We start from the raw sequence: 57,671 nt of genomic DNA, 5'->3' as shown, positions 1-57,671 counted from the left end.
AGAGACCCGGCGGGGATCTGTCGGACCAAGTGCATCAGGTTGTCGATAGTTCCCGGGATGCCTCCGGGCACCCCCATGACAAAGTCGAAGTACATGGGCTCTCCGACCAGCCCTCGTTTGGCCAGGTTCATAGCGGTTGCGACCATTCCGACGTCGAATATCTCGAGCTCTGGTTTCACGCCCAGCTCGGCCATCTTCCTTGCCAGTGCCTCAATGAGCCTCGGCGGGTTCTCGAACACGGCGTCGCCGAAGTTCACCGTGCCACACGTCAGCGTCGCCATTTCCGGGACGAGGTCCAACGGGCGCAACCTTTCCTCGGGCGGAGTCCCCACCGCGCCGCCTGTCGAGAACTGGACGATGCAATCGCAACTCTTGCGTATGAGGGAAGTGGTCTTCCTGAACACGTCCACGTCTTGTGTGGGCTTCCCTTCGGCGTCGCGCACGTGGAGATGGATGATGGACGCCCCAGCCTCGGCCGCCTCCGCTGCGGCCCGCGCTATCTCCTCCGGCGTCAGCGGGAGGTTCGGATTGTCGGCCCTTGTGGTCTCCGCTCCGGTCAAGGCCGCCGTGATTATGAGCTTACCCAGAGTGGCCATGCTCGCCCCTCCTGCGTTGCCTGTCTTTCGGCACTACGCACGTTCCGCTCGCCCGGAGCACGAGCACGGGTTCCGGGAGCACCTCGGCGGACGATGAATCCTGAGCTATGGATGCGATGACCTTGTGGATAGTGAACTCCATCCTGCGCGAGGTGTTGCCCACTGCGGTGATGCGCCCCCTGGCCTCGAGGAAATCTCCGGCGTACACCGGCACGAGGAACTCGACGTTGTCGTATGCCCTGAACAGCCCCTCGTCTCCGTCGTGCCTGATGAGGAGCTCTGTCGCGACATCGCCCAAGAGCTGCATGAGGCGCCCGCCGTCCACTACGCCCCCACCGTAGTGGCTGTCGCTCTGACTGATTCTCACTCTGATCAGCGCTTCGTCCAGTCGCACTGCCATTGTCACTCCGCCACCTTCCCTCATCTGTCGACAGGCGATTCGTTCCCAAAGGGGAGACTCCTATGGTCGACGCCGGGCCATCCCGGGCGCACGCGACGCGAAGCGGCCTCATCATCCCTCGCCCATGCGCCTGGCCAGCTCCTGGGCTATGAACGCGCCAACGTGCGACGGGAGGGTGCCTGGGCCGAATCCAGCGTCGTACCCGAGCTCCACTGCGAGCTCGTGGGTTATGCGCGGACCCCCCATTATGAGCAGGACCTTGTCACGAATTCCTTCCGCCTCCACCAGCTCCGCCAGATTAGTGAGGTTGTCGATATGGATGTTCTTCTGGGTCACGACCTGCGAGACCAAGATGGCGTCAGCGCCGACCTCGATGGCCTTGGCCACGAGCGATTCGTTCGGCACCTGGCTTCCCAGATTGTACGCAACGAACCACGGGTACCGCTCCAAACCGTATTCCCCAGCGTACCCTTTCATGTTGATGATCGCATCGATCCCGACGGTGTGGGCATCGGTCCCGGTGCACGCCGCTACGACCACTACTTTCCTGCGGATGCGTTGCTCGATGAACCTATTGATCTCGTCGAACGACATGTGCCTCATGTTCACCTTCGGGACCTCTATCGCTGTGAAGTCAACGGAGTGCACGCATCTGCCATACGCCACAAAGAACGTGAAGTTGTCCGCGACGTCGTGGTCGTACACGACCCGCACATCATCGAGGCCCATCTTCTCGCAGAGCAACTCCGCCGCCCTCCTCGCCTCGCGCCCGCACGGGACCGGCAGCGTGAAGCTCAGTTGTACCCACCCGTCGTCCATTGTGTCGCCGTACGGCCTGATCCTGGTGAGGTCCAGCTTCATCCCGGGCGCCATCATCCCCACCGCCCCCCCTCGGCCACGCCGCGTCCTTCGCGGACCGCGGACGTACCCTCCGCGTGATCCCACGGCCGATCCTCGGCCTCATCTGGCGCTCGGCGCTGCGCCTGCCCCTCCTGCCTAGCCCGAACCTGGGCCCGCCAGAGCTTCGGCGCGAAACTCGGAGAGGAGAGTTCCTTCATGAGCAACGCCGGGAATGGATTGTAGTAACGGTCTCTCTTGCTTACGACCCCGTCGAGGCCTCGCCCGCCTCTCGGGTCCCTCCTGACCCCGGCGAACATGCCCTGGGATATCGCGGACATGAGCCCGATCTCCGCGACATGTTCGAGCATGGCCGCGGCCTTCCGAAGGACCTCGCAAGCGCGCTCCTCCATCCTGCCGCCCGCCCGGTAGCATATCTCGCTCCCTAAGTTCCGCGCGTTGTTCATGACGTACCTGGCGTTCTCTATGGCCAAGTATCTATCTTGCAGAAACGGCGTGTGTATGTGCTCCGTGAGCACGCCGACGAGCTGGATGGTCTGCCCCGACACGACCCCCGCCAAATTGAACATGGCGTCCATGAGGTGACCCTTGAAGATGTTGCCCGTCATGTACTTGGTGGGAGGCATGTACTTGAGCGGCGCGTATGGGAAGATCTCCCGTGTCATCTCCGCCTGGGCGAGCTCACAAAGGAAACCGTCTGTCATGTCCGGGTCCATCTGGAAGGCGTGTCCCAGTCCTATCTGCTCTGGGCGGAGCCCCGAGCGCAAGGCGAGCTCTTCGTTTATGAACTGGGACGCCAGAACCGTGTGGGCTTGCTCGTACGCGTCCGCGGTGGTGAGGTAGTTGTCCTCGCCCGTGTTGATGATCACTCCGGCGTATGCGTTTATCATCCGGGAGAAGCGTTGGTCGATGAACGTTCGTCGCATGTTGATGTCGCGGAAGAGCACGCCGTACATGGCGTCGTTCAGCATCATGTCGAGGCGTTCCATGGCGCCCATGGCCGCGATCTCAGGCATGCACAGCCCTGAGCAATAGTTCACAAGGCGTATGTACCTGCCGCACTCTCTGCTCACCTCATCTAGTGCTTGGCGCATGATTCTGAAGTTGGCTTGGGTCGCGTACGTTCCGCCGTAACCTTCGGTGGTCGCCCCGTACGGCACGTAATCCAGCAAGCTCTGGGCAGTGCTTCGGATCACTGCTATTATGTCAGCACCGCACTTGGCTGCCGCCTTGGCCTGAGTGGCGTCCTCGTAGATGTTTCCCGTGGCCACGATGACGTAGATGTACGGCGGCTGCGCAGTGTCGAGCTCCTCTATGAGGCGTTCGCGCTCTTGGCGTCGAGCTCTGATGTATGCGCACGTGCGCACGGCCTCGGTCTCCACCGCCTCCCGGACGGCCTCGTCGTCTGAAGGCGGAATGTCCTCGAGGCGGAGTTCGTCGCGAGCTATCATCTTGGCGACCTCCGAGGCGCACCTTCCCTCCTGCACCATCGCCGATCCTAGCCAATACGCTATGCCATCTCCAAGCAGCCCCGCCTCCTGAGCCCGCTCCACTATCACGTTGGGGAGCGGGACGCCCTTCTCGTCCACGCCGTTCAGCCCGAGTAGACGCAGCACCGTCCTCTCGATGGTCGTGGTAGTGTTGGCGGCGATCTCGGGTTCCACGCCGTCCGCTATGTAGCGAGCGGCTCTCCTGGCTCGCTCGACAAGGGACGTGTCGAGTCTGATCTTGCCCACGCGACATCCCCCCTCTCCACAACGTTCGCCGCGTCGCCATGCGCCACGGCGAAATGTGCGGTCGCGTCGCCGTGCCCTACCTACCCTCGAACATGAGTCGTCGACCAGCCTGCCGGAGCTAGGACGCCTCTACTCCCGTCCGGTCGCTGGGCGAGACGAAGCGGCTTGCCCCCGCGACGACGTCGAACACCGGCACGGGAGCTACCGCCTCAGCCAGGTTGTCGAGAAACACGGCAGGGTCAAAGCGCCTCCCGTCCGGCGACGTGGGATTCGCCGTGACGGCCACGAGCCTGATGGGACGCGCTTGTGCGAGTCTCCCTCCGGCTGACGAAAACCTCTGAACGTCCGCGAGATCCGCTAGGATTCTCGTGGAATCCCGCACCACCACAGTGATGCCCCTTGACCTTCTCCTCCTCAGAAGGGCGCGAAGAAAACCGCCGGTCAACGCGCCTCCAACGACGACCGCCTCGACATTCTCAGTTACCTCGTTGGCTACCTCGTCTATCCGAAGTAGCAGGCTGGGGACGGACAGCCGCCGCAGGGGCCCATCCCTGAGCACCAGCACCACGTCGGCGTGGGACAGCCCGCTCTCCGCAAGCCGAGCCGCAGCCGGTGCGTCCCACGCCGGTACCGTGAGGGTTCGAACCGCGTGACCGCTGCGACGTACAACGCCGTCCATCGTCTCCCCAAGGGCGGCGCCCGTAGCAAGCACCGTAGCGTCAACGAGAGACGGGGCGCACGAGAACTTTCTTCCCGCGGCTCCATCGACCGCCACGAAGCTCGCTCCGAGTCGGCGCATGAGCGCGATGGCGTCTCTCGCCGCGGCAAGGCTGTTCCCCCCGCCTACCTCGACCTTCCCCGCCGCGAGGACGCGGTATATCATGAGGCGTCCGAGAGCTGAGGCGTGGTCGGTCGCGGCCACCGGTTTCACCTTGGCCCGCGCCCTGACCGCGAAGTGCTCGGAGGTGGCGAAAAGCGCCCCGTCAGGAAGCCATATAGGGGGCTTCGGCAACATCGTGACGGCGTCCAAGTCCTCGCCGTCCCTACCCGCAGAAACCACACCCACCGATATGCCCCTCGCACCGAGGCCGCGGAGTATGGCCCCGAGGGTCACGGTCTTGCCGCAGTTCTTACTCATGCCCACGACAGCCACGCTCGTGCCGGCAGCCAAGACGAGCTCGACGATGTCAGGTTCGGTCCGAGCCATCGCACTCACCCCCTCTCGCCCCTCTCGTTCAAACTGAACCTTGCCCCAGCCTGGCAAGGAACCCGGCACCCCTTTCTCACATCTTTCTCACACTAGACCCGCGCTTCACTCGAGCGGAGTCTGCGGCATCCGCCGCCTGCGAGAACGCCTCTCCAGGTCGCCTGGCTCCAGGTTCACGCCATCGCCCTCGAGCAGGCCCGCGACCCCCACGGGTGTCGGAGCCTCTTCCGCGCACTCCTTACAGCTGCCGCAGGAGCTCGCGTACGACTCAGGCTCGTTGTACACGCTGATCACGCCCTCGTAGTTCCGGAGCACGACCTTCCGCTCGCCCTGGGAGATCAGGTACTGAGGCCCCACGGGAATCTTCCCGCCTCCCCCTGGAACGTCCACTACGAACGTAGGCACCGCAAAGCCCGATGTGTGGCCTCGCAGGTGCTCGATGATCTCGATGCCCTTCGCAACAGGCGTCCTGAAGTGCTCAAGCCCCATCGCGAGGTCGCATTGGTAAATGTAGTAGGGACGAACTCTCATCTTCACTAGCTCGTGGACCAGCTTCTTCATCACGTGAGGACAGTCGTTCACCCCACGAAGGAGCACTGACTGGTTTCCGAGCGGGATCCCGGAGTCCGCCATCATCTCGCACGCCCGCCTCGATTCCGGGGTGACCTCCTTCGGATGGTTGAAGTGAGTGTTGACCCAGAGTGGATGGTACTTTTTCAGCATCCCGCAAAGGTCAGGCGTGATCCGCTGTGGCAGGACAACAGGAGTCCTCGTTCCGATACGGATGACTTCCACATGATCTATCTCCCTCAACGCGCCGAGGATGTGCTCTATCACCTCGTCCTCGAGGACCAGCGGGTCTCCCCCCGACACCAACACGTCGCGCACCTGAGGTGTGTTGCGAATGTATTCGATCGCGCGGTCTATGTCCCTCTGCGTCACGATCGCGTCCTCGTGTCCCGCCAACCTGCGCCTCGTGCAATGCCGACAATACATGGAACATGACGCCGTCACGAGCAGGAGCACCCTGTCGGGATACCGGTGGGTGAGGTTCGGGACCGGTGAGTCCACGTCCTCGTGCAGGGGATCCACCATGTCATACGGCATGGTCTCCAGCTCAAATGAAGTGGGCACACCCTGCCTTCTCACAGGACAATTCGGGTCATCGGGCGACATCAGGCTCAGGTAGTATGGTGTTATCGCCATCCTGAACCGCTCGAGGCACCGCCTTACCCCGTCTTCTTCCTCTGGTGTCAAGTTCACAGCCCGCTTGAGCGTCTCAACGTCAGTGACCCTGTTTCGTATCTGCCAGCGCCAGTCGTTCCAGTCGCTATCACTGACATCCTTCCACAGCTGGATGTCGCGGAACCGTCTCATCAGACTAGACATCTCCTTCGACGGCCTTCAGGCAGCCGCCCATCTTCTCAAGAACATCTCCATTAGCCGAGGATTCTCCCGTAGCGTCGCGAGGGCGATGTCCGCGTGGCCCTCCGTGTAGCCGTTTCCGATGATCATCGTGACGTCCTTGCCTATGCCCTCGGCCCCCAGCGCGGCCGCGGTGAAGCTCGTCGCCATGCTGAAGAAGTACACTACTCCCTTGTCGCGCGTGGCCATGATAGACGCCATCTCAGTGCCCGGGACGTTCACGCAGTTTATCGTGATATCGGCGAGCCTTCCGCATGTTAGCTCGCTCACTCTCTCCAGTACCTCGAGGGGCCGCGTGGCGTCAGCTGAGAACGCGTGATCGGCGAGGCCGGACTCGATGACCCTGTCGAGGCTGGAGCGACTATGCGCAAGCCCCAGGACCCTCCCCGTCACTCCAGCCCTTTTCTTCGCTTCGTGAAGGCACAAGAGCCCGGACTTCCCACCCGCCCCTATGACCAGCACAGTGTCCCCGGGTTTCACGAGCTTCGCTGTCTGAGCCGGGGCACCCGCAACGTCGAGCACGGCCAGCGCGAGCGAAGACGGCATGTCGCAGGGCAGCTTTGCCCAAATGCCGCTCTCGAAGAGGATGGCCTGGCCTCTTATACTGACCTGGTCAGCGTCCTTCCGTACGTCGAGGATCTCCTCGATGACAAGGGGCGTGAGGGAGAGCGAGACCAGGCTGGCTATCCTGTCTCCGGGACTGAGCCTCACCTTTTCGACGAGCTCAGACCCGATCTCCCGGACCGTGCCTGTGAACATGCCTCCGGACCCCGTGACGGGGTTGTGGTGCTTACCCCGCTCTTTCACTATCTCGAGCATGATCCGCGCGATCTCGCGTTCGTCGCCTCCGGCCTGTTGTTTGATCTGAGTAAAGCTGGCCGCGTCCACGTTCAGCGTATCGACGTCGACCAGGATCTCGTTGTCATAGGGCTCCATGGTGTTGTCGATCCTCCAGGCAGCCTGAGGCAGCACTCCCTTAGGCTCCACGACGCGATGCGTTCCGTACTTGCACCCTTTCACGCTCGTTCCCCCCGAGTCCGCAATGACCGCACAGGCCTCGCATCAGGCAGGGCCCGTCGCCCGGGCGCTTCCGTTGCCCGTGGCATAGTGGGCCTTCATGGCCCACCGACCACTCGGCGACTCGCGGCAACTCACTATTATAAGCAAAGCGCGTGCCGTACGCACCGCGGCTACCGCTGCGAAACCAGGCGAAACAACGAGTTTTCCTTAGGATCGTTCATCCGCCGCGGCACTCAGTGTGCCTAGTCTTCGGCACTTGCCCACTATTCAGCACTTTCGGGCCTGTTCCAGTTGGCGCGTGCACCCTGACAGCCGCCCGGAACTAGAGCTTCGACCCGCGCACGGACGCGGCGAGGCGAGGCGCAAAGCGGTCCGCCTCAGAGCTGCGGCCCCAGCGCCACAGTCTGAGCGGAAGAAGGAGTGGTGTGGAATGGACTCGACTCTCCCGGCGCACTGGCGCCCGGACTCACGTGTCCGGACAGAGGAGGGAACCGGATCTGGCGACCCTTCCGAGATACGGTCTCTTTCGTGGTCCAGGCTTGGGAGCGGGCTCATGAGGCAATGAGCGTGGCTTTCTCAGCGGATCTTGTCCCCCATAGACGTCTTTCTGGCCTTGTTCGTCCCGTGCGCGTGGACTCCCCTCACCTGAACCTTCTGAGACGAGGATTCCCTGCCGCGCGGGGTGCCCTTGGGCTTACTGGCTTCCACGGCCATGGTTTCCCTGGCCTGCGCAGTATCTCTAGCCACATGAGCAGGCTTGGCGTTCGCCCTGTCTAACCTGCCCGAATCTGCTGCCATGAGGTCCACCTCCATGTTCCCGTCACGCCTCACGCCGACGAGCCCCTCGGACCGCGGGACGCCTTCAAGCCCACCACGCTTGGCGGCCCCTTTGGCCTCCGGGTCGCAGGCGCCCGAGCGCGCCACGGCTTATGATGACTGTCATGGGCTATCATTCCCCGCCGGGCGGAAGAGAATCCAAGACGCCCGCCACCGGCACGCAACTCTTGCCGATATCCGTTCTGCACCACATCCCCTGAAACTTCACGTGGCGTATCCCCCGGTACGCACGGTCCGCCGCTTCCCCCATCGAGCGTCCCGTGGCCACCACGTTCAAGACTCGACCTCCCGACGTAACGAGCCTGTCTTGGACGAGCTTCGTGCCGGCATGGAACAAGAGGACGTCGTCAGCCTCAATGCCAGCGTCGTCTATGTGGATCTCCTCGCCGAGCGCCGGTTTGTCGGGGTACCCTCGGGACGCGAGAACCACGCAGGCGCTGGCGCCTGGTCGCCACCTCACCACGCCCGGGCCGAGGCCCTGGCGCTCAAGAGCCGCCTCCATCAGATCGACGAGGTCTGACTCCATCATGGGAAGAATGGCTTGCGTTTCGGGGTCGCCCAATCTCGCGTTGAACTCCAGGACTTTCGGACCGGAGGACGTGAGCATGAGGCCAGCGTACAGCACGCCAACGTATCGCCTCCCTTCCCGCGCAAGACCCTTCACCGCGGGGTCTATTATCTCAGACATGATCCTGGTCTCCAGGTCCTCGTCGTACTCGGGAGCAGGAGCTACCGCGCCCATGCCCCCCGTATTTGGGCCAACGTCGCCGTCCCATGCACGCTTGTGGTCGCGCGCAGAAAGCAGGGGCACCGAGGTCTCACCGTCGGTTACCGCGAAAAAGCTCATCTCCTGACCGATGAGGAGGTCCTCGATGACGATGGCGCCACCTGCTCCGAGCGATGCCACGGTCTCGATGGCCTTCTCCGCTTCTTCCACTGTATGAGCCACGATGACCCCTTTGCCCGCAGCGAGGCCGTCGGCCTTGACAACCGCGGGCCCTCCGCTCTGCCGAATGAAAGCCCTGGCAGCATCGGGATCTCCGAAGACGCAATAACCGGCGGTGGGTATCCCGTGTCTCGTCATGAATCCCTTCGCCCACGCCTTGCTGGACTCTATCTCCGCCGCGCGCTTCGTCGGCCCGAAGACCGCAAGCCCGAGTCGGTTGAACTCGTCCACGATACCAAGGGCCAGTGGCCCCTCAGGTCCCACCACAGTGATATCCACTCGCCTCTGGACCGCGAAGTTCGCCAGAGCGGCCGTGTCGGTCGCCCCGATGGGCACGCACGACGCGATCCGGGCGATACCAGGATTGCCGGGAGCTGCGTACAGCTTGGCAACCCTGGGACTTGACGCGAGTTTCCAAGCCAGGGCGTGCTCCCTTCCGCCTCCGCCCACAACGAGGACGCTCAAGCCATCCCGTTTCAGTCTTGCCTTCACCACCATCATCTCCTTGACCTGCGCCGCGTCCGGGTCCCGCGAGTCGGACCGAGTCCGCGAGGGACCGGCCGAATCCGAATGCCACCGCGCTGGCCTCAATGCCGAAAATGCCGGATGCCTGTGAAGACCATGGAGATGCCATGTTCGTTCGCGGCCTCGATGCATTCCTTGTCCCGAAGCGATCCTCCCGGTTGAACTATGGCGGTCACGCCTGCCCTGGCGGCCTCATCTATGCCGTCCCTGAACGGGAAGAAGGCGTCCGACGCCAACACCGCGCCCCGAGCGTGCGCGCCTGCCTGGGCAGCTGCAATCCTCACAGAGCCCACCCGGTTCATCTGGCCTGCTCCGACACCCACGGTGGCGCCATCTTTCCACAAGACGATGGCATTCGACTTCACGTGTTTCGCTACTCTCATGGCGTGCAGGAGCCACTTGGCCTCCTGAACGCTAGGTCTCCTGCAAGTCACCACCCGGACAGCGTGCTCTTCGTCTTCGCAAGGAACATCCGCCTGCTGCACCAGAAAGCCTCCGTCCACCCAACGAACGTCGATACCGGCTCGGGCACCGACAGAACCGTTCGGGGCTCCGGGCACGACGAGCACTCGAAGGTTGGGTTTTGTGGCGAGGATCGGGAGCGCCTCGTCGGCAACGCCCCAGGCGAGCACAACCTCCACGAAGGTCTCGACGAGTCTCGCCGCAACGTCTGCCGTTACCGTCCCGCCGAGTCCGACCACGCTGCCGAAGGCGGACACGCTATCGGCATCCCGCGCCCGCACGTACGCGTTTGCCAGGTCGTTGGCCACTGCCACGCCGCAGGGATTCGTGTGTTTGATCACGACTGCGACAGGCTCGGAAAATTCCCTCATTATCCGCAAAGCGGCATCAGCGTCCAGGATGTTGTTGAACGAGAGTGCCTTGCCCTGCACCTGCCGCGCCGCAGCAAGCCCCGCCGCCTCGATTCCCTCCAGGGCGTAGAACGCCGCCGCCTGGTGCGGGTTTTCCCCGTATCGGAGGTCTAACACCTTCGCGCCGCGTATCCATAGCTCGTCTTGGAGGGTGCCATGGCATCCAGAGCCGTCCTTGTCGCCCTCGCCGCGCAGCCCCTGCTCCTCGCGCGTCCGTCCCAAGAACTCCGTCACGGCGCGATCGTATTCTGACGTATGCCGAAACGCCTCTGCAGCAAGGCGCATCCGCGTGCGAAGCGACACCTGCCCCTGCGACTCGAGCTCCGCAACCACCTCCGCGTATCTTGACGGACTAGTGACCACCGTGACGCGTTCGAAGTTCTTGGCCGCCGCGCGCACCATCGTCGGGCCACCGATATCGATGTTCTCCACGGCTTCTTCCAGCGTGACACCGGGCTTCGCCACGGTCTCGACGAACGGGTACAGGTTGACCGCAACGATGTCTACGAACTCTATCCCGAGCCTGCGAAGCTCGCCCTCATGCCCCGGGGTTCGGCGGGCGAGTATACCCGCGTGCACGGCAGGGTGCAAAGTCTTCACTCTGCCCCCAAGAATCTCGGGGAAACCCGTCACTGTAGAAACAGGAGTCACCGGGACCCCGGCCTCTTCGAGAACAGCCGCGGTGCCGCCGGTCGAAACGATCTCGTAACCCAATTCCGCCAGGGCCTTCGCGAATTCCACCACGCCGGTCTTGTCATGAACGCTGATGATCGCCCTGCGTGTCCCCAATTCGTCCACCTCCGTGTCAATGATGGTCCGGGCGCCAAGGGGAGACAGGCCATCGCGACCTCACTCTCTTACCTGGACCCTTCTCCCCTCGACCTTCACCCTACCCTCAGCGATAGCTCGTATGCACTCCACCAGGAGCTCGTGCTCGTGCTCGAGGATCCGGGCGGAGAGCGAGTCCACGGTGTCACCCGGCAGAACCGGCACCGCGCGCTGGCCGATTATCGGGCCCGTGTCCACCCCTGCGTCAACGAAGTGCACCGTGCAGCCGGTGTACTTCACACCGTACTCGAGGGCTTGACGCTGAGCCTCCAGGCCACGAAACGCCGGGAGGAGCGATGGGTGTATGTTTATGATCCGACCGGGAAACGCCTGGAGGAACGTCTCACCCAGCACCCTCATGAAGCCGGCCAGCACCACGAGCTCGGGGTCGAATCTCCTTACCGCTCCGACCAGCGCCATTTCGAACTCGCTTCTCGATTGATAAGCCTCGCGGACCACGACCGACGACGGGATCCGGCAGGCGGCGGCCCTCTCTAGCGCGCGCGCCCCGGGGTTGTCGCACACCACCCCTGCCACCTGGGCTTTGAGGCTTCCACGCTGAGCAGCGTCGATTATCGCCTGGAGGTTGGTGCCTCGACCAGAGGCCATAACGACCAACCTGAACGTCTCACACGTCCCTCCCATCGGCGAAAGTCACCTCCCCGCCGCCTGGGACTACCTCTCCCACCACGTAGCAACGCTCGCCCGCTGCCTCGAGGATCTCCACTGCACACGAGACGTGGCTCTGCTTCACCGCTACCACGAAACCTATGCCCATGTTGAAAGTCCGCATCATTTCACGAAGGTCCACGTTTCCGAGCCTCTGGATCAGGCCGAAGATGGGAGGAACGGGCCACGAACCCGTCTCAAACCTCAGACCGAGGCCGGGCGGAAGCATCCTGGGCGGATTGTCTACTAGCCCCCCTCCCGTGATGTGCGCCATGCCGCAGACCGGAACCTCATCCATCAGCCTCAGGATGGGTTTCACGTAGATCTTGGTCGGCTCGAGGAGCTCCTCCCAGAGCCGCCGCCCCAAGCCGTCGGGTTCGTCATGCAGTCCCAACCCGGCGATGTCAAAGAGAACGTGCCTCGCGAGGGAGAATCCATTGCTGTGAAGGCCCGACGACGCGAGGCCCAGGAGGACGTCCCCCGGCTCGATGGCAGTGCCATCCACGAACCTGTCCCGTTCCACGATGCCAACGGCGAACCCTGCTACATCGTAGTCTCCGTTGGAATAGAAACCGGGCATCTCCGCGGTCTCCCCTCCGAGCAAGGCGCAACCTGCCCTCCTGCAACCCTCTGCCATCCCGGAGACGATGCATGCGACCTTCTCCGGGTCTATCCTCGACTGGGCCACGTAATCCAGATAGAACAGCGGGCGTGCGCCGCACGTGAGCACATCGTTCACGCACATCGCCACCGCGTCGATGCCGATGGTGTCGTGCCTCCCGGCTTCTATGGCTATGCGCAGCTTCGTGCCGACGCCATCCGCCCCCGCGACGAGGAGAGCGTCGCCGCCGGGCGAGACCGCCGCGCCCAGCCTGTACACTCCGCCGAATCCCCCGATCCCTCCGACGACGCCTTTGTCGAACGTCGCGGCCACCTTGTCTCGCATGAGCTCGACCGCCTTTGCGCCGCGATCGATGTCCACGCCCGCCGCGGCGTACGTCGTCCTCGATGGTCCGCTCTCCCCGGACTGCACGCCTTTCTGCGCCCCCGTCTCCTTCGGGCGACCGGCCCGGATCGATCTTGCCTCAGCGACCGGGACCGGATAGTCTCCATCAAAGCACGCCAGGCAAAACCCCGCTTCATCGCGCCCGTCACTGCCACCGTCGTCCGCTGCGCGCCTGAGCGCCTCCAGGAGGCCCTCGCGGCTCAAGTAGTGAAGGGTGTCTGCCCCAGTCAAGGCCAGAACGAAGTCCTCTCCGCCCGATGCGGCCAGACGGTCACCGCGTCTGGACGTGTCGATCCCATAGAAGCATGGGTAAGCCACGGGCGGTGATGCCACGACCAGGCCCACGCTCCTCGCTCCCGCTTCGCGGAGAAGCCTTACCAGCCTCGCGCTGGTCGTTCCCCTGACGATCGAATCGTCCACGAGAAGCACGCGCTTTCCCTCGACCAAGCGACGGACGGCGTTGAGCTTCAACCTCACACCAAGGCTCCTCGCGCCCTGCGTCGGCTGGATGAAGGTCCTGCCCAGATACCTGTTCTTGACAAGCCCGTATTCGAAGGGTATGCCGCTTCCCCGCGAAAAGCCGAGGCCCGCGGCGACGCCCGACTCAGGCACGGGCACGACCACGTCTCCCTCCAGGTCGTGCTCTTCCGAAAGCACCCGACCCATCTCGTACCTGGCCTCGCTCACGTTGATGCCCTCGATCACGCTGTCCGGCCTGGCAAAGTAGATGTACTCGAACGCACACACGGCACGCCTCTGGGCCTTTGGTCCGTGTATAGACTTGACTCCTTCCCCGTCGATGAACACGATCTCGCCCGGTTCCACGTCCCGGACGAGCTCTGCTCCCATCACGTCCAAGGCGCACGACTCGGAGGCAAGCGCGAAGCCGCCGGACGGTAGCACGCCCATGCAGAGGGGCCTGAAGCCGTGCGGATCCCGCATCCCGATGAGCTGGGTCTCTGTCATGAGTACGACGGAGTACGCTCCCTCCAGGTCGATCATGCACTTGACGAGGGCGTCTCCCAGATCGTTCTGGGAGTATCTCGCAAGAAGACACCCCAGGACCTCCGTATCGACGGTGGTCTGGAACACCGAACCCGACATGCCCAGGGATTTTCGGAGGGCGTCCGCGTTGACCACGTTCCCGTTATGGGCAAGCGCGAGATCGCCCCAGGCGTAGTGGAAGACGAGGGGCTGGGCATCCGCTATCCCTGTGGAGCCCGCCGTTGAATAGCGGACGTGACCGATGGCCAAGTTCCCGTCAAGGCCCTCCGCCGCACCGTCGGAGAAAACCTCGGATACGAGGCCCATGGCCTTGTGAAGACGAATGCCGGTCGTGGGGCCCGATGACGCGGCGAGCCCCGCGCTCTCCTGTCCTCTGTGCTGGAGGGCATGCAACCCGTAAAGCGCTAGCTCCGAAGCGCGCCCGCCCGCGCCGGTCATCACCCCGATGACGCCGCATTGCTCGCGCCAGTCCAACGGCCATCCCCGCGCCACGCACGCCCTGCTTGCGACCTTGCCGCACACTCTGTTCACGACTCCAGGGCCCATGATATCGCCCCCCGGTACACCTGCGATAATCCGCTCACGGGAACGTCCACCAACCTCCGGGCGCGCTCCCCCGCATGGCTCGCATCGTCGATGACCAGGCGCATTCCGCCCACCTCGCCGAGGATCATGACGGGCACACCGTACTCATCGGCCATTTCCTTAACCGCGCTCGTCGCGGCCGGCCTAAACGACACGAGCATGCGCCCACCCGACTCGCTGAAGAGATAGCGGTCGGCGCGCATCGTGCCAGGAAGCCTGAGCCTGGCCCCCTGCCCCTTGCCGTTTCCACCCAGAACGCACGCCTCCGCCAGAGCCACGGCGAGCCCGCCCTCAGAGAGATCATGACACGACGAGAGGAGTCCTCCCCGGATGATGGCCAAGGAGAGCTCGATCACGGCCCGCTCAGCCTCGAGATCCACAGCGGGCACGGGCCCTCCCTCTATCCCGTGGACTTCGGAGAGGTACTCGCTGGCCCCGATCTCGTCGCCGGTCCGTCCGAGAAGCGCCACGACATCCCCCTCTCGTTTGAAGCCGGGAGTCATTACGTGCGAGAGGTCCTCGACAAGCCCCACCATCCCTACCATCGGGGTGGGATGAATCGCCACAACCACGGATCCGTCCCGCTTCGACTCGTTGTAGAAGCTCACGTTTCCACCGGTCACGGGGATCTCGAGCGCCCTGGCCGCCTCTGCCATGCCCTCAACGGCCCGCCTGAACTGCCAGAACACCTCGGGTTTCTCGGGGTTGCCGAGATTTAGGCAGTCTGTGATCCCTATGGGCTCGGCCCCCGCTGCGGCAATGTTCCGAGCGGCCTCGGTCACAGCGTGGGCCGCACCCGCCCATGGATCGAGGTAACAGTACAGGGAATTGGCGTCACAAGTGAGCGCGAGGCCCATGTTCGTCCCGGGCACCCTCACTACGGACGTCCCTCGCCCGGGGAGCACCACTGTGTTCGTCCCCACCTGATGGTCGTATTGGCCGTACACCCACTCCTTGGAGGCTATGCGGGGCGAGGCGAGGAGCCGTCCCAGAGCGATGGCGTAATCATCGGGCTCAGGCACGCTTGAGAGATCGCGTTCCTTCTCACGCCGATAGTACTCGGGCTCCCTGACCTCCCTCGTGTAACAAGGAGCCATATCGGTGAGGGCTTTCGCCGGAACCTCGGCGACCACTACATCGCCGTCCTTGATTCTGAGGATCCCATCGTCCGTCACGCGGCCGACAACGGTCGCTTCCAAGCCCCATTTCCTGAATACCCGCTCGACCTGGGGCTCGCTCCCGGTCCTCACGGCCACGAGCATCCTTTCCTGCGATTCCGAGAGCATGACTTCGTACGGCGTCATGCCATCCTCGCGCCTCAACACCTTGGAGACGTCTATCTCCATGCCGACGCCACCGCGTGCCGCCATCTCGCACGACGAGCACGTGAGCCCGGCTGCGCCCATGTCCTGAATGCCGATGACCACATCGTCCCCGAGCCCGTACAGCTCGAGGCACGCCTCGACCAGGAGCTTCTCCATGAACGGGTCTCCTACCTGAACGGCGGAACGTTTTGCCATTGCCTCCGGAGAGAGCTCGGCAGATGCGAACGTCGCGCCGTGCATGCCGTCGCGCCCGGTCCGGGCACCCACGACCATCACGAGGTTGCCTGCTCCCCTGGCCGCCGCCTTCTTGATGGCCGAAGCCGGAGCGACCCCGACGCACATGACGTTCACAAGAGGGCTCTCCCTGAAACTCTCGTGCACGGCCACTTCTCCGCCCACAGTGGGAATACCGATGGAGTTCCCGTACCCGGCTATGCCCGCCACAACCTGGGTGAAGAGGTGGCGCGACCGGGAATCGGAGAGCGGGCCGAACCGGAGCGCGTCGAGAAGCGCGATGGGCCTGGCCCCCATCGTGAAGATGTCGCGGATGATGCCTCCGACCCCCGTCGCAGCGCCCTGATACGGTTCGACGGCAGACGGATGATTGTGGCTCTCGATTTTGAACACGACGGCCAAGCCGTTCCCTATGCTTACCACGCCAGCGTTCTCGCCGGGGCCCTGGAGAACTCGCCTTCCCGAGGTGGGAAGCAGGGAGAGCACCGCCCTCGAGTTCTTGTAGCTGCAGTGCTCCGACCACATGACTGCGAACATCCCCAGCTCCACTAGATTGGGCTCGCGGCCGAGGATGGCGATGATGCGCTGGTACTCCTCGTCTGCAAGGCCCATCTCCCGCCAGATGCTCTCACCCACGCTCTCCACCTCCCGCAAGGAAATCGAACACCGACGCGAAGACCACTCGGCCGTCCGTTCCTCCGAGAAGTGCGTCGCACGCGCGCTCCGGGTGGGGCATCATTCCCAGGACGTTTCCTTGCTTGTTAGTGATGCCGGCGATGGACCGGCGCGATCCGTTTGGGTTGGCCTCCGACGTCGCGACGCCGTCTTCGTTGACGTATCTGAACACCACCTGACCCCGCAACTCGATCTCGGCTAGAGTCTCATCGTCGGCATAGTAGTTGCCGCTGGCGTGGGCTATCGGCATCGAAAGGACCTGCCCCCGGTTGCAAGAGCGCGTGAAAGGGGTCTGCGCGTTCTCCACGCGCAAGTGAACGGTTTCGCACCTGAACCGCGGGACCGCGTTCGTCAGCATGGCCCCCGGAAGCAGCCCGCACTCTAAGAGTATCTGGAAGCCGTTGCATATCCCCAGAACGAGCCCGCCCGCTTCGGCGAACCCCATGACCTCGTCCAGGATGGGGGAGAACCTCGCTATCGCGCCTGCACGCAGATAGTCACCGTACGAGAACCCGCCCGGCAGGATGACGAGGTCATATCCATCCAGCTTACGGTCTTGATGCCAGACATACCCCACTTCCACGCCGAATGAGGCGACGGCGCGATAGCAGTCGGCATCGCAATTCGAGCCTGGAAACACCACGATGCCGACCTTCACCCTGCCCCGCCTCCATCGTTGCCAGCTTCAGAGAGGTCGAATGAGAAGTCCTCGATCACAGGGTTGGCAAGGAGCTTGTCCGTGATCTCCCGGACCTGGCGTTGTGCGGACTCTGCGCTATCAGCGGTGAGCGTAACCTCGATGTGCTTTCCGATGCGCACGTCCAGCACGTTGTCGTAGCTCATCGCATGAAGCGCCCTCTTCACCGCTGACCCCTGCGGGTCCAGGATGGACCGTTTCAGGGTCACCTTGACCTGAGCGACGAACCGCATGGTCCCTCGTCCCCCTCTCATCGCGAGATACTCCAACGATCCGTGCCGCTGACACGCCGCAGCACCTCGGCGTACGCTTCCTCCACGCCTCCCATGTCCCGCCTGAAGCGGTCCTTGTCCAGGCGGTCACCGGTCGCCGCGTCCCAAAGCCTACACGTGTCAGGAGAGATCTCATCCCCAAGAAGCAGCTCGCCGTCGCACCAGCCGAACTCGAGTTTGAAGTCCACTAGTGTCAGGCCCCTATCCGCTAGAAAGGGGGCGAGCTCCCTGTTCACGGCGCACGAAGCCTCCCTGAGCTTAGCCACCACGTCCCGCGTGGCGAAGCCCAGAGCGATCACGTGATCCTCCACGACCAGCGGGTCGCCCAGCGCGTCACTCTTGTAGTAAAACTCCACAATGGGGAAAGCGGGCTTCGTGCCTTCCGCGATCCCGAGCCTCTTGGCAAGGCTGCCCGCGACTATGTTCCTCACGACGACTTCCAGGGGAAGCATGGAAAGTCTCCGTACGATCATCTCGCTCTCGCCAGCGACCTCCACGAAGTGCGTAGGTATGGAGCGCGAAGCCAGATGCGAGAAGAGCACCGCCGATACCTGGCAGTTCACCACGCCCTTTCCTAGGATCCGTCCCCGCTTGCGACCGTCTTGAGCCGTTGCGTCGTCCTTGAACTCGATGAGATAGTGCCTCGGATCTTGCATGCGATAGACCCGCTTGGCCTTGCCTTCGTATACGAGCTCCTCACCCATCTTCACGTCGCCCGGTGTCACGTCAGCTGCGCCCCCCTTGCCATTGCTATCCGTTCCGCGTGTTCATCGCTGGCCCAAATGTGTGCTCGTGCGCTCATCGCCGGCCCTTCCTCGTCTACCCATCGCCGACGCGGTCGCACCTCGCTAATGCGTCTCATTCGTCTTGACCTGTCGAGCCTCAGCAAGTGCTTCCGCCACACGCTCGTGTTTCGCCTCCACCTCTCGCACCAAGCGCTGCCGATACCGATCGATCTCCTCGGATAGACCCCGGTCAGCTATAGCGAGGATCTCAACTGCGAGGAGAGCAGCGTTTCGCGCCGCGTTCACTCCTACACACGCGACAGGCACGCCGGGCGGCATCTGCACCGTGGAATACAGCGCGTCGAGTCCGGTGAGAGCCGAGCCTGCGCATGGCACCCCTATCACAGGGAGCGCCGTGGCCGCCGCCACCACTCCGGCGAGATGCGCCGCCCCGCCGGCTGCGGCGATGATGACCCGAGCCCCTCTGTCCCTTGCCCCCCGGGCGATGGACACGGTCCTGTCGAGCGACCTGTGCGCCGACGTCACCACGACCTCGTGTTCAACGCCGAACTCCTCCAGCGTTTTGATGCACTCGCCCATGACGGGCAGGTCTGAGTCACTGCCCATCATCACGATGACCTTCACGCCGCGGCCGGTGTCCTCCGTCTGCGTTCGCGGCCCTTCCGTCTGACCCATGTTCAGCCCCTCCCCACCGCAGGAAATGCCAAAAGCCCCGGCGGATAGGCTTCGAGTGAAACCCATCCGCCGGGGCTTTTATCCCTCAAGGTGTAGCGCCGCTACGCGCCGCGCCTGCATCGCTCGGACCGATCCCCGCCGCGCCATGTGTCACGCGCCATGCGGGTGGAACCCTAGACGCACTTTCCCTCGCGCACCCGCACCTCGGCCGCCTCGCCGTTCCGGAACTCCTCGGCCGCCGCTGCCGGTGCTAGACGGTATTCCCTTGTCCTTGCCTCGACCATATCACAAGCCGTCCGAAGATGTCAAGGGCCAACTTGCGGCTCCTGGCGCAGACGAGTGAGTAGGCGCTGCATGTCTTCAGGCAAGGGCGCCGAAAAGGTCATCCTCTCTCGGGTGCGCGGATGCGCGAAGCTGAGCGACGAAGCGTGAAGCGCCTGACCAGAGAGCCCAGATGCGGCAACGGCGGTGGCCACTTCTTTCGAGCGGGCTCGCCCTCCGTATACCGGATCACCTACGATGGGATGGCCGATGTGCGCGAGGTGTACCCTGATTTGATGGGTCCTTCCCGTAAGCGGATGCACCTTGACTAGCGCGCTGCCTCTCAGGTCCTCCAGCACCTCGTATTCGGTCACCGCGGCTCTCCCGCGCCCCTCGGGAACCACCGCCATCCTCTTCCTGTGGACTGGATGACGTCCGATGGGAGCGTCGACCGTGCCCCGCCTCGGTCGCGGCACGCCATGGACAACTGCGAGGTACGTCTTGTCCACCGCGCGCTCTTTGAGGTCGCGCGCAAGGGCAAGGTGAGACACATCGTTCTTGGCGGCGACGATGACGCCCGAAGTGTCCTTGTCGAGGCGGTGGACTATCCCGGGCCGGATCTTACCGCCAATGCCCGAGAGGTCGGCGCAGTGGGCCAACAGGGCGTTGACGAGCGTGCCGGACCAGTTTCCGGCAGCCGGATGAACCACCAGCCCCCGGGGTTTGTTGACCACAATGATGTCACAGTCTTCGTACAGGACGTCAAGGGGGAGGTCCTCAGCCACCACAGCCAGGGGCCTCGGATCGGGAAGGCTCACAGTTACTATGTCTCCCGTGCCCACGCGTCTCGCGGCCTTCGCCCGCTCTCCGGCCACCAGCACGCGACCCTCGTCGATAAGCCTCTGCGTTGCGGAACGGGAGAGGGCAAGCCGCCCTGCGACGTACACATCAAGGCGCTTGCCCTCGTCAGCTTCGTCCACGTGGATCTCCAGCGGCGACCGGTCCATTCTACTCGCGCCCCACCGCCTGACCCGAGCGCTCTTGCCGCAGTTCGTCCGACGATAACAAGGCGATGCACGCGAATGCACCGAAGGCCACCACGATGCTTGCCAGCTGCGTGATGGAGAGAGGCCCCAGCATCCTCGGGACGTCCCGGAAGATCTCCACGATGAAACGAGCCACCGAATACAACCCGACGTAGAGGAACATTAGGTAACCCGGGAACTTCTTGTGGTTCCTCTTCATGAAGAGCACCGCAAAGATCACCAGGCTCAGGAGAGCCGCATACACCTGGGTGGGATGGCGCAGCGTCTGGTCACCCGCCTTCGCTGCGAGAGCCCACGGCACACCAGCCGGAAGCCCATAGCAACACCCGTTGAGAAGGCAGCCCACTCTCACCAGCGCGTAGCCCAGCGGGATGATAGGGGCAGCTATGTCAGCCAGGACCCAAGCATCCAGCTTCTCGCGGCGAGAGTACCAAATGCCCACGAGTATCGCCGAGGCGAGACCTCCTTGGAATGAGAGGCCTCCATCTCTCAAATTCACGATCTTGACCGGATCCTGGAAGTAGGTCGGTATGTCCAACAGGATGAAAAGCAGGCGCGCGCCGATGATCCCGGCAATACACGTATAGAGCGCGAGGTCGATGATCTTGTCGGGGTTTATGCCCCTCCGCTTTGCCTCCCTGACTCCCAAGATCGTGCCAACCACGAACGCGACCGCGAGAAGAAAACCGTACGAAAAGACCGGTATCCTCCAGATTTGGAACAGTATTGGCCTCACTCGCTACTCCTCCCCCTGGTTTTCCCCAGAACCATTGCGTACACTACCAGCAACGCTCCAACGGCAATAGCGGTATCCGCGAGATTGAACACCGGCCAGAAGTGAAAATCCACGAAGTCCACGACGCACCCGGCGCGGACCCTGTCGATGAGGTTTCCCAGAGCTCCCCCTACCATGACGGACGATCCCGTTTCGAACACCCGGCCTGACCCGCGCATCGTGCCGGTCAGGTTCGCGACGAGCCACCATGTGACCACGAGAGCGGACACGAGCATCGGGATGGTCGCCGTGCGGAATATGCCGAAAGCCGACCCGGCGTTGCGCACGTGCACTATGTGCGCCGCGCCTCCCAGCAGGGCGATGGCGCCGCCCCCGGGCATGCTCCTCTCCACGAGGATCTTGGTACCTTGGTCTACTGCGATGACAGCCGCAGCGATGAGCCACGGCCGGGTCCTTGCGCCCACCCTCGACACATCCCGCCCGTCCGGAGATCGTCTGCGCCCAGAGTCAGCTCTGACGGCGCCGCGCGTGCCGTAGGTATTGTACCACATACCTGGGGGGCTTTCAAGGACGCCGCCTAGGCGCGTCGGGATCGGGCGGGATTTCGTCTGGGTCTTCTGCCATGATGAGGTCCACCCGCTCGACCGCCCCCTCGACCTCGTCGGCGTCATCGAACGCCTCACCATACTCCTCAGCGCCGGGCACGTCCTGCGGCGTGCTTGAGGTGCCGTAGCGAGCCACGTCTTGCCACACGTCCTCGCCGTCTATGCCGGGGGACTTGCCGTCCAATATGTGCGGGCCGAATGGCCTGCCTATGGCCTCCTCCTCGATAGGACGCACGCGCCGGGCGGGGATCTCCTTCTCCACTTGCTCCTTGCAGCGGGCGCACACCGCCGTGTACGGCACCATCTCCAGCCTCTCCTCGCCTATTTCCCGGCCACAGCGTTCACACGTCCCGTAGACCCCGCTTCTCACCCTCTCGATGGCCTCGTCGATGAGCTTCAGCAGCAAGCGGGCGTCATCCCGGAACTTCAGGTCCTTTGCTCTTTCGAAGAGCTCGCTCCCGACGTCCGCCGGGTGATTATCATATAGAGAGAACTCGCCTATGGAGTCCCTCATGGACGTGTCGAGCCCTCCCTGGCCGCCGCGCCCCTCGAGGGCACCTATGCGGCTTTCCAGCCTCGATCTCTCCTCGAGGAGCCTTGCAAGGAACGCCTGTTGCAGTCGTCTTTCCAATGTCCTCAACTCCAGTGTATCGAGCCGCCCCTCCCCCTTCCCCCAGGCTGGCATCACCACGCTATGCTCATCTCAATCCTCATCTCACCCTCAGGTGCTCGGACACTATCCTCACGATCTCCGCGATGAATCTGCCGATGACCGGGAGATTGAGTTGAACGAGGCGGGAGAGTATCAGGAGGAATGCGGCGGCCAGCACGGTCGCACCTATGCCGATACCGAAACCTCGTGCGAGCCCGCCAATGAAGTTGACATAGATGATCCGCCTGGGGCTCCTCAGGAACTCCACGTACTCCGCGATGTTCATCTTGTCCATGGCAAGCGACAGCTCTGCCATACGGCGAACCAGAGTGTTCGCCGTATCCTGGTCGAGCGCCGTCCTAACCTGTCTGCGCCTTCTGTCCATCGCCTCGCGAAGCCCGCCACCTCTCACCTGCCGTGACCTTACTTAGTTTGCCCTTCTTGCTCCCTCCCTAATTTCGCCAGCACCATGTCGACTCGCTCCTGGGAAATGCCGTCTACCGCCACGACCTTGTCCCGGGATCTCTCCCCTCTCTCGATCTTGACCGAGGACTTGCTCACGCCGACCAGTTCCGCCACGAGCTCGCACACCGCTCGATTGGCCAGACCGTCCACTGGAGGAGCGCCCACCCTCACCACAAGGGTGCCGCCCTCGAACCCAGCCACCCGTGAAACAGAAGAGCGAGGCTTCACCCTCACACTCAGCCTCGCCCTGTTGCCTTGCTTGCTTCCGGATGCCGTTTCCATCGCCTCCTCTCACGCCGTCACGGCCGACCTCACCTTCACCCCCGGAAGGCTGCCTAGTTTGCCGGTGAGGCTTCCTATTTCGTCGGTGGTTCCGTCAACAATGAGGGCGATCACAGCGATGTTCTTCTCCCGGTACGGCACGCCCATCCTCCCGAGGATCATGTCAGCGTGGGAGCTCAGGATCTCGTTGACCTTAGGGACTGCCCTCAGTCTGTCCTCAACCAGTATGCCAACGACCGCTATCCTTCTTTCCGTCGCTTTGCCCTGCCGTGCACGCCCCTCGCTTTCCGCCGGAATGGAACCGCCGGCCCGCGCATCGGCCCGCCCCTCACTCATAGACCTTCCCCCACCTCCCGTTCGAGGTGGACCAGCGTGCGCCCTTTGCGGGTCTCCCCCGCAACGTGGGCGAGCCTCACGTTGCCCCTGCCTTCGAGGGTCATCACGTCACAAGGCTTCACTCCGAATGACGGGTCGAGCCTCCGGACGCCGTTGACCGCGACGCGTCCCCGCTTGATCTCCTCTGCCATGGCCGTTCGGGAGACTCCGAACCCAAGGCTCGCCACGGCGTCCAGCCGCAGCCTTGCAACGGTGCCCTTCACGACCTTTGTGCGTCGCTCCAAGCCTGGTTCGGTGCCCCCTTCCTCTCGTTCGACACGCCCACCGGCCAACGAACCATCCTCCTTCCCCACTACCCAAAGCCCCGACCTCGATACCCGCTCAGCTACCCGCACCCGCCCTCCCGACTCGTCGACGGATCAGGGTCGGCTGAAGATCGAAGACGCCGCCGCGGCTACTTCGCCCTTCGCCGGCAGGTCCACGCCTATCTCGAAGTTGCTCGGCGTGAAAAGGAAAATCCCGTCGCCTACCTTCTGCATGCTGCCATCGAGAGCGTATGCGGCCCCGCCGGCGAAGTCCAACACTCGCCGGGCGAGATCGCGATCTAGTTCTGCGACGCTTATTATGACGGGCCGTCGCTTCTTGAGGTGCTCGAGAATACCGGGGATGTCGTCGAAAGCACGGGGCTCCGTCACGACCAGCTTGGCTCTGGGCGGTTGCGGGAGCGGAACCACGCCCCGGCCCCGGCCACACCTCGCTGCGGCTACAGGCTCCCGCTCGGAAAAACGCTGGTCGTTCAGGCCTTCGTTTCCCATCTCATCCTCGTCTTCTACAACTTCACCGAAGCCCATGAAGTCGAGAATCCGATCGATGAAGCCTTTCCTCACATCACCGCCCCCTCTCGCCGAGGCCCGAAAATGCCCGTGCCGATCCTCACCAGTGTGGAGCCTTCTTCCACTGCCACCTCGAAATCTTGGGTCATCCCCATGGACAAGTGAACCCTGCTCGCCCTGAACAGGCCCTCGTCGCGTATTCTGCCGCAAATCTCCCTGGCCATGCGGAAGTATGGCCTCGCCTCCTCCTTGGTGTCGACCACGGGAGCGATTGCCATTACGCCGATAAGCCTTACCCTGTCCAAGACGCTCACTCGTTTCGCGAGACCCACCGCCTCCGCCGGGTCCGCGCCGAACCTTGTCTGCTTGCCCGACACGTTGATCTCAAGGAGGCAATCAACGGTCTTGTCGGTCTTCTCGGCGACCCGCTGGATCTCGCACGCCAGTTTCCACGAATCCAACGAGTGGATGAGACTGAACACGTCCAGTGCGAGCCTCACCTTGTTCGTTTGGAGATGTCCGATGAAGTGCCACGCGACGGGCTTCCCTTCGACGCACGGGCCGAGGACGGCGAACTTGCTCACCGCTTCCTGCACGCGGTTCTCGCCGATGGTGGATATCCCAGCAAGGACCGCCTCGCGCACCGCCTGGACCTGCACGTTCTTGGTGACGGCCACGATCCCGATGTCACGAGGGTCTCGACCTGCCTTGGCGGCTGCCTCACGTATCCGCCGCTGGATGACTTGTATCCTAAAAGCAATGTCCGTCAACTACGTGCGCCTCCGGGACCGCTGCTGCTCCTAATGTCTCACGGGCGCCTTCGGCCTCAGCGCCACACCGCGATGCGCTCTTCCTTCACTATCGCCGGATTTGTGAGGACCCTCTGACCTTCCTTCAGGCCCCTCACGACGACGGTGTCCCGCTCGGCGGCCACGATTTCCACAGGCCTCTTCACCACACCAAGATTGACGGGGGAGTACACGAAACGCTCGTCGCCGTCCTGCACGACCGCGCGGCGCGGGATCGTAAGCCCGAATGCCACTTTCGTGACCAGCTTCGCACGTGCCCGCCGCACGCGGCATAGCTCCTGTGGAAAGCCGGATACCTCCAAGAGCACGTTTCGCTCCCCTGAGGGCGCGGGATCACTCTGGGCAATGACGCGCGCGCGAAGCACCCCTCCCCCCACCTCCGGAGAAGTGAACTTCACGCTCACGCTCGACGACGCGATGCCGTCCGCTTCCCCTCCTGAAAGGGGCACGAGCAGGAGCAAGCGGTAATTGTCCACGAGCCGGAATACGGGCTCCCCTTGGCTCACCTCGAGTCCGTCGGTCACGTGTACGGCTGATCCAGCAAGTGACCGGACTCGGCCTGGCGAGATCTCTCGGGCGGAGACAGGTGTCAGGACCATCTCCAGGCCATCCAGCTCGTAGCTGACAACGCCGGGCGCCTCGGCGCGCAGGTCGGAAACGGCCGTCTTGTATGCGTCCTCCCTTGACCGCACCTTCGCGGCGATCGCCAGCCCCTTCTCCCGAAGCGCCTTCTCCTCCTGCTCCAGGCGTGTGGTCACCGCGGCGACCTCGGCATTCGCTCGGGCGAGCGACTCCCGGTGCTCCTTCTCAGCCTTCGCATCCCCTGAAGCCCTCGCCAGGTCAAGCGCACGCTTCTCGTTTTCGACCTCGATCTTCCGGACGGCCTGTTGCCGCCGCAGGTCCTCCAGCCTCGCCCGGGCGTACGCGTCGAACCTCGCAAGTTCTTCCGTAGCGTCTGCAAGTCGAGGTTCCAGAGTCTGCCTGGCGTCTTCCCGCACAACCTCGGCAACCGTCGTTCCCGCCCTGACTCGCTCCCCCTCCTGAGCCAGCAGCCTGACCTTCCCCGCGATGGGCGACACGAATACCCTCTCGTCCCTCACGATCACCGCGTCGACCTCCGGGCCTTCCTCGACCGAGCCCCACACCGCCTGCGCGCACTCCAGCCGCCTCTCGAACGCGGAGATCGTCGTTGCCTTGTGAAGAGACCACACGGCGAAGCTGATGACAGCCAGCAGGAACATGGCGCTGCCCGCAACGAGCGAGCGGGTGCGCCGCCGCTTGCCGGCGTCGCACGCGGCGGAAACCGTCGTCCCGCTGGCCGCCGCGCGGTGCGGAGCGCTTCCAGCGAGCGTCAAGTGGGAGCGGCCAAGACCCGCCTTTCCGGTCGTGTCTCCCCTGGGCCCTGGGGGCGTGTGCCTCCTTCTTCCACTGTTTCTGCCACAAGTCCAGGTTCTGGCACCGCGCACGCCCGATACCTCCCGTACAGCGATAGTCTTTCTACAGGCCGCGTTCAAGTCCTGCCTCGATGGGGACGGCACCGGTCAACTTGTGTTCGTCGCGATTCGGAGCTGTATGACATCGCGGCACCGAAACCTTGGAGGTTCGACATGCCGGACACAAACTGACGGGCGATCGAATGTAAGCGGAAGAAGCTACGGCAGTCACTCGGAGATGAACATGATGGCCGCCATGCGCCCGGTGGTGCCGCGCGCCGCCCTGTGCGAGAAGAAGAGGTCGAACCTGCAGGACGTGCAATGGGGCGCGACGACGATGCTGTCTGGCTCGAGCCCCGCAAGCTCGAGCTCCCTACGACACGCTTCCTTGAGATCCAGCCTGAAACGTTGGCTTCCCGTCGGACGAGCGATATCGGCCGTGCCCGCCGCGGACTCGCACGCCTCGGCTACTTCGCGCCCAACCTCGTAGCAACACGGCCCTATCGAAGGACCGATCCCCGCCACGAGGCGGCGCGGGCTCACGTGGAGCTCTGCGCACAGCGCCTCCACGGCTCTTACCGGCGCGCGACGAGCGATCCCGCGCCATCCTGCGTGCACGAGCCCAATCGCTCGGCCCGACCGGTCAGCGAGGAAGACGGGCACGCAGTCAGCCACGTAACACGAGATCACCACGCCCGGGGACGCCGTCACGAGACAGTCAGTCGACGGTATGCCTTGCGACCAAGGCGACCAGTCCCGCCCCCTGTCTTCGGGACCGACGACCGCCACGGCCTCGCCGTGCACCTGCTCTCCAGCGACGAGTCCCCCCTCTGGGGCTCCTAGCGCCGACAGCACCAGGCCACGGTTCTTCCGTACCCGGTGTGGATCGTCGCCCACGTGAAACGCCATGTTGAGCGTGGCAAAGGGGCCTTCGCTCGTCCCGCCACGCCTCGTGGTAAAGGCGTGCGATACCGCTCCGATCGCCTCTAGCTCAGGAAATACCAGGTATTCAACGCCGCCTGCGCGACGCGCCTCCAAGCCCCTCACCATCCTTCGACACCGCTCGAGCGACGCCAGCCAAGCATCTTCGCGCGCCTCAGCGCTCGTCGGGAGGCGCCGAAGCGGCCCCAAGATCGTACTTCCGGCCAAGGTCGACCACGGCGCCCAGGCGTAAGGATCCCTTTACGTCTATGATGCGCTGGTTACGCGACCCCCGGAATGCGATATTGGCGTCTTTCTCGCCTTCCAGGAACGGGCCGTCCACGAGGATGTCGGTGACGTCGAGGAGCTCGCGCCAGGCCGCCGGCGCGTCGGGTCTCACGAGCTCGTCCCACGTGTATCCTGTGTACGTCACGATATCGAAGCCCATGCGCTTGAGCCGCCGCCCGAGAAGCGCGAAGCCCCCCGCCTGGGCGAATGGCTCCCCACCGCTGAAAGTGATGCCGCGCACTATCGGGGTCAGCCGCATTTGGTCCACGATATCTCCCAAGGCAAGCGTCCGCCCGCCGTCCGGGTCGTGGGTCTCTGGATTATGGCATCCCTTGCAGCGATGCGGACAGCCTTGGGCGTACACGACCGCCCTTATCCCTGGGCCGTCCACCACGCTTTCCCTTGTGATCCCTGCAAGTCTGAGCGTGACCTCAGTCATTGCATCACCCTTCCCGAACAAGGTCGGCTCTCAGAACGAGAGGTGGGGTCTTCTTGCAGCAAGCTCTTCGCGTTTGGCATCGTTGAACCTGTCGATGGTCGATAGATATCCCGTTATCCGCCGGACCCTCCTTATGTCTACCGATCCGCACCTCGGGCAGGCCTCGGCTATGACCCCACAGAAGGAACACGATCTGCACTCGTCTATGGGGAAGTTTATGCCGCCATAGCCCGCGTCGCACCTCGCCATGTGCTGCAGTATGGCCTCGACCGCCTCGGCATTGTGGAGCGGGGGCGACGAAAGCTCTACATATGAGATGTGTCCCGCGTTGGTGAACCTGTGGTACGGCCCCTCCAACGCTATCTTGTCGTACATGCCTATCTCGAAGTCCACGGGCACGTGGAAGCTGTTCGTGTAGAACTTCTTGTCGGTTACGCCCGGTACGACCCCGAACCTCTTGCGGTCGAGGGCGACGAACCTTCCTGAGAGGCCTTCCGCGGGGGTCGCGAGGAGAGTGTAGTTGAGATCGTGGATCTCCGCTGCTTCGTCCACACGTTCCCTCATGAATCCCACTATCTCGAGCCCCAGCTTCTGAGCGTCGGCGCTCTCCCCATGATGAGCTCCCACCAGCACCTTGAGGGTCTCGGCAAGTCCTATGAACCCAATGGACAGCGTGCCGTGGCGTATCGCCGACTCGATGCAATCATCCGGACCGAGCGCCTCCGACCCCAGATAGAGGCGCTGACCCATGAGAAACGGCATGTCCTTCACTCTCAACTTCCGCTGCACGTTGTAGCGATGATAGAGCTGCCTTGCGGCAAGGCGCATGACCTCCGAGAGCCCTACGAAGAACCTCTCAATGTCTCCTCTGGCCAAGAGCGCCACGCGCGGCAGATTGACAGACGTGAACGAAAGGTTGCCGCGGCCCGTGGTAACCTCGGGACCGTGCCTGTTGGCTATGACGCGCGTGCGGCACCCCATGTACGCGACTTCGGAGCCGTACTTGCGGTTGAACGAGGAATCCATGAACGAGAAGGTCGGGTTCATCCGGCGGCTCGCGACTCGCACGGCCAGCCTGAACAGGTCGTAGTTCGGGTCGCCGGGCTTCATGTTGATGCCGTCTTTCACCCTGAATATGATGTTTGGGAATATCGGATTCTCCCCGCGGCCGAGACCCTTCTCAAACGCGAGTAGCAGGCAGCGCGTGACCATCCTTCCGGCTTCGCTCAAGTCGCACCCGAGGTTGATCGAAGAGAAAGGCACCTGCGACCCTGCCCTGCTGTGCATGGAGTTGAGGTTGTAGACGAGCGCCTCCATTGCCTGAAAGACCTCGTCCTCCGAGTGACCGTCCATGAAGGGAGCGAGATCGCGGTCGAAGAACCCGAAGGACTGGCCTCCGTGCATGTCGTTCTGCGAACTCTGTAGGATGATCGCGGCAAGCGCTGCGGCAGACGCCGGGCGTCTCGGTGGCCGTATGTACCCATGCCCTGTGCTGAAGCCTTTCGATAGGAGATCGTACAGCGGTATTTGAACGCACGTTAGCGTCTTGCCGTACCAATCGAGATCGTGAATGTGGATGTCCCCTTCCACATGCGCACGGGCTATGTCCTCCGGGATGAGCCTGTGGAGATAGTAATGCCTGCTCGCCGCTGAGGCGATCTGCAGCATCTTGGCCGAAGGCGAGTTTCCTACGTTGGCGTTCTCGCGGTTGGTCTCCACGAGGATGTCGGCCACCACGTCCATGAGTTCCGCCTTCGCCTCGCGGATCCTGGTGCGCTTGTCGCGATACAGGATGTACGCCTTGGCAACTTTCGCGTGGCCGGCCTCGATGAGCACCCTTTCCACGACGTCCTGGACGCCCTCAACGGTGGGGATCGCGCCCACGCACTCGACAGCGACGTGCGCGAGCACCCTCTCCGTGAGCTCCTCCGCAAGTCGGAGGTTCTCTTCGTCGACTGCCCGCATCGCCTTGTAGATCGCGTTCACTATCTTAGCCTTGTCGAAAGGCACGATACGTCCATCGCGCTTCTGAATGCTGGAGAAAACCCGCAGCTGTCTTTCAGACCCCGCCTTCCCGCTCGCCTCGACGATCACTTGTGTCGCACCAGCCCCAACGGCCAAAGGAACCTCACCTCTCCCAAAGACCCTCATCGATTTCGCTCGGGACCTCCATCCTCCTAGGCCCGCCCGCCGCTTCCTACATCCTCGCCCGCGCCTCGCCCGAGCCCCGGAGGACGGTCACTCCTCATTCAGGAGTTTTCTCAACTCCTCCATGAACGTGTCGATGTCCTTGAACTCCCGGTAGACGGAAGCGAAGCGGACGTACGCAACTTTGTCGAGGTCACGAAGCCTCCGGATAACCATCTCCCCGATCTCTCTGCTGGATACCTCGCGCTCCAGGCGGCCCTTGAGCTCTCTTTCCACGTCGCTGGTTATGTCCTCAAGGACTCTCATCGGGACGGGACGTTTCTGACACGCTTTCATGAGTCCGGTCAGTATCTTGTTGCGACTGAACGGCTCCCTCCTGCCGTCCTTCTTGACGACCATGAGCGGCACTTCGTCGACGACCTCATACGTCGTGAACCTCCGCTCGCACGACACGCACTCCCGCCTTCGCCGGATCGCAGCTCCCTCATCTGTGGCACGCGAGTCGATCACCCTGCTGTCGGGCTGTCCGCAATATGGGCACTTCATATGTCCCCTCCCGAGCACATGCTTTGTCAGGTAGGGCCGCCACTGTCTATATGTTGTGGGCAATTACCATTATATCGCCCAACATATTGTATGTCGAACCCCTATTTGCCATCCTCCCGCGACAGAGGGCGGCTCACGAGACCCCAGCTCCTCGGCACGTCCCTTATCTCATCCTTGCTTCATATGTCCGTCGTGCCTGTCCCGGGACGCGCCAACGAGCCCCACACGCACGGAAAGCTCAGCACATCTAAGATTCCGCCAGTCCAGACCGGAATAAAAGCGTGCGCAGGGGGCAATACTTGTATTGGAGCTGAGATATTCTGGAAACACGGGGGAACCCCTCACAATGACGAACAAGGTCGAGATATGCGGGGTCAACACCTCGAAGCTCCCCGTTCTGAGCAACCAGAAGATGCGCGAACTCCTCGATCTCGTCAGACGGGGTGACAAAGACGCCCGCGACAAGCTCATTTACGGAAACCTCCGCCTGGTGCTCAGCGTGATACAGCGTTTCAATAACAGAGGTGAGTATGTGGACGACCTCTTCCAGGTTGGGTGCATAGGTCTGATGAAGGCCATTGACAATTTCGACCTGTCTCAGAACGTCAAGTTCTCGACGTATGCGGTCCCGATGATAGTCGGAGAGATCCGCCGCTATCTCAGAGATAACAACCCTATCAGGGTTTCCCGCTCGCTCCGAGATGTCGCTTACAAAGCCCTCCAGGTAAGGGACGTCCTTGTCAACAGGAACTCCAAGGAGCCATCCATCACGGAAATCGCTGACGAGCTCAAAATGCCTCGTGAGGAAGTGGTGTACGCGCTCGACGCGATACAGGATCCTGTATCGCTCTTCGAACCGATTTACCACGACGGTGGCGACCCGATTTACGTCATGGACCAGGTCAGTGACGAGAAGAACCAGGATTCCACCTGGCTCGAAGGGATATCGATTCGGGAGGCCATGGAGAAGCTGAGTGACAGGGAACGGCTCATCCTGAGACTGAGGTTCTTCGAAGGGAAGACCCAGATGGAAGTGGCAGACGAGATCGGTATCTCGCAGGCCCAGGTATCTCGGCTTGAGAAAGCCGCTCTCAAACACATGAGGCGGTTCATGTGAGGACCCACGCCGCGCGCTGTGGGAATGGGAGGTAAGTGTGTTGCGGGTGAGGATAGCAGTAAGCGCGCTCATACTCGTCATCACTGCCGCCGGCGTGGCTCTGTCGGCGGCGGTTTTCGATAGCATGATCCTACCTTCGAGCCCCACGTCGGAGGCAGAGAAGGCATTCAACACAGAGAACCTCATACGTTTGCACGTCGTCGCAAACAGCGACAGCCCCGAGGATCAGGCTTTGAAGCTCGCCGTCCGCGACGCCGTCCTCGCACGGGCGAAGGACATTCTGGGATCTGTCGCGACCAAGGAGGAGGCCTGGCGGGTCCTTCGGGAGGATGCCGGCAAGATTGAGGCGGTCGCGTCGGAACGCGTCCTGGCGGCGGGGAAGTCGTACGGCGCCCAGGTGGAGATGGGCACGTTTCCCTTTCCTGAACGCACGTACGGTTCGGTCACGCTTCCTGGCGGCAACTACGACGCCGTAAGAGTGATCCTCGGAGCAGGAAAGGGACGAAACTGGTGGTGTGTCCTGTTCCCGCCGCTGTGTTTCATCCAACTCGACGGGAACAGGGAAGTCAAGGGCCTCGCTCTCGAGCTCTCGCCCGGGGAAGCCCTTGCCAAACTCCGGTTGGACTTCGGGGCGTCTACTTCTGACGGCCCCGATGGTTGGCCGGCGCTCGCGCGCCCGGGAGAACAGGCGACTGCGTCCCCGCCGGCTTTTCGGCCGCCAACGCCTGGAGACACACGGTTGTTGCTCTCGTTCGTCCCGGATACGCAAGCGGGATGCATCGGCCTGCTCAGCCCCCCTCGTAGCCGCGGAGACGGTGATCTATACCGCCCTCTCCTAGCCCTCACAGCGGGATGACTCATGGCGCGTGCCACCCATCCCACTCGAGTCAAGAGAACACGCAAGGACGCGCACGCGACGCCGTCCCTGCGAATATAGTGATCTATGCAAGCCTTGGGGGTGGTGGCGATGCTGGTCCGCATCTCCGATCTTCGGAGCCGTGAGGTCGTGAACGTCGTGGACGGCCGCAGACTGGGCCCCATTTGTGACATGGAGATCGACCTTGCCACAGGGCAAGTCAAAGCCATCATGGTGCCCGGACCCGCCAGGCTGATGGGCATACTTGGCCGCTACAACGACTATGTCATCCCCTGGGAGAAGATCCGCAGGATCGGCCTGGACGTCATTCTCGTCGAGGCGAGCGAATACGCCGAACCTCCCAAACAGTGATCGCGTAGAGTTGCCGGCGAGGCAGCCTATGACCGGGGCGCTCTTCCATCGAATGATGCTTAGCGCTCCCGCTCTTCAGCCGCCTCGCCTCGACATGCGACCCCTCCAGCCTTGCCGAGACCTTTACTTGCCCGCCGCCGCCACTGCTTTCGCCCGCGCCTGCTCGTATTCCCGTTCCCATGCGGCATCCGCTATCCTGCCGTAAGCCTCGGCGTATTCGTCAAGCGCCCCAGCAAGCACGGTCGTGACACAGTCGGCCCCCTCATGGGTCGGACGAGCCCCGTGCTTGGTCACCACGTCTCTCAAGATGTGCGGGTTGTCTATTATCATGCACGGCCTGAGATGATTCCGATTCAAGGGCATCCTGGACTTTATGTCCATGAAGAAGGGAGAGGTAAGTACATCTTTGATGGTTGTATTCTTTATGTTGTCCACGGCGAAATGCACGAAGACGCAGGGCTCGACGTCGCCTCTCGCGTTTATGTGAAGATAGGATCTTCCGCCCGCAAGACATCCAGCCACGAGAGGCCCATCGTTCCAGAAGTCAGCCACGAATATGGGCCTCGTCTCGCGGATGTGAAGGATGTGTCTGCGCATCCTGTCCCGTTGCTCGGGAGAACACATGAGGTCCATGTCGGCGTCCTTGCCAACCGGCACGAACGTGAAGAACCATCCATACATGGCCCCCTTGTCGATCAACATGTCCACGAATTCGTCGCTCGCTACGACGTCAACGTTCAGCCTTGTGTATGTGGCTGAGAAGCCGAAGATGGCCCCTGCCTCCTTGAGATTGTCCATGGCCTGCATCACCCGGGCAAACGTGCCAGGTCCCCTCCGAGCATCTGTCTCCTCCTCGAACCCCTCCACGCTGATGGCGGGCGATATGTTGCCCAATTCGGCTAGCCGTTTCGCCACGGGCTTGTCGATCAGAGTGCCATTGGTATACACCATGAACACGACGTCATCGTGCTTCGCAGCCATGTCAAGGAGATCTTCCCGCGTGAATGGCTCGCCGCCAGATACCACTATGAAGTGGATGCCGAGCTCCTTGCCTTCTGTAATGATCCTGTCAAAGGTCGCCGTGTCTATTTCATCGCGTTTCGTATACCTCCCAGCGTAACACCCGGTGCACGCGAGGTTACACCTCATCGTGGGGCTTATCACCAGGAGGGCTGGGACGTTCGTTCCGAGCCTGTCAGCGTGCTTCTTGCGCTCCTGCCATCCTAGATAGACCTCGTTCACGAACAGATTGACCAGCCCCTTCGTTCGAAAACTCGGGTGAAGGGATGAAAACGCCCTCTCGGCATACCGGGTCCACACATGGTCTGGATTCTCGAAAGCGCGCCTCGCCATCTCGATCTGCTGTTTGTGCTCCACCGTCGCGGCGAAGGCTTCGAGAATCTTCGTGAGTGCCACCAGGTGACGTTGGGGATCCTTGGAAAGCAACGAAAGCATGTAGTCAACCACCTGGGTCGCAGCATACTTCTTCATCAGTTCGTACGCTCTCACCCTCCAGCCTCCTTTCCGGGACGTCATCGAGTCACTCAACACACGCAGGCCGCTCCGTTGACATGCCCCCACCCGCCGAGGAGCCATGATCGCTTCCGGTCAACACCTCCCCCGGTCCCTATTCGTCCAAGCTTTCGCGACACGCGAGCTTCGGCTGCAACCGTCCGTGCCGCAAGCCCGGCTCACGAACCCGACGGACTCCGTCCGCTACGGCATGTACGTCCCAGGATCTCCCTCACGAATTCGAGCAGCAGACATCTTTCCCGCCCGCTCAAGTTGTCGACTTGGTTTTGAAACCTTCTCATATAGCCCGCTATCTTCCCGGTGACATCCCCTGGCAGACAGGGATGCGAAACGAACATCCCTATGATTGCCCCCGAGAACACCACCAGGGCGCTATGGGCGTCCGCGCCTGCTTCCACGAGCCGCCCCAGAGCGTCCAAGCCATTCCCTCCGAGAAGGCGCGTGCACGCAACGAGAAGCACGGCCATGTAGCCGCAGAACGCCGCGGGCCCAGTCGCGCGATCGAGCTTCTCCATGAACCCCTGCCAGATGCCCTGGGATGTGGGGTCTCCCAGTGCCCCGAGGCACGCGACGAGGTAGTTCTTGATTCCGTCCAGTTCCTCGTCGAAAGGCGAACGCCCGCAATGTCTCGCAAGTGAACTATGCAGGTCTTCCCGACACGTGTCAGGACGGAACACCACCATGGACCTTCCTGGAGTCCTCGCACGCCTGTTCAAAGTGTACTCCACCGCAACGAGCCCTTCCGCGGCGAGGCTCCGTAGCACGTCGTACGCCGTCCACTTGCTCACGCCGAGTTCCCTTGCCACGTCCTCGTAGTGAACCGGCTCCATGCGTTCGTCGTACAGCTTGCACAGGGCCGCAAGAAACTCCCTCTTCCGCTCCGTCAAACCCACGGACACTCCCCCAAAAGACCCAAAAGCTGCTCTCCAAGAAACGCTGGCATATGAATACCAGCGTCCTCTTGTCATCCCGCATCAAGACTAGAATACATTCCGTTCGCCGTATCCGTCAACCAGCGCCAGATCTCGAACCCGCGGGATCCGGCGACCCCTCGAAGGCGTCGTCGGTGCCTCTATTCCACCTTTCTCATCTCTCTGCGGAGCTTGCGGATGATCCTCTTTTCCAGCCGGGAGATGTACGACTGCGAAATGCCAAGGAGGTCCGCCACCTCCTTCTGGGTCTTCTCAGTGCCGTCACGCAGGCCAAACCTCAACTCCATTATGCACTTCTCCCTCGCTGACAACCTCTTCATGGCGTCGTCGAGCAGGGACTTGTCGACTTTCTCTTCGATGCACTTGTACACGACGTCCGTGTCCGTCCCCATTACGTCTGAAAGCAGGAGCTCGTTGCCGTCCCAGTCCACGTTGAGCGGCTCATCGAATGACACTTCAGCTCTGGACTTGCTGGTGCGGCGAAGATACATGAGGATTTCGTTCTCGATACACCGCGAGGCGTAAGTTGCTAGCTTGATCCTTTTCGAAGGGTCGAAAGTATTGACCGCCTTGATGAGGCCTATCGTCCCGATGGACACCAGGTCTTCCACGCCGATCCCCGTGTTCTCGAACTTTCGCGCTATGTACACCACCAGTCTCAGATTCCTCTCGATGAGTTCGCTCTTCACCTGGGAATCGCCGCGCTCCAACCTCGCCAAGAGCTCGCTCTCCTCGTCGCTGGAAAGCGGGGGCGGGAGGACCTCGCCGTTGCCCACATAGAGCACGACATGGCGCGGGAGGAACCCACGCCTCACGGCGTAGAGCACGAGGGCGATCCTCAGAGCGGACAGCCGGTGCCTCAGATTCGACCCTACGCTCATCCTGGTCCCCTCCCGGACGGAAATGGAGCCGCCGCAGCGGTGGCGCCCGCATGGCGAACCCTGCTCAGGACGCCTCGGCCAGGATATCGGGATGGAGGAGCGCGGCAAAAGCTCCTTCGGGCGAGACCCGTCTCATCATCACTCCGACCACGGCATTTCGGCTAGAAGTCGACCGAGCGCCACCGAAAACCCTGACCTCGTCCGCTCGGAGCCCGGCGAGCAACCCTCTCTCCTCTCCCACCGAAACGAACGGGATGATGCGGAACCTGGAAAGCCACATGGAATCGGCCAGGAGCTCGGAAACGAGTCCGAAGTCGCCGGCGTCGAACGCCATGAAGGCCCGCCTCACCTTCTCAGGCAGCACGTCGGCGACCGCGTCGTACTCGAGGAGGACCACGGGGGACCCGGTGATCGGGTCCCTGAGCCGATTGCCCGTGTCGATGAGCGCGTTCACCCTGAGACTCACGTCGCCGAGGCGGACCTCAATGGGCACGAAAAGAAGCCAGTCCCGGATCCTGCGGTGAACGAGGCCCCACCCCACCTCGGCGGTCAAGAGGACGGTGCCGACGAGTCCTACGATCGTCGGCACGAGGCGCCACCCGGTGAGATACGCACTCGCCAGCGCTCCCCCGAAAGCAAGCACGCTGATGCCAAGAACGTGCGCGCATACGAGCAGCAACCTTCCTGGCGACAGACGCCCGAACGCCACCCTGGCGGCGGGGATTACCGAGAGAACAGCAAGAGGGATCGCCGCCCCAGCTGAGATGAGATCCGAGAAGAACGCCGCTATGATCCCCGCGTCAATGATCCCGGCCGCGATTGACCCGGCCAAGAGCCTCGGAGGCCCGGCCCTCAAGCCCAACACAGCCGCGGTGGCCCACAGCGTCAGCCACTGCATCACCAACGTCATCACGCAGGCGTTCGCGATCAACTGACCGTTCACCTCTTCCGCCTCCCGGACTCCTCCCGCCTCGCTTGGATGTCGCCGCTGCCTCGCGCCGGGCTTACTCGTCCGTATCCGCAAAGCCTCTCATGGCGCATCTTTCCTCTCTCGGCCATCCCTTCCTCCCTAAAAGTATACAGCCATGCTCAGTAGAAATATGTCACACGGTGACGAGGATGAGCCCCGGCGCGTGCCGGGGCCCATCCCTTAAGTAAGCCGCTCCGCTTCGTACGCTCCTCGGCACCTCAACCGGTGTCCGAGCTCGTCTGGGTCGTCATTTTCTCTGTCCGCGTCTCAGGAACGCCGGGATGTCCAGATCGTCACTGGACGTCGCGAAGTCGCTTATCTCCACCTCTTCGAGCCCCACTTTCTGCTGACGTGACCTCGCTTCGAAGCCGGTCGCGATCACCGTGATTCTTATCTCATCCTTGAGAGTCTCGTCTATCATGGCCCCGAAGATTATGTTCGCGTCCGGATCGGCCGCCTGAGCGATGATCTCGGCCGCCTCGTTCACCTCGAACAGCCCGAGCGTGCTGTTGCCGGTGATGTTCATGAGCACACCCTTGGCGCCATCTATCGACGTTTCGAGAAGCGGACTCTCGATCGCTGCTCTCGCGGCCTCCTGAGCCCGGTTCTCACCCGAGGCGACTCCTATTCCCATCAGAGCCGAGCCGGCGTCGCTCATGATCGTGCGTACGTCGGCGAAATCCACGTTGATCAAGCCCGGCACAGTGATGAGGTCGGATATGCCCTGGACCCCGTGTCTCAAGACATCGTCAGCAAGGCGGAACGCTTCGAGGATGGACGTCTTCTTCTCGCTCACTTGCAGCAACCTGTCGTTAGGGATGACTATCAGCGCGTCGACCTTGGACTTGAGGTTATCCAGCCCTGCGAGGGCTTGAGTCATTCGTCTGCGTCCCTCGAACGAGAACGGCTTCGTCACGACTCCCACAGTGAGCGCCCCGAGTTCCTTGGCGATGCCCGCCACCACCGGCGCCCCGCCCGTGCCGGTGCCACCACCCATCCCGGCCGTGATGAAGACCATGTCCGCGCCCTCCAGCGCCCGGCGAAGGACCTCGTAGCTTTCCTGGGCCGCCTGAGCTCCGATCTCCGGATTCGACCCCGCCCCGAGACCCTTGGTGAGCTTCTCACCAACCTGGATCTTCACGCTGGCGTCAGACGCGGCGAGCGCTTGAGCGTCAGTGTTTATGGCGACGAACTCCACGCCTGACAGTCCAGAAGCGATCATGCGGTTCACCGCGTTCGACCCTCCGCCGCCAACGCCCACCACTTTTATGTTGGTAAACTGCTCCATCTCAAGCTCAAGGTTGAACACAAACCATCCCTCCTGCGCTCCGCCGCCGCGCCGGCCGCCCTCGACACGGCCCGCCGGACGCTCCTGAATGTCTCGTCATGCGAGCCAACCGGGTCGCGCCTCACGTCCCACTAGAAGAAGTCCTTGATGAAATCGCTGAACCACCCGCGGACCCCGGCGAGCAGGTCCCTTATCGGCGAGCGCATCGTCTCTCCTAAGAGTCCGCATGCTGAATCGTTCGCGATCTGAGCCGCTATGCCGAGCGCAACGGCGGAGACCTCCTCAGGCTCCCTTCCGCCCCGCCATTTCATCTCAAAAGGCGCACCCGTCCTCGCGGGAGCGTCCAGGATCTCACCGGCGAGATCCAGGATGCCCGGCACGAGCGAGCCGCCCCCTGTGAACACCACGCCGCACGGAGCAAGGCCCTTCGCCCTCACCTGCCTGGTTTCCACTTCCACTAGTTCGAGGATCTCTCGTAGCCTCGCCTCGACGATCCTATCCAGGAAACCATCTTCGTCCGCGGGCAAACGCTGCGGTCCCTGGGGCTGTCGGCCTGAGGGTCGTCTTTGCTCGTGGGCATCCCGCTGCCCAAATCCCGCTTCGCGCGTCAGCGTCCTCGCGCGCGTCTCGTGCCGCTCCCGGCTCAGGCCCAGCTCCCTCTTCACTCTCTCGGCTTGTTCCAGAGGGACTTTCATTCCTATTGCGATGTCGTTCGTGATGTGCATGCCGCCTGCGGGCACCCACGACAGCAGAACGGGCGCCCCTTCGTAGAACGCGGCTATCTGCGTGATCTGCCCTCCGACGTCCACAAGGATGACGCCCCGTTCGCGTTCCTCTGCTTCAAGAACTGCGTATGCGGCCGCAACGGGCTCGAGGATCCACCCGGTGACCGCGAGCCCCGCCCTCTCGACGCCCGCCTGAAGATTCACCAGCGAGGCCGCTTGTCCCATGATCACGGCCGCGTCGACCTCCAGCCGGACGCCTGCCATCCCTTCCGGGTTCCTTATCCCGCCGACCCCGTCAACAATGTACTCTCTAGGTAGCACGGAGATTATCGCCCGGTCCGGCGGGATGGCCAACACCTTCGCTGCCTCCAGGGCTCGTCTCATGTCTTCAACGGTGATGGTTCCGTCTCCCCCGCTAACAGCCGCGACGCCCCGGGTGTCCCGCCGGATCGTGTGGACCGCCGGAACCCCCACGAACACGCTTCGGACATCGAACCCAGCCATGTGGCACGCCCGCTTGTTGGCCGTCTTTATCGCCTCCGCCACCGCCTCTATGTCCGCTACCACACCACGGCGGAGTCCTTGGCAGGGCGCAACACCGGCCGCGACCATCTCCACGCCCCAGTCGGGCCCGACAACCGCGATGACCTCTGACACCCTAGTGGTACCTATGTCGAGCCCGGCCACCACTTTTCTACCAGGCATGTCGTACCTCCCCAAGCGGCCCGCCGGCCTCTTGTCGGCCTTGCGGTCCGTCCATGTTCGATTCAACTCTTCACACTAGGCTTCTCCCCGTCCCCGCTCCGTCCTCTCTCCAAAGCGGGGAGGCCCGGCGGCTTGCCGGCCAGCCTGCGCGGGTCTGTAAACTTGTGTACACTTCAACGAGCATGTCGTATCTCCTCTTTCCGGTCACTCGCCTCTACGAGTTCCGCGATCGCGTCCCGGAAGACCGCTGCCCCGGCTGAAGGAGATAGCGGCGGATCATCCCGACGTTGTTGAATATCCTTATGCTGAACGCCACGGTAGCTCCAAGGAAGAGGTCGACCCCTAGCTTGTCTCCGACCAGCGTAAGGCATGCGGCCAGTGCCATATTGCTCACGAAACCGGAGATGAAAACGACCTTGTCGAACCTGTCCTCTAGGCCCGCGCGTATCCCGCCGCACACGCTATCAAGCGCCGCAAGGATGCCCACGGCCATATAGTCCGAATAGACTGCGGGGAATCTCACGGGCGTCAGCAGCGCGATGATGATCCCCAGAACGAGGCCGAGGACCGGCAGCATCACTCTTTCGCTCCTTCCGTCACGGGCTTCGCGTACTGGAAGTATAGACTGCCCTTGTACGCCGGCACCCGCACGCTCGTCATCTTCGTGACCTTGGCCTCGATTCCCCATGCCCTGAGCGTATCGAGGATGCCGTCGCGCATGTGCAGCGCCGCGTCGAGAGTGGCAGGCTCGCCGATGGCCACGATCTCGTACGGAGGCCCTATTCTCGTATTGTTCACCGAAACCACCGGACCGGCGCACCTTATCTCCGTTGTGGCGATTACCCGCTGGCCATTGATGGCAATGGCCTCCGCACCCGCCGCGAAGAGCTCGTTCACGATCTTGAGGAGGTCCTCGTCGTGTACAAGGAAAAGCTCGGGGCTCTCACCGGGCGCGGCTTGCCGCTTGCTGTCGTCCACCATTACGACGACGCCGGGCCCCTCAACCTGGACCAGCCCGGCCGCCATGCGCGCCTTCGCAAGCTCGACGCTCAGAGCTTCGTTCGCGCGCTCGCCCTCTCCCACAGCGGCGAGTTGCTTACGGAGCGTGTTGACCTCCTTCTCCAAGAGGCTCCTCTCGGCATCGGACCTCCGCAGCATGTCACTGAGGTCCTCAAGCCTCCTGGATGGAATCTGCGCGCGGCCGATGTATTCCTGCGTCCGGAACTGGGCTACGAGCAACACACCGAGGACTACACAGACCACGGCAACGTATACCTCGAAGTCCCGCACTCTCCTCAAGCTCTCTCCCCCTGGAAAGCACCGATGCACGCCTGGAACCGACTCTACGTCAATTATACACCTCCCGGAACGCTTGTCACTATCTCCCGGTCCTCACGACCGGCCGCTTTTCGAACCTGACGTCGACGTACGTCGCGTGCTTCCCTTCCTCCTCGATCCTCGCGAGCAGTGCGTCAAGCACCGCTACTCGGGACTTGAGTTCCGCCTCCGTTCCACTGCCCAGCAGAGCCTGCGTATGCGACTGCATGTACAGGGAGAATCCGCGCGACTCGTCGAAGTTGATCTCAGATACCCGCCGGAGGACTCGTTCCGGTAAAGCCGCGGCAATCGCGAGCGCCAGCGGAAGTTCGGGCGCGTCCACGCGGTAGCCGACCTTGACCGATCGCAGCGTAAGCCCGGTCAAGAGCGGAAGCTCATTCGCCCGGTAGCTCTCCTCCAGCCCAATGGCAGTGCCCGCGCCATCCACCTCCACGAAATACCCCGCGTACGGGAGCACGGCTACCGGAAGCCGCTCCTGTACCTGGATGACAATGGTGGACGGAAGCCGCCGAGAGACCAGCACCTTGTCCACCCTCGGAATAGCCCTCACCCGCGAGGCGAGGCCACCGATGTCGACATCGAAGATGTTCTCGTCTTCCGCCAGGCCGCACGCCACCACGACCTCCTCAGTCGAGAGGCTTGTGAGCCCGCGGACATCGATGTGCTGCACCCGGAAGTACGGTGATCTCAGAAAGGTATACCCGGCGCTCGCCACGAGGAGCACGACGAACGCATAAGGAACGAGCCCGCGGCCCGGATCAGCTCGTCCGCGGCCGCTATCGCGTCTGCGCTCGCGCCCTAGCTCGAGCCCTTCCCGGCTTCGCGTTCTCTCCCCGCCGGGCGCTGACTCCCCGGCTGGTTGCGCAGTCCCGATTTTCAAAGCCATCGCTTTACTCCTGTCATCCCGCCTGGAGCTCTGAAGTAGGGACCCTTTCGATGGCCGCGCCCAGCTTCGCCAGCTTCCCTGGGAGATCCTCGTACCCTCGGTCCAGGTGATGGACACCGGTGATCTCGGTTGTCCCCTCCGAGGCAAGCGCCGCTAATATGAGAGCAGCGCCCCCTCTGAGGTCAGGGGCCTCGACGTGCGCTCCCGACAGCGCGGGAACGCCCTGCACTATCGCCACGCGGCCCTCGACCCTGATGTTCGCCCCCATGCGTCTGAGCTCCTCGGTGTATCTGAACCTGTTCGGGAATATCGTCTCCGTTACTATGCTCGTTCCGTCCGCCATACTCATGGCCGCCACGAACTGCGGCTGCATGTCTGTGGGGAAACCCGGATAGGGCAGAGTCCGGACGCTCGCCGCCCGGAGGCGCCGCGGGCCCTTCACCAACACGTACGAGTCCCCTTCCGCTATCTCCGCCCCCGTCTCGCGCAGCTTGGCGACGATGGCATGGAGGTGCTCGGGGATGACGTTCTCGATGCGTGCCTCGCCTCCCGTCATGGCACACGCCACCATGAACGTGCCGGCCTCGATCCTGTCTGGTATGACCGCATAGTCCGTCGCGCCGAGAGAGTCCACACCCTCGATCCTGATAGTGTCCGTGCCCGCTCCCCGAATCTTGGCACCGAGCCTGTTCAGGAAGTTCTGTTGATCCACTATCTCGGGCTCACGCGCCGCGTTTCTTATGACCGTGGTCCCTTGAGCCAGGCAGGCAGCCATCATGATGTTCTCGGTCGCGCCCACGCTCGGGATGTCGAGCAAGATCTCCGCTCCTCTGAGCCTTTCAGCGAATACCGAGACGTACCCGCGCTCCTCTGTGATCCTCGCTCCCAACGCCGCAAAGCCCTTGAGATGCAGGTCTATGGGGCGCGGGCCTATGTTGCAACCCCCTGGCTGTCTCGCGCGTACGTACCCCAGACGGGCCAAGAGCGGCCCCATCACCTGTATTGAAGCCCGCATCTCCTTCACGAGTTCCTCCGGGGGTTCACAGCGGTCCACTCCCGAAGGGTCAATGATGATGCCGCTTCCGTCCTGGCGAGCTTCAACACGGGCACCAAGCCCGCGAAGCACCCCGATCATCGTGTCAACGTCCGTGATACGGGGGACGTTCGCAAGACGGCACACGCCCCGCGCAAGGAGAGAAGCTGCCATGATCTTCAGAGCGGCATTCTTGGCCCCCGCAACTTGCACCGCGCCGGAAAGCGCTCTTGAGCCGGCGATTACGAGTTTCACTGAAGACGTCACCTCCGGCCAGTCAGCCCCCGAGGACCCTTATCTCCGGCTCGAGCACCACCGCGAACTTGTCGTACACGGCCTGCCGGACCATCTCCATCAGGGACAGCACGTCCCGTGCGGTGGCGCTGCCTGTGTTCACTATGAAGTTAGCGTGGAGGGTGGAGACCTCGGCACCTCCTACGCGCGTGCCCTTGAGTCCAGCTGCGTCGATGAGTCGCCCGGCGCCGCCCCCCGATGGGTTCTTGAAAACGCATCCCGCGCTCGGAAGGGAAAGAGGTTGTTTGCGAGACCGTTCCTCGAGGTACTCCTCCATGCGTCTGAGGATCGCCCGGGGGTCATCCTCGTTGAGAAGGAAATCCGCTTCTACCAGGATGAGCGGTTCCTGGAGCAGCTTCGTGGTCTTTACTCCGGCAGCGAGGTCGTCGCGCTCGATTCTCATGCGCTTTCCCTCGTAGGTCAGAGCGGTGACCGTTCGCACCACCTGGCACATGCTGCGCCCGTACGCGGCGGCGTTCATCGCGACGGCGCCCCCAACTGTGCCGGGAATGCCGCTGGCGAACTCGAGCCCTGCAAGGCCCCAGGCCGCCAGCTTTCGGCAGAGAACGGGAAGATGGACCCCGGCGCCGCTTGCCACCACATTTCGATCGTCTCGCGAAACATCGTCGAGCGCGCCCGCAAGCTTGATCACGACCCCCCTTACCCCCTCATCCGCGACAAGGAGGTTCGTTCCTGCTCCGATCACATAGAACGGTACCTGAACCTCGGCGATGGCCTGCAAGAGCACGATTAGATCCTCCGTGTCCGCCGGCACCACGAGGACGTCCGCGGGTCCTCCGATGTGAAACGAGGTGTGTCGCCACATGGGTTCATTCGCGCGCACGTCACCTCTGACGATCTGTCTGAGACGCAATGCCAGGCTCGTTCCTATCAAGCGTTCCTCATCCTTCTCACAAGTTCTCTTGCAACGGAATCCACGTCCCCGGCACCCATGGTCACAACGAGGTCGCCGGGCCGCACCTCTGAGAGGAGCCATGACACTATCTCAGGCAAGGTGCCCACGAACTCCACAAGCCGACCGGCAGGACCTTCACGCGCCCTGACAGCCTCGGCCAGTCTCTCACCGCTCACGCCGGGAATGGGTTCCTCGCCCGTCCCCCGATGGTATATCTCCGTGATTATCACGATGTCCGCCGAAGAGAAGCACCTCGCGAACTCGTCGAAGAGAAACTTCGTCCTCGTGAACCGCTGAGGCTGAAACACGGCGATGAGCCGCCCACTGTGGCTCTCCCTCAACGCTTCCAATGTCGTCCTGATCTCCGTGGGGTGGTGAGCGTAGTCGTCGACTACCGTGACGCCCCCCACCTTTCCCACGATCTCCTGGCGCCTCCTCGCACCCTTGAATCTAGCGAGCCCCCGCATTATCGCCTCGAATGGCACCCCGAGTTCGAGGCCCACGGCAACGGAGGCGAGGGCATTAGCTATGTTATGTCGCCCCGGCACCTCGAGTTCCAGATGGCCAAGGCGTCGTCCGCGGTGGATCACGCCGAACCGGTGGCCGCGCCCCACCGGAACCGGATCCGCGCACGACAGCTCCCCGGCGCGCAGCCCGTATAAGGTCTTTCTGCACCTCAAGCGCTTCTCCACGGCCATGACGCGGCCGTCATCGGCCGAGAGGACGGCAAGACCGTCCTCGGGAACATGCGACAAGAACTCGAGGAAGGCGCGATCGATGGCGTCGGAGGTGCCGTAATGGTCGAGGTGATCGTCGTCGATGTTGGTCACAACCGCTATCTTCGGCCACAGCTTGAGAAACGAGCCGTAAGCCTCGTCCGCTTCCGCGACGACGATGTTGCTCCTACCAAACCTCCCTCCTCCGGGGACCGCGTCCACTTCTTCTCCGAGAATGCAGGTAGGGTCGAGGCCGGCCTCGATAAGGATGGTGGCGATCATAGACGACGTCGTGGTCTTGCCATGAGTCCCGGAAACAGCTATGCCAAGCCTTGGGTTCAGCAGCTCCGCCAACGCCTCAGCGCGGGTCAGGATCGGTATTCCCAGGCGCTTGGCCGCGAGGATCTCTTCGTTGTCCGCTGGGACGGCCGCACTCACAACCGCACAGGAAGCCCCCTCGACGAGGGCCGCGCAGTGGCCCACGTGAACGTCCGCACCCGCCGAGCGTAGTGCGCGCGCTCGGGGTGAGTCAGCCGCGTCGCTGCCGCTCACCTCGCGACCCGTCTCCAGGAGAACCCTGGCAAGCGAGCTCATCCCGTGACCCCCGATCCCCACGAAATGGACTCTACCCTGTAGTTTCATGTGCTTTCCCCTTCCCACACGAACTCCACGAGGCTCGGGACAAGCCCAGACGAGATCGGAGGCTCATCCAGCGTCGCAGGCACGGGGGTACTCTGCGCTGCGGTTTCAGGCACTTTACGTATAATCGTATTCCACATCCCGTGAGCCTGACACTGTCGCCCTTCGCATCTGCGCCTGGAGTTCACCCTCACGCCAAACGCGAGCACATGCCTAGGGGCAGTCCGCGGCACGCCCTGCTTGTCCAAGTCATTTCTCCTCACCGCTGACACCATCCATCCAGCCGCATGAGCCGCGCCGCTTCCGGGCCGCCTCTTGCGGCCGCCCCTTTGCCCAACCCGCCTCTCACCTCGTCCGTGGAGCTTGGGTCCGCGGCCCATGCCGCCGCGACGCCAAGGTCCCTGCAAGGTCCGCCAAGTCATCGGCAGCGCGAGGCCGTCCGAGGCCGCGAGACTTGCGCGACATCCCTTCCAACTTCGCCCTGTCGCGGAGTAGAGCCTCCACGGTATCCCGAAGGAAGTCCCCCGTGAGCTCGCTCTGGAGTATCACCACGGCAGCCCCTGCGGACTCCAAAGCCCGCGCGTTCTTCTCCTGATGGCCTTCGGCTGCCCCCGGGAACGGAACCAACACCGCGGGAAGACCTCTCGCTGTGATCTCAGCGATCGATATGGCGCCCGCGCGGCTCACGACCAAGTCAGCGCAGGCCATGGCCATGTGCATTTCGTAGAGGTACGGCTCCACGACGAGGCGCGAGGTCTTTCCTCGCCCCACTCCTCTCCTCTCGAGCTCCTCCAACACCCACTCGTGATCGCGTCTGCCTGTTTGGTGGATCACCTGAAGGTCGCGGTTGCGCGCGAGGAGGTCGGGCACCGCCGCCACCATGGCCTCGTTTATGGCCCTTGCCCCCTGACTCCCTCCGAACACAAGCAACGTGGGGCGGTCAGGGTCGAGCCCCATCGCCCGAGCACCTTCCTGCCTGTCGGCGGTGATGATGGCTTTCCTCACGGGGTTGCCCGTCACCACGATCCCCGACTTTCTCGCAAGGCACCGAGCGGACTCATGGTACGTCACCGCGACAGCGCTCGCGATCCGCGAGAGCATCCTCGTTGTGAGACCCGGCAGAGCGTTCTGTTCGTGAATCAGCGTGGGAATCCCGAGCATCCATGCGGCAAGGACCACGGGGCCTGATACGTACCCACCGGTCCCCACCACCACGTCTGGTCTCTCCCGAAGCAATATCTGTATTGACTGGGCGAGGCCTTTGAACGCCCCTAGCGCCGTCAAGACCAAGCCCGGTGAAAGCCTCCGGTGGAGGCCCGCCACTTCTATGGTGTGGAAAACGAACCCTTCCTTCGGCACGATATCGGCCTCGAGTCCCCTGCGGGTGCCCACGAAGATCACCTTTGCCGCAGGATCCCTTTCCAGCAACGCCCTGGCGACCGTTATGGCCGGGTATACGTGTCCCCCAGTGCCGCCTCCGGCGAAAAGCGCTTTCATGACTCTCACCTGGTCGACGAGTATTTGGAGATATTGAGCAACACTCCGATCGCGGCCAACGTCGTTACCAGGGAAGACCCGCCGAAACTGATGAGCGGAAGGGTGATTCCCGTGATCGGCAGCGTCCCGGATACCACGCCGATGTTCACGGCCGCCTGAAACACGATCATCGTAGTGATGCCCACCGCGAGCAGGCTTCCGAACGGGTCCGGGGCCCCGATCGCCACGCGCAGGCCCCGCCAAGCCAGAAGGAAGTACAGCACCACGACGGCCGTCGCGCCCACGAACCCCAACTCCTCGCCGATAATGGCGAATATGAAGTCCGTGTGCTGCATGGGCAAATACAGGAACTTCTGGCGGCTCCGCCCCAGCCCTACCCCGAATATCCCCCCGGAGCCGAGAGCAAGGAGGGACTGGATGATGTGGAAGCCGGATCCCAGCGGATCGTCCCACGGATGTAGAAACGCCAGGAACCTGCGGACCCTGTACGGGGCGGCCATCGCCACCGCCACCAGCGCGGGGATCCCCATGGCGCCAAGTGCCGCCAGGTGCGACACGCTTGCTCCCGATGCGAACAACATGAGCACGGTGATGCCCACTATGGTGCCACCCGTCCCCAGGTCAGGCTCCAACATGATGAGCCCGAACACGACGCTCAAGACCACCAGAGGAGTGAGCAGTCCTTGCACAAACCTGTGCATCCTCGCGGAGCGGTCGGAAAGGAAACTCGCCATGAAGAACACCATGACTATCTTCGCCACCTCGGAAGGCTGGAACGTAAGCGACCCAACTCCAAGCCACCTCCGAGATCCTCTGATCATCACGCCCACTCCGGGGATGAGCACGGCAACCAAGAGGACGAGGCTGAGGACGAGAGCCGGCCAGGCCAGCCCCTTCCATACGTGATAGTCGATCTCCATCGCTACGCACATCGCCACGAGGCCTACTGTAGCCCAGGCAAGCTGACGTTTGATGAAATAGTACGAGTCGCGGAATATCTCATACGCGCTGACCGAGCTCGCGCTGAAGACCATCACCACTCCCAGGCTCAGAAGGGCGAGCGTGATGAGGAAGATCATGACGTCAGGCGAATGCTTCTCGCGAGGCTTCCAACGCGTTGGCACGCTTCTCATTCCCATCGCGGATGCGACGACCCTCCTCTCTTGATCGGAGAGGTCACTTCCCGTCAGCGCCACGTCCGCCGTCCTTGCACGGAGGACCCTGCCACGTCTGCGATCGCCGCCGCGACAGCCGTCCTCGCGGGCGCGCCGGCTGTAGGCGGCTCTCGCGCTCGCGCTCACGCTAACAGCCGCAGTCGCGCTCGCCGCCCCGCAGGCCCTCCACCCGCCCTCCGCTACTCCAGACCCCGTAAGCACAACATCCCGAGAACCGCGAACACGAGGCCGAGTATCCAGAACCTCGTAACCACCTTCGGCTCCTGCCACCCCATCAACTCGAAGTGATGGTGGAGAGGGCTCATCCGGAACAGGCGTCTGCCGCCGGTGAGCCGAAAGTACGTCACCTGGATCATAACGGAGAGAGTCTCCACAACGAAAACGCCGCCTACGACAGCGAGGAGGAGCTCTGTCTTCGTGAGTATGGCAAGACAGCCCAACGCCGCCCCAAGCGCGAGGGACCCTGTGTCCCCCATGATAACCTGCGCTGGGTGACAATTGAACCAGGCGAACCCGACGCACGCGCCAGCGAGGGCGAAAGCAAAAACCGCGACGTCGGCGGACCCTCTGTCCATCGCGGCGACACCGTACGTGACGGCCGCTACAGCCACTGTGCCAGAGGCAAGGCCATCGAGGCCGTCTGTAAGGTTCACCGCGTTTGAGGCGCTCACGACGATGAAGGCCGCGAAAGCCACGTATCCGAGTCCCAGGTCGATCTCCTCGACAAGGAAGGGAACGCTCACCGTCGTGCCGAGCTCGGGTCTGGACGCAACGAACAGACCGAGCAGGACCGCAAGGACGATCTGGGCTGCCAGCTTGTATCTCGCCCTGAGTCCCAGGGACCTCTTGGCCACCACTATGATGAAATCATCGGCGAGACCAATGGCTCCGAATCCCAGCGTGATGAACAAGGCCCATGCGGATCCCAACGTCCGCGGAGCAAAGAGGAGGGTGGCCACGGCAACTCCCAGGAGTATCATTATCCCGCCCATGGTCGGCGTGCCAGCCTTTGCGAGATGAGTCGCCGGGCCGTTCGATCTGACCGATTGGCCGAACCTCATCCTTCGCAGAATCCTTATGGACGTCGGTCCTATCGCAAGCACCGTCCCGAGTGCCACAAGGGCCGCGTATATCTCACGACTCACGGAACCCGCCCCCATTACCTCCCATTAGTGCGGTCACGATCTGCTCCATCTTCATGAGCCTCGACCCTTTGACGAGGATCACGTCGCCTGGTCTAGCGAGGCTCTCAAGGGCCGCGATCGCCTCATCGCCCGTGCCGCACGTGATCACGTCGCGCGCTCCCTTGCCGAGCCGCATGGCCTCGTCTCCGGCGAGCCGTGCAAGGTCGCCCACCGTCACCAACACGTCGCAACCATGGGCCACGGCGACCCGTCCGAGTTCCCTGTGGGCCTCCGTGGCGATCTCCCCCAGCTCCAGCATGTTGCCTAGAACAGCGATCTTTCTCCTGCCGCCGGCCACGTCTCGCAGAACGGCCAGGGCAGCCCTCATGGAGGCGGGGTTGGCATTGTACGTGTCGTCTATCACTGTGAAACCGCGCGCGCTCTCCAGCACCCCCGAGCGCCCGTGGGACGGTTTGAAGTGAGACAGCCCTTCGGCCACGGCGAACGAGTCCATCCCCATGACCAGAGCTCCCGCTCCAGCCGCAAGGGCGTTGTACACGTTGTGGACGCCTGGCAGAGGAACATGGACCCTGAATGATCTCTGGCCATACGACATGGTGAAGTTCGTTCCGTCCTCCCCCAGCACCTCGATGTCGGTCGCCCGCACGTCGGAGTCTTGCTCGACCCCGAAGAGCACTGCTTTCGCGCGGGTCCGACGCCTCATCGCGGCGGTGTGTCCGCAATCCGCGTTCAGCACCGCCGTGCCGTCAGCCCCTAGAGCCTCAACCAATTCGGCTTTGGCCAGTGCAACGTTTTCGATGGATCCGAGAAGCTCTATGTGACTGGGCCCCACGTTGGTCACGATTCCCACGTCCGGACGAGCGACTTCGGCGAGCTCTCGGATCTGTCCCTTCCCTCTCATCCCAAGCTCCAGAACGCATATCTCGTGTCGAGCTTCCAACGAAAGGAGCGTCAACGGTACACCAACTTCGTTGTTGAAGTTGCCCTCGGTCCTCGCCGACCGCATGCGCTCCGCGAAGATGCTGTGGGCCATGTCTTTCGTCGTGGTCTTGCCGGTGCTTCCCGTGACCGCCACAACGGGGATTCCCAGGCGGCACCTGTGATACCTGGCGAGCCGCTGAAGGGCTTTGAGCGTATCGTCGACGAAAATCACCGGAACCGATCTTGCAAGTCCTGCGACCTTAGCGGATGACGACGCCACGACGCCCTTTGCCCCTCTCCTGACCGCCTCGGCAGCGAAGTCGTGGCCATCGAAAGTGGAACCCACCAGGGCGAAGAATAGCTCTCCCCCCGTGACCTTGCGTGAGTCGGTGCTCACCCCATCGAACACGGCGGCACCCCTCGTTTGCGTGGCCTCCAGCCCTCCGGGTCCCGTGGTCGTGTCAGCGGCCTCGAAGTGTCCGCCTGTCGCGACTATGACCTCTTCCAGGCTAAACCTCGGCACTCGCCATTCTCTCCCTGAGACAGTCTCTCGCGATCTCGCGGTCGTCGAAGTGGATGGCACGGTCGCGGAATATCTGGTACGTCTCGTGGCCCTTTCCCGCTATGACGACCACATCCCCCTCCTTCGCCCGGAAGAGCGCCCTTCTGATGGCGTCCGCACGGCCGACGATCACCTCGTACCCCTCCAGAGGGCGGCGCACTCTGAGCACACCGTCCTCGATCTCCCGGCATATCGACTCGGGGTCCTCCGACCGCGGGTTATCCGAGGTTATTATCACGTGGTTCGCGAGCCTGGCCGCGATCTCTCCCATGATCGGCCTCTTGGTTCTGTCGCGGTCACCGCCGCATCCGAACACCACCGTCATCTCGCCCATCGCAAGACCTCGCGCTGCTCTCAGCACGTTCTCGAGGCTGTCCGGCGTGTGGGCGAAGTCCACGATCACGACGAACGGCTGACCTTCATCCACCGTCTCAAAGCGACCCGGCACTCCGACCACGCTCTCAACCCCGGACTTCGCCTCTTCGGGGCTGGCGCCCGCAGCCACGCCGCACGCAATGGCTGCAAGGGCATTGTAGACGTTAAACACACCGCTCAACTTGAGCCGCACGTCCGCCCGACCCTTGGGAGTGTTTACGGTGAACGACGCCCCTTGTTTCAGAAGCCGCACGTCCTCCGCCCGGACGTCGGCCGCGCTCGAGATGCCATACGTCATCACGTGGGCACGAGTCCTCGAGATGATATGCCTTGCGTGTGCCTGGTCGAGGTTGATGACGGCTGTTCGGGTGATCCCCTTCGGCGAAGGCCCGCGGTCGAGCGCCTCGAAGAAGGACGTCTTGGCCGCCAAGTAGCTCTCAAACGTCCCGTGGAAGTCGAGATGGTCGTGGCCGATGTTCGTGAACACCCCTATGTCGAAATCCACGCCGAGCACGCGGCCCTGCACCACCGCGTGGGATGACACCTCCATCGCCGCAGCTCTCTGTCCTCGCTTTCGCATCTCGGCGAGAATGCGTTGTACATCGAGGGATTCGGGGGTAGTGTGTTTGGACTCGATCACCTCATCGCCGACCACGTGTCCGATGGTTCCGATTATCCCGCACCACTTGCCGGACGCGTCAAGCACGTGCTTCACGAGATGAGTCGTCGTGGTCTTTCCCTTGGTGCCGGTCACCCCCACGCACACCATGGAGCGCGACGGGTCGCCGTAGAAAGCCTGAGCCACGCGGGCAAGGGCCTCGCGTGAGTCCCGCACCCTGACGGCCGCCACGCCTTCAGCCACTGTCACATCCTTCTCGACGACAAGCGCCACTGCTCCGCGCCTCACAGCTTCCTCGGCGAAGTCATGGCCGTCGTGTCTCTCGCCCCTAATACAAACGAACAGGTACCCGGGTTCGACCGCTCGCGAGTCATAGGCAACCCCGCGCACGAGAACGCCCATGTCGCCCGTGGACGCCTCTACACCCACCTGTTTCAGCAGATCCCTCAATTGCAGCACTTGCTCACTTGCCCTCCCGACGGCCACCGCAGCCCGCACCGACGCGCCCATCTTCGGCGCATCCGTGCATCCGTGCCCGAAGGCCATGCCCGCGGCCTCGTTGTGGCTGCGAACGATCATACATCGGTTGTGACCGTTGCGCCAATACCATTATGTCTCCTGCAATTGGCTGTTATGACATGCCAGTACTAAGGTTCCCTGGGGTTACCTATTTGTCGGTCCTGCGTCGACGCAAACCTCACGACCACTATAGAGCCTCTCGGAATCCGCGTTCCCGGCTTCGGGTCCTGCCACACGGCGCTTCCTGTGCCCTCAGCCTGAAGCCTGAGGCCGACCGCGCTGAGAAGGTGCGCAGCGTCTTTCATGGTCCTGCCAGCAAGGTTCGGGACCTCGGCCTCCTCGTCCACTTCATTATAGAGTTCACTCATCTCCAAGTAAAGCACGACAGTGGTGCCTCGGGGCACGCGAGCCCCAGGCCTCGGCGTCTGATCGCGAACCATGCCGCCAGACCCCTTCGTCCGCGCCTGGAGTCCGAAACTAGATGTGAGCAGATTCGTGGCCTCAGCACAAGTCCGCCCCACAAGGTCCGGCACGGCGACGAGGTCCGATTGGCGCGCTCCTCCCGCCCCTCCACCTGAATCGCCGTCCGTCACCGGCGACGTTGGCGGCACTTCCATGTACCTGAGCGCGTCGCGGACGATCGCCTGGAACGTCGGCGCGGCGAGCACACCTCCGTAGCTTATCCCCACGTTCGGCTCGTCCCACACCACGAGCACCGATATCTTGGGATCCTCCACGGGCGCGAACCCGAGGAATGAAGCCACCCGTTTCTCACCGTACCTTCCCCCCTCGGGCTTCTCCGCGGTCCCCGTCTTTCCCGCGACGCGGTACCCGGGTATCCTCGCTCTGTAGCCTGAGCCGTTGACCACCACGGATTCGAGGATGAGCGAGAGCTCCTTGGCGGTCTCCTTGCTGATTACTTGACGAAGGGGCTCGGGCGCAAACTCTGCGACGAGACTGCCGTCCGGAGCCACGACTCTCGACGCGAGATGCGGCCTCATCAGGGTGCCGCCGTTGGCTATCGCGTTGAGAGCGGAGAGCAGCTGCACCGGAGTGACGGAGACGCCCTGACCGAACGAGATGTTGGCTATCTCCACGAGTCCGACGTTCTTCTCCGGCTGAAGGAGGCCGCTCGCTTCTCCGGGGAAGTCGATCCCGAGTGGGCTGCCGAATCCAAACGCCCGAATGTACTTGTAGAACCGCTCCGGGCCCAGACGCATCCCGAGGGTGGCGAAGACGACGTTGCACGAGTTCTCCGTTGCCTCGGTGAATGTCTGGCTTCCGTGGCCGCCGGCAAGCCAGCACCTGACGTACCGGTCCTCGACGCGAATGAACCCGGGGTCGAAGAACGTGTCGGAGGGCTTCACGAGGCCCTCCTCCATGGCCGCCGCGGCCGTGACTATCTTGAACGTCGACCCCGGCTCATAAACGTCGGACACGACGATGTTCCGCCGGAACGCCTCAGGGTATTCGTAGTAGCGATTGGGATCGTACGTGGGCCGGGCGGCCATCGCCAGCACGGCGCCGCTCTTGGGATCCATCGCGAGGATCATGCCGCGCTTTGCCCGGGTCTCGGTCATCCCGCGATCGAGCTCGCGTTCGACTATGTACTGAATGACCTCGTCAATGGTGAGGTACAGGTCGTTTCCGTCGACTGGCGGGATGAACTTGCTCACGCCCCCAGGGATCTCTTTCCCCGTCGCATCGCGCTCCGAGACGATCTGGCCACGCGTGCCACGAAGATGCGAGTCGTACTGGACCTCCAGGCCTTCCAGCCCCTGGTTGTCGATGCCGGCGATCCCAAGGATGTGCGCAGCTAACCTATCTTTGGGGTAGAACCTCTGTCCTCGCTCGGTGAAGCCAATGCCGGGGAGATTGAGCTTCCTAATGGCTGCGGCCTTGTCAGGGTCCACCCTGCGGTCTATCCAGACTGTCGCGGACTTCTGTGTGAGCTTGTTGCGGATGGATACAGGGTCTTGTTCCAAGATGCGTGCGAGGGTCTCCGCAGTCCCGGCCGGGTCCTCCACCTCCACGGGAACGGCGTAGATGGAGTCGGCGCTCACGCTCACCGCGAGCTCGCGCCCGTTTCGGTCCCGGATCGTGCCTCTCCTCGCGTCCACGGGCACGGGGTAGAGCCGCTGGTCGAGAGCAAGCTTGCGGAAACGGTCCCCCTGAACGACCTGGAGCCACGAAAGGCGCAACGTGAGGAGGAGGCTGACAGCCCCCCACATAATAAAAAGCCAGGCTACCCTCTTCTTGATGGTCACGCCCGAGTACACTGACACAGACCCTACCTCGCCTTACCTTGACCTGCGCCCTGCTCCCTTGCCCGGGCCTCCCCAACGAGCCCGACCGAGCGGACCTCGTCCCCGCTCTCAACGTGCGGTGTCGGGCCTGTTGGCCGCATCCAGGAGCCCGAAGAGCGTGCCCGGGTCCTATCTTGCCGCCACTCGCACCCTCGGGTGATCCTGGATAGGCACGTCGTAGAACCAGCGTGCAACGAAGGGAGATACCAGGCCTATCAGGGCGTCGCCTGCCCGAGTGGCGAAGCTTCTCCCCAACCGGGACGGCGCAAGCGCAGGAGCGTTCTCCGCGCCTGCAGGAGCAGTCCGGTCAGGTTCGCCCGGCGCGAGGACCACGAACTCGGCGGAGGTGGGATCCACCATGCCCAGGCGCGCTCTCGCGGCTTCCTCGACTCTCTCCAGCGATTGGAGGTTCGCGACGGCGAGGCTCAGTCTGTCGTATTCGGTTTGCGCCGAGGCCAGTGCCTCCTCCAGCCTGCTGAGCGCGTACCCGCACTTCACGACCTTGGCGCGCAGGCCGAGACTGCCGAGGAGAAGCCCCGTAACGACCGCTGCTGCGATCATGAACCTTCCCAGGTTGGCCTTCCTCGGGTAGGTCGTCTTCGTTACGAGAGCCCCGTCCACGACGTCAGCGCCAAGACGCCGGACTGCGGCCCGCCGCCTGATGGACCGCGGTCTCGCGCCGCTTCTCTCGTTGTCCCTCCGTTGCTGCGCCGCGGACCTGGCTTCGGCCAGTACCATACTCTATTCCCCCTCCAACGCCCTTAGAACCTCTGCGCCGCCCGCAGTCTGGCGCTGCGCGACCGCGGGTTTGCCGTGAGCTCCTCGTCGCACGGAGTCAGGGCACGTACCGTGATCGTGCGAAGGCAGTTCCTGCTTTCGGAGAACTTCCGTTTCACCATGCGGTCCTCCAGGGAGTGAAACGCTATGACCACTATCCTTCCTCCCGGCCCCACGACATCCACGGCTTGGTCGAGGCCCCGCGAAAGGCTTCGAAGTTCGTCGTTCACCGCGATACGCAAGGCCTGGAAACTCCTTTTCGCAGGATGGGGACCGGATCTCCTGGCCCCTGCGGGTATGGCCTGCTTGATCACGTCCACAAGCTCAGCTGTCGTGGTGATGGGACCGCGCTTCCTCCTGTCTACGATGAAGCGGGCGATCCTAGACGCCCATCGTTCCTCTCCGTATTCACGCAAGATCCTCGCGAGCGCTTCGGCTGAAAGCCCGTTGACCAGATCGTATGCCGAAAGGCCCTCACCGGGGTTCATCCGCATGTCGAGGGGGCCGTCGCTCATGTACGAGAAGCCCCGCCTTGCGTCGTCAAACTGGTGGCTCGCTACCCCAAGGTCAAAGAGGACCCCATCCACCCGCGTTATCCCGAGACCCGCAAGGATGACGGCAAGATCCGCGTAGCTTCCCTGCACCAGCTTGAATGCTCCTGGGAAACGCCCCAGCATTCGGCCGGCGCACTCTATCGCTTCCGGATCCTTGTCTATGCCCACGAGGAATGCGCCCGGCCCTGCGTGTTCGAGCACGGCCGCGGCATGGCCTCCGCCGCCCACCGTGCAGTCGACGTATGTCCCCCTCGGCCTGGGTCGCAGCATCCACAGAACCTCGTCCCTCATGACCGGGACATGATACGGTCTAGGCGCGTCCGCTTCCTTCAGGCTTTCTGGATTCATTCTCGAGCCGCACCACCGGAGATCAGCTTCTCGGCTATCTCCTCATAGGATTCCTCCGCCCTGGAGGAGTACTCGAGCCACACCTCCCGACTCCACACCTCCACGCGGCTCATCACTCCGATGATCACCACATCCTTGGTGATCCCAGCGTATTCGCGCAGGTACTGAGGGATGTTTATGCGCCCTTGTCTATCGAGCTCGCACTCGCACGCCCCTGCGAAGAACAACCTGCTGTACGCCCTCGCGTCGCGCATCGTGAGAGGAAGCGATGCGAGCTGAGCCTGTTGGGCCCGCCACTCCATCTCGGGGAAGAGAAACAGACATTTGTCAAGGCCCTTGGTGGCATAAAAACGCTGCCCGAGGCCGTCCCTGAACCTCGCGGGGATCGCAAGGCGGCCTTTGTCATCCACAGCGTGATCATAGGTTCCGATGAAGGTTGGGGGCGCTGCTTCCACCACTTCTCCCCACTTTTCCCCACATTGGTAACATCTCTCTTCTATAGCGACGCGGGAATTCCTCCTCGTCAGAGTGACTTTTTTTGCGAGACGACGGCATTTGGTCCCTTCGCCAGAGCACCATCGCGCCCGGGTACCACCGGGCAAGAGCAGGGTAAGTCAAGGCAAGCTGCCGCGCCAATGCCAAACGCCGGCAGGGTTCGGCAAACGATGAAAGCCATAGCCCCGGGTTCGACAGTGACAGGGCACACAGAGGGGGTTTTCGGGATCGGGGATCT

General features: G+C 62.9%; 56 protein-coding genes (1 of these 56 running past the window's edge). 3 read left to right on the top strand and 53 right to left on the bottom strand.

The annotated features are described in order from the left end of the window. The 32 genes from NUW12_10760 to nrdR form a co-directional block, all read right to left on the bottom strand. Positions 1–587, bottom strand: partial view of a 3-keto-5-aminohexanoate cleavage protein gene (locus NUW12_10760; protein ID MCR4403233.1) — the 5' portion only. Its footprint begins 238 nt before the window's first position; 587 of the gene's 825 nt are visible here — the first part of the coding sequence; the start codon lies at positions 585–587; its stop codon lies off the left edge, out of view. Then, entirely contained in the window at positions 580–996 is a 417-nt protein-coding gene (locus tag NUW12_10755; GenBank protein ID MCR4403232.1) for a 3-aminobutyryl-CoA ammonia lyase, read from the bottom strand. Before NUW12_10755 ends, NUW12_10760 begins: the two co-directional genes overlap by 8 nt. A 111-nt stretch (positions 997–1,107) precedes the next feature. Further along, on the bottom strand, positions 1,108–1,872 hold the full coding sequence (locus NUW12_10750; protein MCR4403231.1) for a cobalamin-dependent protein: 765 nt from the start codon (positions 1,870–1,872) through the stop codon (positions 1,108–1,110). Continuing rightward, a complete protein-coding gene (locus tag NUW12_10745; protein ID MCR4403230.1) occupies positions 1,869–3,590 on the bottom strand; it encodes a lysine 5,6-aminomutase subunit alpha in 1,722 nt (573 codons plus the stop codon). Before NUW12_10745 ends, NUW12_10750 begins: the two co-directional genes overlap by 4 nt. A 118-nt stretch (positions 3,591–3,708) precedes the next feature. Then, entirely contained in the window at positions 3,709–4,797 is a 1,089-nt protein-coding gene (locus tag NUW12_10740; GenBank protein MCR4403229.1) for a hypothetical protein, read from the bottom strand. A gap of 105 nt (positions 4,798–4,902) precedes the next feature. Then, complete coding sequence (gene ablA / locus NUW12_10735; protein MCR4403228.1) at positions 4,903–6,174, bottom strand: lysine 2,3-aminomutase; 1,272 nt, start codon at positions 6,172–6,174, stop codon at positions 4,903–4,905. A gap of 27 nt (positions 6,175–6,201) precedes the next feature. Next, entirely contained in the window at positions 6,202–7,242 is a 1,041-nt protein-coding gene (locus NUW12_10730; protein ID MCR4403227.1) for an L-erythro-3,5-diaminohexanoate dehydrogenase, read from the bottom strand. 576 nt (positions 7,243–7,818) lie between these two features. Beyond that, positions 7,819–8,040 (bottom strand): hypothetical protein, encoded by a 222-nt coding sequence (locus NUW12_10725; protein ID MCR4403226.1) that lies wholly within the window; start codon positions 8,038–8,040, stop codon positions 7,819–7,821. A gap of 151 nt (positions 8,041–8,191) precedes the next feature. Continuing rightward, positions 8,192–9,490: a phosphoribosylamine--glycine ligase gene (gene purD, locus NUW12_10720; GenBank protein MCR4403225.1), complete on the bottom strand. Its 1,299-nt coding sequence runs from the start codon at positions 9,488–9,490 to the stop codon at positions 8,192–8,194. A gap of 122 nt (positions 9,491–9,612) precedes the next feature. Further along, positions 9,613–11,211, bottom strand: coding sequence for a bifunctional phosphoribosylaminoimidazolecarboxamide formyltransferase/IMP cyclohydrolase (gene purH, locus NUW12_10715; protein ID MCR4403224.1), 1,599 nt, complete (start codon positions 11,209–11,211; stop codon positions 9,613–9,615). 60 nt (positions 11,212–11,271) lie between these two features. Then, a complete protein-coding gene (purN, locus tag NUW12_10710; protein MCR4403223.1) occupies positions 11,272–11,895 on the bottom strand; it encodes a phosphoribosylglycinamide formyltransferase in 624 nt (207 codons plus the stop codon). After that, on the bottom strand, positions 11,879–14,476 hold the full coding sequence (gene purF / locus NUW12_10705; protein MCR4403222.1) for an amidophosphoribosyltransferase: 2,598 nt from the start codon (positions 14,474–14,476) through the stop codon (positions 11,879–11,881). Before purF ends, purN begins: the two co-directional genes overlap by 17 nt. Beyond that, positions 14,458–16,686 (bottom strand): phosphoribosylformylglycinamidine synthase subunit PurL, encoded by a 2,229-nt coding sequence (gene purL / locus NUW12_10700; GenBank protein ID MCR4403221.1) that lies wholly within the window; start codon positions 16,684–16,686, stop codon positions 14,458–14,460. The genes purF and purL overlap by 19 nt, the downstream gene beginning before the upstream one ends. A 16-nt stretch (positions 16,687–16,702) precedes the next feature. Beyond that, the gene (gene purQ / locus NUW12_10695; GenBank protein MCR4403220.1) at positions 16,703–17,407 is read right to left on the bottom strand and encodes a phosphoribosylformylglycinamidine synthase subunit PurQ; all 705 of its coding nucleotides are present in this window, start codon (positions 17,405–17,407) and stop codon (positions 16,703–16,705) included. Then, positions 17,404–17,700, bottom strand: a complete 297-nt coding sequence (purS, locus tag NUW12_10690) for a phosphoribosylformylglycinamidine synthase subunit PurS (protein ID MCR4403219.1) — start codon at positions 17,698–17,700, stop codon at positions 17,404–17,406. Before purS ends, purQ begins: the two co-directional genes overlap by 4 nt. After that, positions 17,697–18,422, bottom strand: coding sequence for a phosphoribosylaminoimidazolesuccinocarboxamide synthase (locus NUW12_10685; GenBank protein ID MCR4403218.1), 726 nt, complete (start codon positions 18,420–18,422; stop codon positions 17,697–17,699). The genes purS and NUW12_10685 overlap by 4 nt, the downstream gene beginning before the upstream one ends. A gap of 144 nt (positions 18,423–18,566) precedes the next feature. Next, entirely contained in the window at positions 18,567–19,139 is a 573-nt protein-coding gene (gene purE / locus NUW12_10680; GenBank protein MCR4403217.1) for a 5-(carboxyamino)imidazole ribonucleotide mutase, read from the bottom strand. 305 nt (positions 19,140–19,444) lie between these two features. Then, positions 19,445–20,407: an RluA family pseudouridine synthase gene (locus tag NUW12_10675; protein ID MCR4403216.1), complete on the bottom strand. Its 963-nt coding sequence runs from the start codon at positions 20,405–20,407 to the stop codon at positions 19,445–19,447. A gap of 1 nt (position 20,408) precedes the next feature. Beyond that, complete coding sequence (lgt, locus tag NUW12_10670; protein ID MCR4403215.1) at positions 20,409–21,182, bottom strand: prolipoprotein diacylglyceryl transferase; 774 nt, start codon at positions 21,180–21,182, stop codon at positions 20,409–20,411. Further along, a complete protein-coding gene (gene lspA / locus NUW12_10665; protein MCR4403214.1) occupies positions 21,179–21,646 on the bottom strand; it encodes a signal peptidase II in 468 nt (155 codons plus the stop codon). The genes lgt and lspA overlap by 4 nt, the downstream gene beginning before the upstream one ends. A gap of 100 nt (positions 21,647–21,746) precedes the next feature. Next, positions 21,747–22,418: a TraR/DksA C4-type zinc finger protein gene (locus NUW12_10660; protein ID MCR4403213.1), complete on the bottom strand. Its 672-nt coding sequence runs from the start codon at positions 22,416–22,418 to the stop codon at positions 21,747–21,749. A gap of 79 nt (positions 22,419–22,497) precedes the next feature. Continuing rightward, complete coding sequence (locus tag NUW12_10655; GenBank protein ID MCR4403212.1) at positions 22,498–22,824, bottom strand: DUF5665 domain-containing protein; 327 nt, start codon at positions 22,822–22,824, stop codon at positions 22,498–22,500. A gap of 38 nt (positions 22,825–22,862) precedes the next feature. Further along, positions 22,863–23,186: a DUF167 domain-containing protein gene (locus NUW12_10650; GenBank protein ID MCR4403211.1), complete on the bottom strand. Its 324-nt coding sequence runs from the start codon at positions 23,184–23,186 to the stop codon at positions 22,863–22,865. Between the two features lie 9 nt (positions 23,187–23,195). Further along, on the bottom strand, positions 23,196–23,483 hold the full coding sequence (locus NUW12_10645) for an iron-only hydrogenase system regulator (GenBank protein ID MCR4403210.1): 288 nt from the start codon (positions 23,481–23,483) through the stop codon (positions 23,196–23,198). A gap of 35 nt (positions 23,484–23,518) precedes the next feature. Next, entirely contained in the window at positions 23,519–23,854 is a 336-nt protein-coding gene (locus NUW12_10640; GenBank protein MCR4403209.1) for a S4 domain-containing protein, read from the bottom strand. An 87-nt stretch (positions 23,855–23,941) separates the two neighbouring features. Continuing rightward, complete coding sequence (locus NUW12_10635; protein ID MCR4403208.1) at positions 23,942–24,409, bottom strand: cell division protein SepF; 468 nt, start codon at positions 24,407–24,409, stop codon at positions 23,942–23,944. Next, entirely contained in the window at positions 24,406–25,125 is a 720-nt protein-coding gene (locus NUW12_10630; GenBank protein ID MCR4403207.1) for a YggS family pyridoxal phosphate-dependent enzyme, read from the bottom strand. Before NUW12_10630 ends, NUW12_10635 begins: the two co-directional genes overlap by 4 nt. 56 nt (positions 25,126–25,181) lie before the next feature. Then, positions 25,182–26,630 carry a hypothetical protein gene (locus tag NUW12_10625; protein MCR4403206.1) on the bottom strand — a complete coding sequence of 483 codons (1,449 nt, stop codon included), beginning with the start codon at positions 26,628–26,630 and terminating at the stop codon, positions 25,182–25,184. Between the two features lie 195 nt (positions 26,631–26,825). Then, positions 26,826–27,635 carry a peptidoglycan editing factor PgeF gene (pgeF, locus tag NUW12_10620; protein MCR4403205.1) on the bottom strand — a complete coding sequence of 270 codons (810 nt, stop codon included), beginning with the start codon at positions 27,633–27,635 and terminating at the stop codon, positions 26,826–26,828. Between the two features lie 58 nt (positions 27,636–27,693). Then, on the bottom strand, positions 27,694–28,245 hold the full coding sequence (gene nrdG / locus NUW12_10615; GenBank protein ID MCR4403204.1) for an anaerobic ribonucleoside-triphosphate reductase activating protein: 552 nt from the start codon (positions 28,243–28,245) through the stop codon (positions 27,694–27,696). A 30-nt stretch (positions 28,246–28,275) separates the two neighbouring features. Continuing rightward, positions 28,276–30,297: an anaerobic ribonucleoside-triphosphate reductase gene (nrdD, locus tag NUW12_10610; GenBank protein MCR4403203.1), complete on the bottom strand. Its 2,022-nt coding sequence runs from the start codon at positions 30,295–30,297 to the stop codon at positions 28,276–28,278. Positions 30,298–30,483: 186 nt separating this feature from the next. Next, the gene (nrdR, locus tag NUW12_10605; protein MCR4403202.1) at positions 30,484–30,939 is read right to left on the bottom strand and encodes a transcriptional regulator NrdR; all 456 of its coding nucleotides are present in this window, start codon (positions 30,937–30,939) and stop codon (positions 30,484–30,486) included. A 346-nt stretch (positions 30,940–31,285) separates the two neighbouring features. Between nrdR and sigG the strand changes: the two genes are divergently transcribed. The 3 genes from sigG (at position 31,286) to NUW12_10590 (ending at position 33,284) form a co-directional block, all read left to right on the top strand. Beyond that, positions 31,286–32,056, top strand: a complete 771-nt coding sequence (sigG, locus tag NUW12_10600) for an RNA polymerase sporulation sigma factor SigG (GenBank protein ID MCR4403201.1) — start codon at positions 31,286–31,288, stop codon at positions 32,054–32,056. Between the two features lie 46 nt (positions 32,057–32,102). Next, positions 32,103–32,912 carry a stage II sporulation protein R gene (gene spoIIR, locus NUW12_10595; GenBank protein MCR4403200.1) on the top strand — a complete coding sequence of 270 codons (810 nt, stop codon included), beginning with the start codon at positions 32,103–32,105 and terminating at the stop codon, positions 32,910–32,912. A 114-nt stretch (positions 32,913–33,026) separates the two neighbouring features. Then, positions 33,027–33,284 (top strand): YlmC/YmxH family sporulation protein, encoded by a 258-nt coding sequence (locus NUW12_10590; protein ID MCR4403199.1) that lies wholly within the window; start codon positions 33,027–33,029, stop codon positions 33,282–33,284. Positions 33,285–33,407: 123 nt separating this feature from the next. On the opposite strand, the gene NUW12_10585 is transcribed toward NUW12_10590, so the two are convergent. The 21 genes from NUW12_10585 to mraZ form a co-directional block, all read right to left on the bottom strand. Next, positions 33,408–34,793, bottom strand: coding sequence for a radical SAM protein (locus tag NUW12_10585; GenBank protein MCR4403198.1), 1,386 nt, complete (start codon positions 34,791–34,793; stop codon positions 33,408–33,410). 182 nt (positions 34,794–34,975) lie between these two features. Beyond that, on the bottom strand, positions 34,976–35,704 hold the full coding sequence (locus NUW12_10580; GenBank protein MCR4403197.1) for a helix-turn-helix domain-containing protein: 729 nt from the start codon (positions 35,702–35,704) through the stop codon (positions 34,976–34,978). A 185-nt stretch (positions 35,705–35,889) separates the two neighbouring features. Next, the gene (gene sigE, locus NUW12_10575) at positions 35,890–36,630 is read right to left on the bottom strand and encodes an RNA polymerase sporulation sigma factor SigE (GenBank protein ID MCR4403196.1); all 741 of its coding nucleotides are present in this window, start codon (positions 36,628–36,630) and stop codon (positions 35,890–35,892) included. Between the two features lie 64 nt (positions 36,631–36,694). After that, positions 36,695–37,573 (bottom strand): sigma-E processing peptidase SpoIIGA, encoded by an 879-nt coding sequence (locus NUW12_10570; protein ID MCR4403195.1) that lies wholly within the window; start codon positions 37,571–37,573, stop codon positions 36,695–36,697. A 274-nt stretch (positions 37,574–37,847) separates the two neighbouring features. Then, positions 37,848–38,909: a cell division protein FtsZ gene (gene ftsZ, locus NUW12_10565; protein MCR4403194.1), complete on the bottom strand. Its 1,062-nt coding sequence runs from the start codon at positions 38,907–38,909 to the stop codon at positions 37,848–37,850. A gap of 110 nt (positions 38,910–39,019) precedes the next feature. Then, complete coding sequence (gene ftsA / locus NUW12_10560; GenBank protein ID MCR4403193.1) at positions 39,020–40,318, bottom strand: cell division protein FtsA; 1,299 nt, start codon at positions 40,316–40,318, stop codon at positions 39,020–39,022. Between the two features lie 214 nt (positions 40,319–40,532). Beyond that, positions 40,533–40,898, bottom strand: coding sequence for a small basic family protein (locus tag NUW12_10555; GenBank protein MCR4403192.1), 366 nt, complete (start codon positions 40,896–40,898; stop codon positions 40,533–40,535). Continuing rightward, a complete protein-coding gene (locus tag NUW12_10550) occupies positions 40,895–41,608 on the bottom strand; it encodes a DUF881 domain-containing protein (GenBank protein ID MCR4403191.1) in 714 nt (237 codons plus the stop codon). The genes NUW12_10555 and NUW12_10550 overlap by 4 nt, the downstream gene beginning before the upstream one ends. 88 nt (positions 41,609–41,696) lie before the next feature. Beyond that, a complete protein-coding gene (locus NUW12_10545) occupies positions 41,697–42,542 on the bottom strand; it encodes an FtsQ-type POTRA domain-containing protein (protein ID MCR4403190.1) in 846 nt (281 codons plus the stop codon). A gap of 13 nt (positions 42,543–42,555) precedes the next feature. After that, positions 42,556–43,830, bottom strand: coding sequence for a UDP-N-acetylglucosamine 1-carboxyvinyltransferase (murA, locus tag NUW12_10540; protein MCR4403189.1), 1,275 nt, complete (start codon positions 43,828–43,830; stop codon positions 42,556–42,558). A gap of 22 nt (positions 43,831–43,852) precedes the next feature. After that, the gene (gene murB, locus NUW12_10535; GenBank protein MCR4403188.1) at positions 43,853–44,764 is read right to left on the bottom strand and encodes a UDP-N-acetylmuramate dehydrogenase; all 912 of its coding nucleotides are present in this window, start codon (positions 44,762–44,764) and stop codon (positions 43,853–43,855) included. Continuing rightward, a complete protein-coding gene (gene murC / locus NUW12_10530) occupies positions 44,761–46,143 on the bottom strand; it encodes a UDP-N-acetylmuramate--L-alanine ligase (GenBank protein MCR4403187.1) in 1,383 nt (460 codons plus the stop codon). The genes murB and murC overlap by 4 nt, the downstream gene beginning before the upstream one ends. A gap of 342 nt (positions 46,144–46,485) precedes the next feature. Then, positions 46,486–47,637 (bottom strand): undecaprenyldiphospho-muramoylpentapeptide beta-N-acetylglucosaminyltransferase, encoded by a 1,152-nt coding sequence (murG, locus tag NUW12_10525; protein ID MCR4403186.1) that lies wholly within the window; start codon positions 47,635–47,637, stop codon positions 46,486–46,488. A 5-nt stretch (positions 47,638–47,642) separates the two neighbouring features. Next, positions 47,643–48,716, bottom strand: a complete 1,074-nt coding sequence (gene spoVE, locus NUW12_10520) for a stage V sporulation protein E (protein ID MCR4403185.1) — start codon at positions 48,714–48,716, stop codon at positions 47,643–47,645. 275 nt (positions 48,717–48,991) lie between these two features. Continuing rightward, positions 48,992–49,957: a phospho-N-acetylmuramoyl-pentapeptide-transferase gene (mraY, locus tag NUW12_10515; protein MCR4403184.1), complete on the bottom strand. Its 966-nt coding sequence runs from the start codon at positions 49,955–49,957 to the stop codon at positions 48,992–48,994. Then, on the bottom strand, positions 49,947–51,401 hold the full coding sequence (locus NUW12_10510) for a UDP-N-acetylmuramoyl-tripeptide--D-alanyl-D-alanine ligase (protein MCR4403183.1): 1,455 nt from the start codon (positions 51,399–51,401) through the stop codon (positions 49,947–49,949). Before NUW12_10510 ends, mraY begins: the two co-directional genes overlap by 11 nt. Further along, positions 51,388–52,980, bottom strand: a complete 1,593-nt coding sequence (locus NUW12_10505) for a UDP-N-acetylmuramoyl-L-alanyl-D-glutamate--2,6-diaminopimelate ligase (protein ID MCR4403182.1) — start codon at positions 52,978–52,980, stop codon at positions 51,388–51,390. The genes NUW12_10510 and NUW12_10505 overlap by 14 nt, the downstream gene beginning before the upstream one ends. 101 nt (positions 52,981–53,081) lie before the next feature. Next, positions 53,082–55,238 (bottom strand): stage V sporulation protein D, encoded by a 2,157-nt coding sequence (locus NUW12_10500; protein MCR4403181.1) that lies wholly within the window; start codon positions 55,236–55,238, stop codon positions 53,082–53,084. A 150-nt stretch (positions 55,239–55,388) separates the two neighbouring features. Beyond that, on the bottom strand, positions 55,389–55,997 hold the full coding sequence (locus tag NUW12_10495) for a hypothetical protein (GenBank protein ID MCR4403180.1): 609 nt from the start codon (positions 55,995–55,997) through the stop codon (positions 55,389–55,391). Positions 55,998–56,020: 23 nt separating this feature from the next. Further along, positions 56,021–56,938: a 16S rRNA (cytosine(1402)-N(4))-methyltransferase RsmH gene (gene rsmH, locus NUW12_10490; protein ID MCR4403179.1), complete on the bottom strand. Its 918-nt coding sequence runs from the start codon at positions 56,936–56,938 to the stop codon at positions 56,021–56,023. Next, positions 56,935–57,393, bottom strand: a complete 459-nt coding sequence (gene mraZ / locus NUW12_10485; GenBank protein MCR4403178.1) for a division/cell wall cluster transcriptional repressor MraZ — start codon at positions 57,391–57,393, stop codon at positions 56,935–56,937. Before mraZ ends, rsmH begins: the two co-directional genes overlap by 4 nt. Positions 57,394–57,671 lie beyond the last annotated feature (278 nt).

The sequence above is a fragment of the Bacillota bacterium genome (genome assembly GCA_024653485.1).
GTDB lineage: Bacteria > Bacillota > SHA-98 > UBA4971 > UBA4971 > UBA6256.
Note: the sequence above shows the minus strand (reverse complement) of the source record. Positions and strands in the feature narration are given on the sequence as shown.

Coding starts and splice junctions, on each gene's coding strand:
- purE (MCR4403217.1), bottom strand. CDS start 19,139: ATGGGTCAGACGGAAGGGCCGCGAACGCAGACGGAGGACACCGGCCGC.
- rsmH (MCR4403179.1), bottom strand. CDS start 56,938: ATGAATCCAGAAAGCCTGAAGGAAGCGGACGCGCCTAGACCGTATCAT.
- sigE (MCR4403196.1), bottom strand. CDS start 36,630: ATGAGCGTAGGGTCGAATCTGAGGCACCGGCTGTCCGCTCTGAGGATC.
- NUW12_10755 (MCR4403232.1), bottom strand. CDS start 996: ATGGCAGTGCGACTGGACGAAGCGCTGATCAGAGTGAGAATCAGTCAG.
- NUW12_10505 (MCR4403182.1), bottom strand. CDS start 52,980: ATGGCCTTCGGGCACGGATGCACGGATGCGCCGAAGATGGGCGCGTCG.
- NUW12_10655 (MCR4403212.1), bottom strand. CDS start 22,824: ATGGACAGAAGGCGCAGACAGGTTAGGACGGCGCTCGACCAGGATACG.
- purL (MCR4403221.1), bottom strand. CDS start 16,686: ATGGGCCTTGCAGACGAGGAGTACCAGCGCATCATCGCCATCCTCGGC.
- ftsA (MCR4403193.1), bottom strand. CDS start 40,318: ATGCCTGGTAGAAAAGTGGTGGCCGGGCTCGACATAGGTACCACTAGG.
- NUW12_10685 (MCR4403218.1), bottom strand. CDS start 18,422: ATGGGTGAGGAGCTCGTATACGAAGGCAAGGCCAAGCGGGTCTATCGC.
- nrdG (MCR4403204.1), bottom strand. CDS start 28,245: ATGACTGAGGTCACGCTCAGACTTGCAGGGATCACAAGGGAAAGCGTG.
- NUW12_10495 (MCR4403180.1), bottom strand. CDS start 55,997: ATGGTACTGGCCGAAGCCAGGTCCGCGGCGCAGCAACGGAGGGACAAC.
- murG (MCR4403186.1), bottom strand. CDS start 47,637: ATGAAAGCGCTTTTCGCCGGAGGCGGCACTGGGGGACACGTATACCCG.
- sigG (MCR4403201.1), top strand. CDS start 31,286: ATGACGAACAAGGTCGAGATATGCGGGGTCAACACCTCGAAGCTCCCC.
- NUW12_10725 (MCR4403226.1), bottom strand. CDS start 8,040: ATGGCAGCAGATTCGGGCAGGTTAGACAGGGCGAACGCCAAGCCTGCT.
- spoVE (MCR4403185.1), bottom strand. CDS start 48,716: ATGATCTTCCTCATCACGCTCGCCCTTCTGAGCCTGGGAGTGGTGATG.
- NUW12_10750 (MCR4403231.1), bottom strand. CDS start 1,872: ATGATGGCGCCCGGGATGAAGCTGGACCTCACCAGGATCAGGCCGTAC.
- ablA (MCR4403228.1), bottom strand. CDS start 6,174: ATGAGACGGTTCCGCGACATCCAGCTGTGGAAGGATGTCAGTGATAGC.
- purS (MCR4403219.1), bottom strand. CDS start 17,700: ATGAGAGGGGGACGAGGGACCATGCGGTTCGTCGCTCAGGTCAAGGTG.
- NUW12_10545 (MCR4403190.1), bottom strand. CDS start 42,542: ATGGCTTTGAAAATCGGGACTGCGCAACCAGCCGGGGAGTCAGCGCCC.
- NUW12_10740 (MCR4403229.1), bottom strand. CDS start 4,797: ATGGCTCGGACCGAACCTGACATCGTCGAGCTCGTCTTGGCTGCCGGC.
- nrdR (MCR4403202.1), bottom strand. CDS start 30,939: ATGAAGTGCCCATATTGCGGACAGCCCGACAGCAGGGTGATCGACTCG.
- NUW12_10675 (MCR4403216.1), bottom strand. CDS start 20,407: ATGGACCGGTCGCCGCTGGAGATCCACGTGGACGAAGCTGACGAGGGC.
- purF (MCR4403222.1), bottom strand. CDS start 14,476: ATGGGCCCTGGAGTCGTGAACAGAGTGTGCGGCAAGGTCGCAAGCAGG.
- purN (MCR4403223.1), bottom strand. CDS start 11,895: ATGGGAGGGACGTGTGAGACGTTCAGGTTGGTCGTTATGGCCTCTGGT.
- NUW12_10650 (MCR4403211.1), bottom strand. CDS start 23,186: ATGGAAACGGCATCCGGAAGCAAGCAAGGCAACAGGGCGAGGCTGAGT.
- murC (MCR4403187.1), bottom strand. CDS start 46,143: ATGAAACTACAGGGTAGAGTCCATTTCGTGGGGATCGGGGGTCACGGG.